General features: G+C 40.5%; 45 protein-coding genes and 2 tRNA genes (2 of these 47 running past the window's edge). 12 read left to right on the top strand and 35 right to left on the bottom strand.

Annotated features, from left to right (window positions below; translation table 11 throughout):
- On the bottom strand, window positions 1-1,012 hold the 5' portion of the coding sequence (locus tag BMX50_RS11160) for a pepsin/retropepsin-like aspartic protease family protein (protein WP_091210602.1). The gene continues 80 nt to the left of window position 1, outside the view; only the first 1,012 of its 1,092 coding nucleotides appear in the window; its start codon is at window positions 1,010-1,012; its stop codon lies beyond the left edge, outside the window.
- 177 nt (window positions 1,013-1,189) lie between these two features.
- Complete coding sequence (locus BMX50_RS11155) at window positions 1,190-1,678, bottom strand: Lrp/AsnC family transcriptional regulator (protein ID WP_091210601.1); 489 nt, start codon at window positions 1,676-1,678, stop codon at window positions 1,190-1,192.
- A gap of 125 nt (window positions 1,679-1,803) precedes the next feature.
- On the opposite strand from BMX50_RS11155, the gene BMX50_RS11150 reads away from it, so the two are divergent.
- A complete protein-coding gene (locus tag BMX50_RS11150) occupies window positions 1,804-3,216 on the top strand; it encodes an MFS transporter (RefSeq protein ID WP_091210600.1) in 1,413 nt (470 codons plus the stop codon).
- Here the strand turns inward: BMX50_RS11150 and BMX50_RS11145 are convergent.
- Window positions 3,190-3,723: a DinB family protein gene (locus BMX50_RS11145; RefSeq protein ID WP_091210599.1), complete on the bottom strand. Its 534-nt coding sequence runs from the start codon at window positions 3,721-3,723 to the stop codon at window positions 3,190-3,192. The genes BMX50_RS11150 and BMX50_RS11145 overlap by 27 nt on opposite strands.
- Window positions 3,724-4,115: 392 nt before the next feature.
- Between BMX50_RS11145 and BMX50_RS11140 the strand changes: the two genes are divergently transcribed.
- Both BMX50_RS11140 and BMX50_RS11135 read left to right on the top strand, forming a co-directional pair.
- Window positions 4,116-4,189: transfer RNA gene (locus tag BMX50_RS11140), tRNA-Pro, on the top strand.
- A 96-nt stretch (window positions 4,190-4,285) separates the two neighbouring features.
- Window positions 4,286-4,359, top strand: a tRNA-Pro gene (locus BMX50_RS11135).
- A gap of 76 nt (window positions 4,360-4,435) precedes the next feature.
- On the opposite strand, the gene BMX50_RS11130 is transcribed toward BMX50_RS11135, so the two are convergent.
- From BMX50_RS11130 to glmS, 31 genes are all read right to left on the bottom strand, one after another.
- Complete coding sequence (locus BMX50_RS11130) at window positions 4,436-5,557, bottom strand: alpha/beta hydrolase (RefSeq protein ID WP_091210598.1); 1,122 nt, start codon at window positions 5,555-5,557, stop codon at window positions 4,436-4,438.
- Window positions 5,558-5,774: 217 nt separating this feature from the next.
- Complete coding sequence (locus tag BMX50_RS11125) at window positions 5,775-6,728, bottom strand: hypothetical protein (protein WP_091210597.1); 954 nt, start codon at window positions 6,726-6,728, stop codon at window positions 5,775-5,777.
- A gap of 3 nt (window positions 6,729-6,731) precedes the next feature.
- Window positions 6,732-8,183: an MBOAT family O-acyltransferase gene (locus BMX50_RS11120; RefSeq protein ID WP_091210596.1), complete on the bottom strand. Its 1,452-nt coding sequence runs from the start codon at window positions 8,181-8,183 to the stop codon at window positions 6,732-6,734.
- Between the two features lie 189 nt (window positions 8,184-8,372).
- The gene (locus tag BMX50_RS11115) at window positions 8,373-8,810 is read right to left on the bottom strand and encodes a helix-turn-helix domain-containing protein (protein WP_091210595.1); all 438 of its coding nucleotides are present in this window, start codon (window positions 8,808-8,810) and stop codon (window positions 8,373-8,375) included.
- Window positions 8,811-9,413: 603 nt separating this feature from the next.
- Window positions 9,414-10,859, bottom strand: coding sequence for a PAS domain-containing protein (locus BMX50_RS11110; RefSeq protein ID WP_167667872.1), 1,446 nt, complete (start codon window positions 10,857-10,859; stop codon window positions 9,414-9,416).
- Between the two features lie 181 nt (window positions 10,860-11,040).
- Window positions 11,041-12,993: a polysaccharide biosynthesis protein gene (locus BMX50_RS11105; protein ID WP_091210593.1), complete on the bottom strand. Its 1,953-nt coding sequence runs from the start codon at window positions 12,991-12,993 to the stop codon at window positions 11,041-11,043.
- Window positions 12,994-13,017: 24 nt separating this feature from the next.
- Window positions 13,018-14,040, bottom strand: coding sequence for a GNAT family N-acetyltransferase (locus BMX50_RS11100; protein ID WP_091210592.1), 1,023 nt, complete (start codon window positions 14,038-14,040; stop codon window positions 13,018-13,020).
- A 27-nt stretch (window positions 14,041-14,067) separates the two neighbouring features.
- A complete protein-coding gene (locus BMX50_RS11095) occupies window positions 14,068-14,574 on the bottom strand; it encodes a GNAT family N-acetyltransferase (protein WP_091210591.1) in 507 nt (168 codons plus the stop codon).
- Window positions 14,571-15,545 (bottom strand): hypothetical protein, encoded by a 975-nt coding sequence (locus tag BMX50_RS11090; RefSeq protein ID WP_091210590.1) that lies wholly within the window; start codon window positions 15,543-15,545, stop codon window positions 14,571-14,573. The genes BMX50_RS11095 and BMX50_RS11090 overlap by 4 nt, the downstream gene beginning before the upstream one ends.
- Before the next feature lie 31 nt (window positions 15,546-15,576).
- Entirely contained in the window at window positions 15,577-16,380 is an 804-nt protein-coding gene (locus BMX50_RS11085; protein ID WP_091210589.1) for a phytanoyl-CoA dioxygenase family protein, read from the bottom strand.
- A gap of 27 nt (window positions 16,381-16,407) precedes the next feature.
- A complete protein-coding gene (locus tag BMX50_RS11080; RefSeq protein WP_091210588.1) occupies window positions 16,408-17,538 on the bottom strand; it encodes a glycosyltransferase family 4 protein in 1,131 nt (376 codons plus the stop codon).
- 90 nt (window positions 17,539-17,628) lie between these two features.
- Window positions 17,629-18,705, bottom strand: a complete 1,077-nt coding sequence (locus tag BMX50_RS11075; protein WP_091210587.1) for an NAD-dependent epimerase — start codon at window positions 18,703-18,705, stop codon at window positions 17,629-17,631.
- Between the two features lie 214 nt (window positions 18,706-18,919).
- On the bottom strand, window positions 18,920-19,360 hold the full coding sequence (locus BMX50_RS11070; protein WP_091210586.1) for a hypothetical protein: 441 nt from the start codon (window positions 19,358-19,360) through the stop codon (window positions 18,920-18,922).
- 56 nt (window positions 19,361-19,416) lie between these two features.
- On the bottom strand, window positions 19,417-20,487 hold the full coding sequence (locus BMX50_RS11065) for a glycosyltransferase (protein WP_091210585.1): 1,071 nt from the start codon (window positions 20,485-20,487) through the stop codon (window positions 19,417-19,419).
- Window positions 20,488-21,405 carry a glucosamine inositolphosphorylceramide transferase family protein gene (locus BMX50_RS11060; protein WP_143065144.1) on the bottom strand — a complete coding sequence of 306 codons (918 nt, stop codon included), beginning with the start codon at window positions 21,403-21,405 and terminating at the stop codon, window positions 20,488-20,490.
- A complete protein-coding gene (locus BMX50_RS11055; RefSeq protein WP_091210583.1) occupies window positions 21,402-22,133 on the bottom strand; it encodes a hypothetical protein in 732 nt (243 codons plus the stop codon). The genes BMX50_RS11060 and BMX50_RS11055 overlap by 4 nt, the downstream gene beginning before the upstream one ends.
- Before the next feature lie 15 nt (window positions 22,134-22,148).
- A complete protein-coding gene (gene asnB / locus BMX50_RS11050) occupies window positions 22,149-23,990 on the bottom strand; it encodes an asparagine synthase (glutamine-hydrolyzing) (RefSeq protein ID WP_091210582.1) in 1,842 nt (613 codons plus the stop codon).
- A gap of 28 nt (window positions 23,991-24,018) precedes the next feature.
- Window positions 24,019-25,080: a glycosyltransferase gene (locus tag BMX50_RS11045; protein ID WP_091210581.1), complete on the bottom strand. Its 1,062-nt coding sequence runs from the start codon at window positions 25,078-25,080 to the stop codon at window positions 24,019-24,021.
- Window positions 25,081-25,106: 26 nt separating this feature from the next.
- A complete protein-coding gene (locus tag BMX50_RS11040) occupies window positions 25,107-26,336 on the bottom strand; it encodes an O-antigen ligase family protein (RefSeq protein ID WP_091210580.1) in 1,230 nt (409 codons plus the stop codon).
- A 12-nt stretch (window positions 26,337-26,348) separates the two neighbouring features.
- Window positions 26,349-26,939, bottom strand: a complete 591-nt coding sequence (locus tag BMX50_RS11035; protein ID WP_208864685.1) for a sugar transferase — start codon at window positions 26,937-26,939, stop codon at window positions 26,349-26,351.
- 9 nt (window positions 26,940-26,948) lie between these two features.
- Window positions 26,949-28,193 carry a DegT/DnrJ/EryC1/StrS family aminotransferase gene (locus tag BMX50_RS11030; protein WP_091210579.1) on the bottom strand — a complete coding sequence of 415 codons (1,245 nt, stop codon included), beginning with the start codon at window positions 28,191-28,193 and terminating at the stop codon, window positions 26,949-26,951.
- Window positions 28,194-28,210: 17 nt separating this feature from the next.
- Complete coding sequence (locus BMX50_RS11025) at window positions 28,211-28,978, bottom strand: DUF2334 domain-containing protein (protein ID WP_091210578.1); 768 nt, start codon at window positions 28,976-28,978, stop codon at window positions 28,211-28,213.
- Between the two features lie 18 nt (window positions 28,979-28,996).
- Window positions 28,997-30,166, bottom strand: a complete 1,170-nt coding sequence (locus tag BMX50_RS11020; RefSeq protein ID WP_091210577.1) for a glycosyltransferase — start codon at window positions 30,164-30,166, stop codon at window positions 28,997-28,999.
- A 24-nt stretch (window positions 30,167-30,190) separates the two neighbouring features.
- Window positions 30,191-31,048, bottom strand: coding sequence for a glycosyltransferase family 2 protein (locus tag BMX50_RS11015; protein ID WP_091210576.1), 858 nt, complete (start codon window positions 31,046-31,048; stop codon window positions 30,191-30,193).
- Window positions 31,045-32,220 (bottom strand): DegT/DnrJ/EryC1/StrS family aminotransferase, encoded by a 1,176-nt coding sequence (locus BMX50_RS11010; RefSeq protein WP_091210575.1) that lies wholly within the window; start codon window positions 32,218-32,220, stop codon window positions 31,045-31,047. The genes BMX50_RS11015 and BMX50_RS11010 overlap by 4 nt, the downstream gene beginning before the upstream one ends.
- A complete protein-coding gene (locus tag BMX50_RS11005; protein WP_091210574.1) occupies window positions 32,217-33,656 on the bottom strand; it encodes a lipopolysaccharide biosynthesis protein in 1,440 nt (479 codons plus the stop codon). Before BMX50_RS11005 ends, BMX50_RS11010 begins: the two co-directional genes overlap by 4 nt.
- 5 nt (window positions 33,657-33,661) lie before the next feature.
- Entirely contained in the window at window positions 33,662-34,960 is a 1,299-nt protein-coding gene (gene tviB, locus BMX50_RS11000) for a Vi polysaccharide biosynthesis UDP-N-acetylglucosamine C-6 dehydrogenase TviB (protein ID WP_091210573.1), read from the bottom strand.
- Complete coding sequence (locus BMX50_RS10995; protein ID WP_244280946.1) at window positions 34,950-35,513, bottom strand: UpxY family transcription antiterminator; 564 nt, start codon at window positions 35,511-35,513, stop codon at window positions 34,950-34,952. The genes tviB and BMX50_RS10995 overlap by 11 nt, the downstream gene beginning before the upstream one ends.
- A 641-nt stretch (window positions 35,514-36,154) precedes the next feature.
- The gene (locus tag BMX50_RS10990) at window positions 36,155-38,488 is read right to left on the bottom strand and encodes a GumC family protein (protein WP_091210571.1); all 2,334 of its coding nucleotides are present in this window, start codon (window positions 38,486-38,488) and stop codon (window positions 36,155-36,157) included.
- An 11-nt stretch (window positions 38,489-38,499) separates the two neighbouring features.
- Window positions 38,500-39,261, bottom strand: a complete 762-nt coding sequence (locus BMX50_RS10985; RefSeq protein WP_244280944.1) for a polysaccharide biosynthesis/export family protein — start codon at window positions 39,259-39,261, stop codon at window positions 38,500-38,502.
- A gap of 309 nt (window positions 39,262-39,570) precedes the next feature.
- Window positions 39,571-41,409, bottom strand: a complete 1,839-nt coding sequence (gene glmS, locus BMX50_RS10980) for a glutamine--fructose-6-phosphate transaminase (isomerizing) (RefSeq protein WP_091210569.1) — start codon at window positions 41,407-41,409, stop codon at window positions 39,571-39,573.
- Window positions 41,410-41,805: 396 nt separating this feature from the next.
- On the opposite strand from glmS, the gene BMX50_RS10975 reads away from it, so the two are divergent.
- Both BMX50_RS10975 and BMX50_RS10970 read left to right on the top strand, forming a co-directional pair.
- Window positions 41,806-43,236, top strand: a complete 1,431-nt coding sequence (locus BMX50_RS10975) for an MBOAT family O-acyltransferase (protein ID WP_091210568.1) — start codon at window positions 41,806-41,808, stop codon at window positions 43,234-43,236.
- A 3-nt stretch (window positions 43,237-43,239) separates the two neighbouring features.
- Window positions 43,240-44,202 carry a hypothetical protein gene (locus BMX50_RS10970; protein ID WP_091210567.1) on the top strand — a complete coding sequence of 321 codons (963 nt, stop codon included), beginning with the start codon at window positions 43,240-43,242 and terminating at the stop codon, window positions 44,200-44,202.
- A gap of 119 nt (window positions 44,203-44,321) precedes the next feature.
- Here the strand turns inward: BMX50_RS10970 and BMX50_RS10965 are convergent, their stop codons facing one another.
- Window positions 44,322-45,740 carry a pectate lyase family protein gene (locus BMX50_RS10965; RefSeq protein WP_091210566.1) on the bottom strand — a complete coding sequence of 473 codons (1,419 nt, stop codon included), beginning with the start codon at window positions 45,738-45,740 and terminating at the stop codon, window positions 44,322-44,324.
- A 729-nt stretch (window positions 45,741-46,469) separates the two neighbouring features.
- Between BMX50_RS10965 and BMX50_RS10960 the strand changes: the two genes are divergently transcribed.
- From BMX50_RS10960 to BMX50_RS10930, 7 genes are all read left to right on the top strand, one after another.
- Window positions 46,470-47,081 carry a TetR/AcrR family transcriptional regulator gene (locus tag BMX50_RS10960; protein ID WP_091210565.1) on the top strand — a complete coding sequence of 204 codons (612 nt, stop codon included), beginning with the start codon at window positions 46,470-46,472 and terminating at the stop codon, window positions 47,079-47,081.
- 148 nt (window positions 47,082-47,229) lie between these two features.
- Window positions 47,230-48,609 (top strand): TolC family protein, encoded by a 1,380-nt coding sequence (locus tag BMX50_RS10955; protein ID WP_091210564.1) that lies wholly within the window; start codon window positions 47,230-47,232, stop codon window positions 48,607-48,609.
- A gap of 11 nt (window positions 48,610-48,620) precedes the next feature.
- On the top strand, window positions 48,621-49,700 hold the full coding sequence (locus BMX50_RS10950) for an efflux RND transporter periplasmic adaptor subunit (RefSeq protein ID WP_091210563.1): 1,080 nt from the start codon (window positions 48,621-48,623) through the stop codon (window positions 49,698-49,700).
- Window positions 49,697-52,759: an efflux RND transporter permease subunit gene (locus BMX50_RS10945; protein WP_091210562.1), complete on the top strand. Its 3,063-nt coding sequence runs from the start codon at window positions 49,697-49,699 to the stop codon at window positions 52,757-52,759. Before BMX50_RS10950 ends, BMX50_RS10945 begins: the two co-directional genes overlap by 4 nt.
- Before the next feature lie 218 nt (window positions 52,760-52,977).
- A complete protein-coding gene (locus tag BMX50_RS10940) occupies window positions 52,978-55,704 on the top strand; it encodes a TonB-dependent receptor (protein ID WP_091210561.1) in 2,727 nt (908 codons plus the stop codon).
- A gap of 13 nt (window positions 55,705-55,717) precedes the next feature.
- Window positions 55,718-56,926 carry a right-handed parallel beta-helix repeat-containing protein gene (locus BMX50_RS10935; RefSeq protein WP_091210560.1) on the top strand — a complete coding sequence of 403 codons (1,209 nt, stop codon included), beginning with the start codon at window positions 55,718-55,720 and terminating at the stop codon, window positions 56,924-56,926.
- Between the two features lie 39 nt (window positions 56,927-56,965).
- Window positions 56,966-57,671, top strand: the 5' portion of a protein-coding gene (locus BMX50_RS10930) for a YncE family protein (protein ID WP_091210559.1). The gene runs 296 nt beyond the window's last position; the window shows 706 of its 1,002 coding nt (coding positions 1-706); the start codon lies at window positions 56,966-56,968; its stop codon lies beyond the right edge, outside the window.

The raw sequence follows: 57,671 nt of genomic DNA, 5'->3' as shown, positions 1-57,671 counted from the left end.
TGGTGCGGTAGTCGCCGGTGTTATTGGGGTTTTGCACTTCTGTAAGGTTTCCGGTACTTGATGTTGTATACGTGTAAACGAAGCCCTTATTGGTAGTTATTGTTACTGTTGAGTTTGCAGGGAGGTCGCCTACAGAGGTGGTTGCCAGCCTGTCTTCAATAACGGTCGTTGACGGGGTTCCGGTATCAAATAGGATCTGTCCGGAAATTGTATTCCCATTATATTCAATAGTTGCCGGTATATTGGCCGAGTACCCCCCGCTGCTTGAATAACTGAGCGGGTGCATGATAAATCCAGACGAGGACAAGTCGCTGTTGTTTAAGCCGATGGTTAACAGGTTGGTTACATAGGTGCCGCTGGTTGAGAACATGCTTTTGTTTAATGTAGCCAGTTTAAATCCACTTGTAAGACTGGTGCCAGTGTCAAAAGCTCTTAACGGGCTTTGAATTAAGCTGGTTACATAACTTGTACCCGGCCCAACGCCAAAAACATCGCTGGCATGAGCCGGTAATTTGGCGCCGGTTTCGTCAATTATTTTATAATACAAAAAGAACGGAACTCTTTTTAATGCAAGGTTGCCCTGAGCATCGCCTATAGTGATGTTGGCATAGGCCAAATTACCATATTCTTTGGTAGAGCTAAGCTGGTCGCCGAAGCTTATCGTTCCCTTGGTGCTGGTTACGGTAATGCCGTTTACAACAACCGAATCTCCGGTAACCTGGATACCCGACGATGTGATCATTGATGCCGGCAGGATATCTGTGGCATCAAGCGTCATGCCCGATGAACCGGTATCAAATACACTATAATAAGTTACAGATTTTGTACCCACCTGTGTAATTGGCAAAAAAATCCGTTTGTTTATGCCGCTTACATATTCATATAAACCAAGCGTAACAGGGGTTATTTGTGTTTGAGGTGTTGATTTCTCTTTTTTACAGGAAAAAAAAGCAACAGTTATTAAAAAGCAACCAATAATTTTGGATGTGAACAGTAAATGTTTTGTAGTCATATATGGCCGTTGTAAAACCCGGTTGGTAATAAATACGATAAAATAACAGTTTTAGTTGGCATTAAAGTTAGGATAACAATTTAATAAGCCGGGTTAATGAATCGATAAAACAGGACATTGAACCGATTAATTATCCGGACATATAAACGGATTGGGAGCCTTACTATTGTTTTGTGCTTAAAGTAAATGATTGGTTTCTTTGATGATATCCATTACAAATGTGCTTTTGGAATGGCCTATTCCTTTTACCTCGCTTAGTTTATTTACAAAAAAGTAATGGTAGCTGTCCATGCTTTCGGAAACAATTTTGAGCATAAAATCAAAATCGCCCGATATGTTGTAACATTCAATCACCTCATCAAACTCCAGTACGGCATTAATAAAATCGGCGCCTGCTTTACGGCTGTGTTCGCGCAGGGTTACCATGCAAATAACCATAATGCGTTTATTGAGCATGCGTTTATCTAAAATGGCGGTATAGTTTTTAATAACCCCTGCTTTTTCGAGGCGTTTAAGGCGCTCGTGCGTAGGCGTTGGGCTCAGGTTTATTTTAACAGCAATTTCCCTAACGGTAAGCTTGGCGTTCCGTTCAACCAGCCGTAATATTTCGTAATCCTTTTCATCAAGCTGGATAATCGTTTTTTCTTGTTCTGTTTGAAGTGCCATGTTGCTATGTTGATTGGATGTTTGTTCTTTTGATTTTGATTAAATTGATATTATGTTCTAAAATTATAATAAATATTGTTATTAATTTCTATTAACATAATTTTGAAAGGACAAAATTTAAGATTATGTCATTGAAAAAGAACAATATCCTCATGATAGCCTCTTTGGCCATATTTGTGGAGGCACTGGATATCGCCATTATTAACCTCACTATTCCGGCAATTCAAAGGCAGTTTATGGTAAGTAACGACCAGGTTCAATGGCTGCAAACACTTTATGTATTGTTATATGGCGGGTTCCTCATCATTGGTGGTAAGCTGTCGGATGTTATGGGGCCAAAGAAGATCTTTATTGCCGGTGCTGCATTATTTCTGTTAACCTCGCTGAGTGCAGGATTGGCCGGCACTTTCGCGTTTCTTAGTTTATCGAGGGCAATACAAGGCCTGGCAGCAGCGCTGATTATGCCTTCGGCCTTTTCTATCATAACGCATACTTTTACCGAAGAGCGGGAGCGGAGCAAAGCAATAGGGATCTTCAGTTCGTTTGCGGCAGTTGGTTCGGGCATTGGCCTGTCGGCAGGCGGAATCATTAGTACTTATATGGGCTGGCATTGGGTGTTTCTGATCAATGTGCCAGTGCTTGCCATTGTAGTCGTTGTAGGTTGGGTTTACCTTGCTAACGATGCGCCTGAACAAAAGCAATCAACTCCCGATTTGTTTTCGGGCGTTTTATTGGTGATGAGCTTGTTGATGCTTAGTTACGGTGTACATCAACTTGCAGATATCCAACAACAACGATCTGTAATTTTGCTATGTGCCGTTGGGGTTATAGTTTGCACGAGGCTGTTATATGTACGTTTAACCCGTCGTGCAAATCCACTCATTGATCTGTCGGTCTTTAAAGCGCCATCGGTCATCACTGCAAATGGCGTATTTATTTTACTGGGTGCTTTTTTTACCGGATACTTGTTTATAATATCCCAGTTGCTGCAAAAGGATATGCATTATAGCGCGGCAAAAGCCGGGTTGTTGCTTGTTCCGTTTAGCTTGTTATCGGCCATTGTAGCTAAGTTTATGCTACCGGGTATCATGAAGCGCTTAACAACCGAACAAACCGGATTGCTGGGCATGAGCTGCATGTTAACCGGTGGGCTGGTTTTAATTTGTGCGGTGTTTGCAGGCCATTCGCTTCTTTTACTGCTATTATCCGCCGCATTTATATCCGGCCTGGGCATGACCATCTGTTTTACAAGCTTATCGGTACTGGCTGTAAAAAATATCCCCAAGCAGCACTACGGCTTGGCTTCAAGTCTTGGTACTACAACTTACTTTTTAGGTGCCGGTGTTGGCTTATCTATACTCACGCTGTTTATGCAAAGCGGTAAGCACGAGGCATCGGTAAGTGCTTTATCACTTATTATCCTGAGTGGCTATGCTTTGATAGGTTTGTTATGGTTGATTATTTATCTTGTGAACTCAACTGCCAAAAACACGCACATGGCATTAAGTGAATCACAAAGACTGCCTGATGTTTTTTAACTGATGAATGTGTTTCTGGGTATGATAGCAAATAAGGTACAGCCACTCCAATCGGGTAAGTTCACCAAAAAAGGGCACTACCAGGTCGGTGCTAATCGCGTAAAGATCTTGGGAGTTAATTACATCCCTAACCTCGGAGATCGCAGTTTGCAATAATTCGACAATCTGGTGTTTTTGATGTGGCCCATCTGACGGGCATATCTCCGGTGCTGATTTGAATTTTGCCTCAAAATCAAGAAACAGGTCTTTAATCATTTTTACCTTTTCTGCGGGGTTTCTTTCTGCAGGTTTTGCGCCTCCGTTAAGTACCGGAACAAGTTGTGAATCTGATTTAAAAATGTGTTCGGCAATCTGTCCTGCAGACCAGCTATCGGCGGATAAGGATATATTTATTTGCTGCTCATTAAATAGTGCAATAGTTGATAACAGGTTACCGGCAGTATTTTCAAATACTGTCAGTAAATTGATACGGGCATCGGTTTGATGGGTGGTGGTTTGATTTTCCATGACGTTTTAAAGATTGGTTTATACAAATCTCCACGCAAAATCAAAAATTACACCTTGTCGTTTGTGCCATAATTGGGGTGGTTTTGCGCCATTGTGAAAAATAAAGTCTTAGCTTTTCCTTTTGCCCAATGAAAACCGATTGCCTGAGTCATCCTTAAATAGAGCCTAAAAACCATAAAGCTTTTTGGTTGTAACAATGACGATCAATTTAAATTCGTAGTAAATTATATGATGAAAAGAGGACTTTCAGTATGCCTTGAAAAATCATGAAGAGTTTATTTTAAGGCAATATTTTGTTAATGAGTAAATTATATACTGATGTGAAAAATCTTTAAAAAAAAATTTTGCAACTTGATTTAAAATCCTACTTTTGCACACCCAATCAGGGAAGACGGGATGTAGCGTAGCCCGGTATCGCGCCACATTTGGGATGTGGAGGCCGCAGGTTCGAATCCTGCCATCCCGACAAAAGCGATACCAAGTGTCAAAAACCCTCTAAATTGAAAGTTTAGAGGGTTTTATTTTCTGATTGGAAGAATCATAATACCCGGCGAAAGCCAAACGGGATGTAGCGTAGCCCGGTATCGCGCCACATTTGGGATGTGGAGGCCGCAGGTTCGAATCCTGCCATCCCGACTACCGGTAAAATAAAAAGCCTTGACGAAAGTCAGGGCTTTTTTGTTTTGGCTCATCTCAATTTATCCGGGACTCATCATTTTGCCGCGTGTACCGAGTGATAATCTCTCCAAAGCCATTCTAATGCTTCCGGGAGCGTTTGCTTTTTAACGTTATTGTCTACATGGTGGGCGTTTCGGGCAAAAACAAACTGGTATTGATAGCTTTTTGCGGCAAGCTCTTTAGCCATATTTTCGTTTGCAAGCACCCAATCATGCATGCCGTCGCGCATAATGTTTGGGTTAAGAAGGTCCTGGTCGCCCACTTCCAGCCAGATCCTTAATGGTTTTGGCCGGCTTCTGGCAATCAGGTGTTGATGAAACTCCCAGGCGCCGTGTGGTGTTTCGGGATTATAGGGCCATTGCTGGTTGATATAGGTGCCCGAATAGGTGAGCACCCGGTGATACCACTCCTGATGGAACCAGGCCATGATCAAAGCGCATGATCCGCCAGAGCTGCCACCCATGGTAGCGCGGCCATCGGGGTCTTTTGTTAGTTTTACCTGGCATTTGTTTTCCACAAGCGGTAGTACCTCATTTTCTACAAATTCTGCATACCTGCCGTTCATGGTATCATATTCAAGCCCCCGTTGGCTACCTTGTGCATCGCCGCCACCGTTACCGATTGATATGGCAATCATAGGTGGCACTTTTCCTTCAGCGATAAGATTGTTTAAGACAGTAAAGAGCAAATCGTCCGGGCCATCAGTGCCAATGATGAATGGCGCCTCGGTGCCGGCGACATATTGTTTAGGAACATATACCGCTACCTGGCGGGTATAGGGGGCTGGGTGACTTGTTGTAACGATGAGCTTGACCGGATTAGCGGGATCTGGTGTTCCAAATGTATTTGCTTCCCTGGCAATGCCGGGATAAATTTTGCTTTCCTTAGAATTAATGGTAAACCGGTATATTGTACCCTGCGGAACGTTGGTTTGTACCATTGATTCGGGCGAGGGGGTATGTGTGGGCCCGATTATAAAGTTGCCAATTGAATTTGGCGATGGATTGGTTCCGTCGGGCAGTTCCGTAGCTGCAACATACCCGGGGGTATGCGGATCCCGGATTGGTATTTGGGCTATGGTTGGGTTTGCACTCCAAATTGTGCAAAGTAATATACCCAACAGCCAGGGGCGATTGTATATTTTAATTAGCCTCATTTTGGTTTGATTTTATGGGGGTGATTATTTAGGATACGTCTAAAATTAAAACTTGCAACCGAATATTACGAATTAACCTACTGATTTGCTTCCGATAAAGGCGACGAAAGCAGCAAATGAGAATCAATGTTGTCTGTAATAATAGTTTGGGTACAAAAAAGCCCGATGCAAATTGTACCGGGCATATTAATATAGTTTAGTTGTTTGTTATTGGCTATTAGTGATTAATGGTTATCAACTGCTTGTTTTCAAATGATTTTAGTGAATGTGTTGGGGGCGGGGCAAGCATCCCGTTATTGATTTGTTGGTTTATGTATGTTGAGTATTTTATAGCTCCCTTATAATTTAGATGACCAAAATCAGCAAATTCATCGTTTTTGAGCGGAAAATTATTGAAGTCGAGAAACTTTATATCGCTGAAATAACGTTGGCGGATCGATGAAAACTCAGCCTCGTTACTTCGGTATTCATATAAGGGATGCTGGGGACTCCTGATCAGGAAGACGTTTTTGTGCATGCTGGCGCAATAATCTATTATTTTTCTCAGGTATTGAATGTTGGTTGTTGATATAGTGCTTTCATTTGCCGGAGCTTTAATGTTTTGGCCTGCAGGATTAATAGAAGGCAGGGGCTTGGTGCCTTCTATTTTAAAATAACCTCCGGTTTTTCCCGTATAATTATAGTTGAATGAAAGAGCCTTAATGAGGTTGCTGCGGGCTGCTATGCCTATACAATTCATAAAGTATTTTGAATTGTGTTGAGCAAGTAACTTAAAATCGGATACTCCCATAAACGATGCGTATTGCGGAAACATGTTCGACATATAAGTGTACCCCCAGGTCCACTCATCCATTTTGGGAGCAATCTGGTTATTTGAAAACTCAATTAAAACGGTTGTTACCTGCGGGTTTTGCGATAGGTATTTTTTTACTTTTTGAAAAGTGTAAAAATAAGATTCGGCCGAATGGGAAAGATTGGTAAGCTTGGGTATAAGCGTATCGTCATAAGCACACTCAGAATGCGAATGACCGAAGATGACAATGGTGTTATCTTTTTTTATAGTGAACTTTGAAAACCTGCTTACCATGTAGCCCGGAATTAAGGCTATTGCCAATACGAGCAGGCAACCTGCCAGGGCAAATGTTACGGTTTTGACTAAAAAACGGTGCATGGCTTAAAACTGAAAATAAATAAACTGCTGCTCTTTACCTGTAAATAAAAATATTACAATGATTAGCGTGTAATAGAATGCCAATCTGTACCCTCGTCTCCTTAACCAGGTTAATTTTTCTATGGCATACTGGTTTTCCCGGCCCTGCCACTCCACTATAATAAAAGTGATAATAAGCAGGATAACCTCAAGCAGTTGCTCTTTGCCAACATCTAATTGAGGCACCGAGAAAAGTGATTTTGAAAAGATGCCGCCAATGTATTTAAACGCTTGTGTAACGCTGTCGGCCCTGAAAAAGATCCACGCAAAAAGCACCTGTATAAACGTGAACACCATTTGCATAAATTCTCGGGGTGTTGGCAATGCATTGCCTTTAGCAACGATTTCGAGATGATTACGGTTGGTTTTTAACAGGATTGAGGGTAGAATGAATAGAGCGTTCAGGAACCCCCAAATGATAAACGTCCAGTTTGCCCCGTGCCAGAAACCGCTAACGATGAAAATTACCAGGGTGTTCCGTACTTTGAGCCAGGTGCCTGTTTTGCTGCCCCCCAGGGGTATGTACAGATAATCTCTGAACCATGATGACAGCGAGATATGCCACCGGCGCCAAAATTCGGCCATATCCCGCGAAAAATAAGGGAATGCAAAGTTTCTGAGTAAATCAAACCCAAAGAGTTTGGCGATGCCAAGGGCCATGTCCGAATAACCGGAAAAATCACAGTAGATCTGAAATGCAAAAAATATGGCGCCTAAAACCAGCGTGCTGCCCGTATAATGGGCGCTGTTGGCAAATATCAGGTTGGCATAGTCTGCACACTGATCAGCTATGACGGCTTTTTTAAACAAGCCCCAAAGCATCTGTCTGAGGCCGTTAATGGCCTCCTGGTAATTGAATTTCCTTGTTGCTTTTACCTGGGGCAACAGGTGTGTGGACCGTTCAATTGGCCCGGCTACCAAAAGCGGAAAAAAACTAACGAACAGGGAATAGTCGATAAAGTTTCGCTCGGCTTTAATACGGCCTTTATAAACGTCAATTACATATGATAAGCCATGGAAGGTGTAAAAGGAAATACCAACCGGTAAAATCACATTTAGTGTAAACGGGCTTAAATGAATGCCGATATCCGCGCATACTGCGGCGAGTGATGATGCAAAGAAGTTGTAATATTTAAAAACACCTAAAAAGCCCAGGTTTATGGTTATGCTTAACCAAAGCCAAAAGGTTTTGAGCTTCTGGTTTTTTGCCTGGTACATTTTTAACCCGGTAAAATAATCCAGCAGGGTTGAAAATATCAGCAAAAACAAAAAACGCCAGTCCCAGCATGCATAAAAGAAATAGCTTGCCGCCATTAGCAATAAGTTTTGCTGCTGCAGTTTCCGGTTAAATACAAACCAATAAAGCGCAAAAACTACAATCAGGAATATTCCGAACCCAAATGAATTGAAAAGCATGGCATATGAAATTATAGGAACAGCTAAAACAGGTTGATTTAGGATGTTTTTTAGGTATGGAGGCAGGAAATAGGTAGATGTAAAAAAATGACAATAGAAAAGTCAATCGCCGTTGGGAGCAATCAACTTATAATAACATCAAATAAATAAAATAGGTACTGGATTTAATCGATATAAATAACTTTTATGTTACTCAGGTTTTAATGTATTTTCATTGCGCAATGCTTCGTTGAATTTTTCAAGCAGCTTTATGTACTTGTCCATCCAATAATAAATAGCATCAAGAGGGGCATCTTTTGTCTCATGAGCTTCAATATCTTTTTCAGCATTAGGCGAGTTAAATCTCAGGGCAAATTCATTTGGAAATTCCTTTGAAAAATCATGCTCTATAACAATGCCTATCTGACAGATGATATCAAAGCTAAGCCTTTTTGTGTTGAACCAATTATATAAGGTTCGTCTGCTTACATTTAGCTTCCGGGCGATTTCACTTATCCCCATATGGTCGCGTCTAACAATTCGCTCTACAATTTTACCAAAATGTAAATCTTGAGTGTCATTAATACCAATTGATCTTTGATCATTATTGATATATGAGCTAATAGGGTAATAAACTTTGCTGTGCATAAGATTAGATTGAAATTAGGTTGTCAACTTTAATTGGTTAGCATAAATTAAATTTAGGTTATCGTAATTGCATATTACTTATGGATATCTAAGGCAATAAATATCCGTTTCGGCTTTTTTTAATCATGAATTTAGATTTAGGTTGTTCATTGGCGTTAATATTCTTTACCCTACTTTTTATACGTGTAAACAAAAAGTAATTTTTTTGAAACCTTTGTTTTGTTGTTTACGTAATAAAAATATGTATACTTCTTTTTTAATTCAACCTATAAAAGGCCAAATTATACCTGTAGAGGGTGATAACTGATACTTATTTAACACGGATAAGAATATCTCTTTTTTTTGCACATCCATTTTGTTCATTTTTTGTGAGTGATAGTTAAGTAATTAAACTTTTGCCCATTCAATATAGTATCATTTTAATGTGATTTCTTTTTGGTGTATTTTATTTCAAAATAAGATAAATTTACAACTATTCGCTATTAGGACAAATTAATTCGCAAGACGGCAAAATGCCGATAAATTTTTTTTCAGTTGCAAGAAATTTTGGCAATAGCAGATGTTAAGTGTGGTGAATTTTACCAGATAAGGTGCTTTTTTTGATCAAACCGGGGTAATATCAAAAAGTATTCCAGACAGCTTTTTGCATTTATTGTTTTGAAGTTCGGGGTAGCCAATTATTCTTATTCGTTTTAAATTGCCGCCGACGGTTATTACTTCAACTTCAATATCAAATGGATTTCCGTATTTCAATGAATTTCTCAACGCCTTTTTTACTATAATTCGATTTTTACCTTCTTTTACAAATTTCCAAACGGCCTTCATATTGGGTATAAAATGATCCGGCAGTTCGAAAATGTTTTGTATAACCTTGTCCCATTGCGTTGTATGAGTAAGCATATCACGGGTCCAGGTGCCAATTTTTGAGATGGTATCGGCTTTTTTCAGAAGCCTGACCGCTCGTTCATTTTCTTTTTCAATCAGTTTGATTTTAGATATATCTTCGGTGTGCACGCATAAGCCGCCCACTTCTCCCGATGGGGTAAACCATGGATAAATATTCCATTTCAACCAACAGCGGATACCATTGTTTTTTCTCAACAATAGCCCATCACATTGATATATGTTGCCTTTTAAACAATGAAGATGCAGCTTTTCGCATTTCTTTTTTGTAGATGGCAATATTTCATATACACTTTTATTAATGAAATTTGTGTTTTGAAGATTATATTCGGTTATCCAGCTTTTTGAAACAGCGATAAACTGCATCTGGCTGTTAAACATGGCTATAGTAATAGGGGCTTCTTCAATCAGTGTTTTATAATGATTGATGTTTTCTTGCTGGGGGTGTTCAGTTTCCTGAATTGCCGATTTTTCTTCTAAATATTTATGATAACATGCCGAAAAGTTTGACGGGTTAGAAAAATTTAGCATTACCGCCATTTGATTTTTATTGCAGCGCTTTTCTCTTATATATCTGTCTGCTATTTCCATCTGCAGATACCGGTAATAAGAGAAAATGGTTCTTCCAAAGCTCTGCTTAAAATCTCTTTTTAATTTTGATTCGGATACAAAATGCTTTTTTGAAAGTGCAGAAATGCTTGGAAAGCCGGTAAACAGGTTTTCATTTAGCGTTTTAGCTACATTTTCAAGCAACTGGTCATTTTGTGTTAAAAACTCTGGCAGTTCTTCTACCCGTAATTCACCATCAACCGGTTTGGAATTTAACGGGCTGATATCTGCCATGTGCGCATAAAACCCCTTTACATCTCCATTAATATAGTCGGGGTGGTAAGTGACCCGTACATTTTTGGCTTTGCCTGTATACAAATGGATTACCTGGTCAAAAACCTGTATTTTACCTGCAAGGGCACCGTTAATATACGGAAGTTGCACATCGAATAAGGTACCTAAAATATCTGAAAGGTGGGATTTATTGATCATTTGATCCGGCGTTATGCCAAACCAATCGGCCGTAGCTTTATTGGCATACCTGCAAATCAGGTTTTTATCCCAATAAGCAAGCATAGCCTCAGTGTGCTCCGACACGTTGAATGCTATTTCAAAAAAATTAGAATTCAGATCAAAGGACATAAGATTCCCTCTTAAAAAATATTACTCATCGGCTTTACCCATCTTAAGGCGGATGAGTTTTTAGGTTATAATTTGCTTAAATCTGCAAATTATTATTGATAAGATATGACACAGGTTATATAAAAATTACAAAAAATTAATTTGCCATCTGTTTATCAATCAATTTTATGTCGAGCTTTTCATATTGCGAATTATTGCTGATATAATCGGGCAGTATGGTTTTCATTTTAGATACCATTAAGTCCACTTCATTATGCAGGTTAAGTTCTAAGAGGTCCTTTATTAAATTGTTGATCTTAGTGTAACTTACGGGGATGTTTTTTGAGATCTTGATGTCCTTATTGTAAGTTGGTATTACCTCTTCTTCCGCGTTTAATAATTCTTCGTATAATTTTTCGCCCGGGCGCAGGCCTGTATAAACAATCTGTATATCTTTTCCCGGAACAAGACCTGCCATCTTAATCATATTGGCAGCCAGGTCGGTAATTTTCACAGGCTCACCCATATCAAACAGAAATATTTCGCCACCCTTACCCATTACTTCGGCCTCAAGCACCAGTTGTACAGCTTCGGGTATTGTCATAAAATACCTGGTGATATCAGGATGGGTAACAGTAACCGGGCCCCCTTTTTCAATTTGTGCTTTAAAGCGGGGGATCACTGAACCGTTTGAACCAAGTACATTACCAAACCGGGTGGTAATAAACCGGGTTTGACTACCTTTTGATGGATCGGAGTTAAAAAAATGTTCTTCAAACAATAGGTTGTTTAATGATTGAATGTACATTTCGGCAATGCGCTTTGACGCTCCCATAATGTTTGTTGGGCGTACTGCTTTGTCTGTTGATATCATCACAAACTTTTCTACATTAAATTCAATCGAGATATCGGCCAGGTTTTTTGTACCCCATACATTGGTTAAAATAGCCTCGGTTGGATTATTTTCCATCATTGGCACATGCTTATAAGCTGCTGCATGGAACACAATTTGAGGCTTGTATAAGTTGAACAGCGTTTTTATACGCCCCGAATTTTGTATATCAGCAATAAACACCCTGGTACGGTTTCCATATAACCCGTCTTCAATTTCCATTTGTATGTCATGCAGCGGGGTTTCGGCCCTGTCACATAACACAACAAACTCCGGGTTATACATTAATACCTGCCTAACCAGCTCCGAACCTATCGAACCTGCGGCACCCGTAATCAAGATCCTTTTACCCTTAATTTCATCTAAAATATGCTCATTGCAGATTTTTATGGGTTTACGCTCAAGCAGGTCTTCTATTTTTAAGTCTTTAAACTGATTGGGGTTTGGTTTTCCATTTATCCACTGATCTGATGATGGCACAACAATTACTTTTATGCCAAGCTCAATGCATTTTTCAACAGCCTTTCTTTTTCCGTCGATTTTTATGTCTTCAGATGTTATCAGCATTGATTTAATATCATAACGGTTTTTTAACAGATCAATTGATTTTATAGGATAAACCCGCTTTTGCTCAATGCATTTTGATATTCTGTCAACTCCGGTATCAATAAAGCCCTGAACATTGAGCATAAACCCTTTTTGTGCTTCAAGAGCATTTTTAATGAGGATAGAAGGTTCGTTTGAGCCGTAAATCAATACATTTTCTTTTTCAACTTTATAGCTTGTTGCCTCAATGTATTTAAAAACATCCTTGATTATTATACGCATGCACATCAGCATAGAAGAGGTGATGAAGAAGTTGATCAGCAGTACATCCACTAATCCTCTAACATCGATTTTCAGGTAGAAAGCAAAAAACAATTGGTAAAAGAGGAGGAATGTAACATTACTTGCCAGTACAGTGATTAAAATCCGCATCATATCCCGCGTGTTGGAATATCGTATAATACATGTATGGATTTTCATGATCATAAAAATCATCACCGCATTAACGCAGTAAAACATCATGTAGTAAACGCTTATGGGATCAAACTGAAGCCGGTTTTTAAAATATAGTGATGTCCACAATGATAACAAAACTACCATCAGGTCAATTACCAGGATTAGCCATCTTGAATGGAATTTATCCTGGAACAACAAATTTTTGAGGTATATCATAACTGGTTTATTTAGGTATTCGTCTTAGGCGTATCGGTACAGCGGGAAGAAGTCAACTTCGGCATTTTCTTCAATGCCCTTATCCTGTAAAAGCTTTTGGTATATTTCGGGATTGGCAATATATCTCCATGTTTTAAAATCAAGATGGAAGTCGGAGAAGGCACATTTCCAGTCAAAGAGCTTGTCGTTCTTAAAGCCAAGGCCACCGCCCAGGTTGTAATACTTCATGCCTTTTTCTCTACCTATCTGCGTTATGCAATCGGCCAGGAATTTGGTTGGGCTATGATGTAAATATTCTGCACGGGCACCTACTAAATGAGCTTGAATAATGCCGTTTGTAAACGATATTATTGTGCTTGCAATTGCGATATCTTTGTCGTAAACAGTTAGCAGGCGGGCTTCATATTCGGAGGTATTTAATATTTCTGAAAAGTATTTTTCATTAAACAGGTAGTAGCTGTTGGCGCCCACTCGTTTCATGTTTTCGGTATAAATTTCAACAAAGGTGTTTAGGCCGGTATTGGTTTCATCTTCTACTCTGAACCCTCTTTTCCACGCGTGCTTAATGGCGTCCATTGTTGACTGCCTGTACTTTTTACGCTGCTCGTCAATAGTAAGTGAAAGGTCAAATACCACCGTTTTACCGTTTTCGTGGATACCTCCAAATTTCTCTAACAATTTTTGCTGCTTATAAAAAGGATGCAGCCTTACAAAAACAGATACATACTTTTCATTTACCAGGAAATTACTGAAAGCGGTTTTGAAATTTTCCATCAGCACTTCATCTATCTCATCAAATTTTTGATTTGAAAACGGACCCGAAAATCCATATACGCAGGTGAGGTCACAGTAATCAGATCCGGGAATTTTTCGCTGTAGTAATGGAAAGCCTATGTAGGTGTCAGCTTCTTCATATACAAAAAGAACAGGATCACCGGCTGTTTCAAGTGAATGGTAATGCCACGTATGATAAAAATCATATTCGGCCGAATTACCCACATAAGAAATCCATTCCTCTTTATTGAGAAGGGTAAAAATCTTAATCATTGAATTTAAAGTTTAGGAAATAGAAAATTAAACCTCCTGGTTTTGGAGGCAAACAAATTTACTTTTAGTGATGCTCATCATGATCAGGTCGTTCTTTTTACCTGTAATTTCAAACCCTGCCTTTTCATAAACGGTGATAGCAGCAATATTTGCCGGGTGAACTTTTAAATAGATCTCCTCCAGTTCTTTGATCAAAAAGCCATGTCGTATCATTTGTACTGTTGCCTGGTAACCGATGCCCTTGCCCCAGTAAAGTTTGTTGCCAATAAACAGATGCAGTTCTGCATCTCGATCAGTAATATCCAGTAACTGGATATTACCTATGTAAGTATTAAGCTCTTTAACGCAAATGGCAAATCTAAGCTGGTCGGGCCTGGCGAGTTTTTCACGTAACCAGGCTGTTTCAATTTCTGAACTGATGTAATGAGTAGGTTTGTAACCGGTGTATACCCATATTAACGGGTCATTGCGCCAGGCGTAAGATGTGAACGCATCTTCTATTACAAGGGGGCGTATGTAAACTGAAATGGTCATAAAAAAAGTCTTAACGTATTTAACATATTGAACATATCCTGAAGATCATACCGCTGATCTATCGGTAACGGTACCAGGCATTGGGCCAGGTAGTTTTCGTCGGTGTTTTTTTTGGTCCATTTAAATACATTTGGCCAGTAGGTTGCAACGTATATTTTTTTCTGTATCAAATGGACCTTCAGATGTCGGTCGTTAGTTAAAAAGGGGTAAACCATTGGTACCGTGTGTTCATCGGTGGCTTCAAACTTAAGCAGGTTAAATTCCGCAAGATGCTTATGTAAAAAATTGAAATTTCGTTGCCGCACAAATACACATTCGTTGTAGTTAATGCTTGAGAGTATTCTATGAGTTAATAACGACATTGACCTGATCTCGTTATTTTCCAGGTCTTTATTGTTGTTCATATAGTCGGAGTATCCGGCTTCTATGCCCGAATCTATACTTTTGATCAGGTGCGAGAACCGGTGCACTGACGTATCTACGGGCAGCTTTTTAGGAAGCTTTCGTTTAATACTTAAATAAGCGCCGTCCGGAACACCAAAAAACTTTCGGCACGAGTAAAATGTATCAACACCGGCAAGGGGTTCCGAAAAAAAAGCTTGCGAATTATCAATTATAAGGTTTTTGATCTTGCCGCTAAGCTCCGCTACTTTTGCTTGTTTTATACCAAAGTAGTTAGTGTACAAAAAGCAGGCATCGTGTTCGATATCAAAATCGATGATAGGATCTAACTGCCGGTCGACATGATAAAACTGGTATTGCACGCCTGTTCGTGTAATTGGCTCAAGCAGCACATCGCAGGTAAAATAAGGGATATAAATTTTGTGGTATTTTTTTTGTATCAGTATGTACTCTAACGCATTGCGCCCTGTGTTTAAATGAACCAAATCGGGGTAGTATTCGTTTCCTTTGGGCAGTTCCAGCTCTAAGTACCCGCCTATGGGCTTTAAAGCGGCTTTATTTTTTTGCATGACCGTAAATTGAATGTGAAAAATAAAGTTGTTATCCCTGATCGCTTTTATACATTCTTAAATGAATGGGCTGATAGTATTGGTCCAGGTTTTCGGGAATACGTGAGTTATAACCCAACACCTGCCGCTGATCAGCGCTAAGCTTATCAATAAAGTCGTATCCTAAAACCCTTGGATAGTCCATTTGTGGTTTAATAAACGGGCGGGTAAAACCCAGTGTTAATGCCCGGCGTTGTTTGATCGTTTTGTTTTCGCCGGCAGCGTGCCATATGTTCGAGTCGAAAAGAATAATACTACCTTTTGGGGTTACTGCTTTGTCTGCCTGTTCGTAAAAATAAGTTTCGTTAGGCTTGATGTCCGTTTTATGAGAGCCGGATAAAAAATAAGTAGCACCGTTTTCGGTAGTGAAATCATCGAGGGTAACTATCATTTGCACCAGTAATTTGGTATCGCCCATAAAGGTGCGTACATCGCGGTGCATGTTACTTACGTATGGGTGTTGTTGCTGTGCGTGTATTACAGCGTTAAACCCATTCAATATATAATTCCCGCTTAAAAAATAAGCTATCTCATCTGCGCAATACATTTTCTCAATAAACGGCAGGCTGAAATTGTGCTTTTCAACAAGGTGGTGAAGCGTGCCGGCCATGTTGGCACTTATTCCGTTTTTTTCCTGTATGGCTCGTCGTTTAACGTACGCTTCCTTTAAATCCTCATTAATGGTTGCAACAAAATCATTGTCTAAAGCATTTTCAAAAATAACCCACCCATAATCACGCATGGCAACGCGGAAATCTTCAAAATGCCTGTCTCCGTAATTAAGTATATTTCTCATGTATTGTATTATTGGTTTTTCGGCTAATTAATTCAGGTCCATAATCTGCATCATCCTGGCGTTTACTTTGTGTACATCAAATTTTTCCTTGGCCAACGCCAATCCATTTTGTCCGAAGCTGCTGATAGCCTGGTTGTTGGTTATGAAGTATTCCATTTTGTTCACAAGCTCGGCTGTGTTTTTTATCGGTATTAAAAACCCATTACTATTTGGCGATGTTTCGACAGTTTCCCGGCAACCAACAGAATCGCAGGTTATAATGGCGCGTCCCATGGCCATGGCTTCAAGTAAACACCGCGGAACCCCTTCCCTGTAATATGAAGGCAATACAACAACAGATGAGCCACTTATGTAAGGCCTTACATCGTCAACAGCGCCCATGTAATTGATCACACTCCTGTGCTTTATCTCCGAAAACAAGTCGGGATGAATGGCGTCAACATTATCATCATAAGCCCCGATAAGCTTGAAGGTTACTTCTGGATGCTTTAAGAACAGAATTTGTGCTGCCTCAAAATATTCACGGATGCCTTTGGCATTAATGAGCCTGGATACCATAATAAAGCTTACATTATTCATATCCGGCTTGGTAGGGGTGTAGTGACTTAAATCAACCCCCGAACCATTAACAACTGTTGTTTGATGCTTTGCTGATATGATCTTAAAATCAAGCAAAGTTTGAACATCATCTTTATTTTGAAATATAACAGACAAACCCGGTCTATTTCTGAGACTGAACTTAAGTAGTATGCGGGTAATTTTGCTTGTTAATGACGTATTGCCGGCCACAAAGTTGTAACCAAGCCCCGAGAGCATTGGGGTTATTATTTTTACTCCACCCAATTTGGCTGCAATGGTTCCGTATATTACGGGTTTAAGCGTATATGGAAAAAAAACGTCGGGCTTTAATTGCTTTATGAGCTGGTAAAGCCTTAAGGCATATTTAAGATCTGATAAAACAGATACATTACTGCCATTAAGGCTATTTTCAAAAACGACTATGTTTAACAATGCAAGTTTAGCGCGCTGATCTGGCGGTATTGTTGGGGTAAAAACATACACGGTATGTTCTTTCCGCATCAGCTCAACTAATTTGCCTCTAAAATCAATAAGTGACTTTGCTGAGTCGCAGGCAATCAGCACTTTTTTGCTTGTCATGACAGTACAATAAGCAATGTTTGTAAGCGATGATTTAATTGGTAAGGTTAACACTGTTCAAATGGTGCTGCACCAAATGAAGCGGGGATTTTAATGAACAAGAACCGGCTCGGGAGTGATATTATAGTACATTTTATACCACTCAATAAACCGCTCAACTCCTGCAGGGACAGAAACCTGTGGTTTGTAGCTCAGCATTTCATCTAAATTTGAAACATCAGCGCAGGTTTCTGCTACGTCACCGTCCTGCATCGGCATTAAGGTTTTAATTGCCGTTTTATTTACCTGTTTTTCAATTTCGGTAACAAAGTCAAGAAGGTTTACAGGTGCGCCCCTGCCTATATTAAATACCCTGAACGGCGCAGATGAAGTAGCGGGATCGGGGTTTTTGGCATTCCACAAATAGTTACGCTCTGCCGGTTTATCAATAGTATGGATAATGCCTTCAACAATGTCATCTACATAAGTAAAATCGCGCAGCATGTTGCCGTTGTTGAAAACCTGGATAGGCTTACCTTCTAAAATTGCTTTGGTGAAAATGAACAAAGCCATGTCTGGCCGGCCCCATGGTCCATAAACGGTAAAAAAACGCAAACCTGTAGTACGCAGGTTAAATAGATGACTGTACGTGTGGGCCATCATTTCGTTAGCTTTTTTTGATGCTGCGTATAACGAAACCGGATGGTCGGCGATTTCATGTTCGCTGAAAGGCATTTTTTTATTTAAACCATAAACGCTTGACGAGCTGGCGTAAACAAGATGATCGATGCTAAAATGCCGGCAGCACTCAAGGATATTTAAAAAGCCTTTGATATTAGAGTCAATATAAACTTCGGGGTGGGTAAGGCTATAGCGTACGCCTGCCTGCGCAGCCAGGTTGCAAACAGCATCAAATTTATGATCCCGAAAGTGTTGTTCAAGATTTTCTTTGTCTGTTATATCCAGCTTAATGAATGTATAATTAGGATACCTGGTGCTTACAACCGGTTTGTTATAAGCTATTTCTGATACATTGATACCTGCGTCATGCAGCCGTGCATGCTTTAGCTTTACATCGTAGTAGTCATTTATATTGTCAATGCCTACCACGGTATCGCCCCGTGTTAAAAGTTTTTGGGTTAAATGATAGCCAATAAATCCCGCGGTGCCGGTGATTAAAATTTTCATAAATAAGTGAAATTAGGTTTAAATAAAGCCTTGTGAGAAAAGGCGGTTGATTAACTGGTTAAATAGTAGCGCGAACGCTTAAGCAGGTTTAAGGTAGATGCCTGCACAAAAAAGAATCAGAATAGAAGCTGGAATGGTAGGTAGATGTAATTAGATTTATCTGAGTAAAAAGTGTACCAAATTGCGAGAGTTTGAGCGTGTGACCAGATAAATTTTACTTCATGGTATAAGTGTACTTTCTCCCATTTGTAAGCGGGTCACTATTGTCTGACGTTGAGAAGTACAGCGTGTTTCCCCAGTGGCTAAATTGTCCAAGCCCAAATGCACGGATATCGTGATGGACAGAGTGGGCCGGCCCCAGTTCAACGCCATTTTCAAACAATCTGAGCTTTGAAACCGTTGGGGCGGTGTTTGAATCGCCAATTTCTGGCAAATCATAGCCAATTTTGTAACAAAAACCACTGTCAACCCTTAATCCTATCAAACTTATTGTTTTGATTGTTTCGTCTTGCGGTTGTGGCGTAACGGTAGTGGTTGTTGGCGTGGTTGGCGTTGGCTGCTCAGCTTTTTTACAGCTGCTAAATGCAGATACCATAGCTGCGGTTGTTATTATAGGCAACACAACATTTCGGATGGTTTTAATAATTGTTTTCATAAAATTTATTTTAGTTAGTTAAAGTTGTTGCGCTACTTGTATAGGTGGGGGCCGGTTTATACCAGTGCATTCAGTATTGATTTGATAAAAATTTCGGGGGTACGGTCTTCTACATATTGCATTATTAAGTCCTTGTTATGTTTTTTAGCGTTAAGTGCATTGTTGATGGCTGTTGTTAATGAGTTAACATTATCGGCTTCGGCGAGATAGATTCCGGGGATCTCGTCAATGCCTCCTGCGCAGTTGGTGCTGATCACAACAGGGTTTAGGATCATCATTTGCAGCAACACGTTCGGGAAACCTTCTTTTATTGATGATACCACACAAGCTTTTGCATGTTTAAAAAAAGGCATCGGGTTAGCTATCCATCCTTTTAATATAACCCTGTCAGTTAATTTTAATTCGCCGATTAAATTTTCAAGAGTTATCTGCTCAGGGCCTTCGCCAAATATGAACAGCTTTAGATTAGGGCGGGATGACTTAATTTCATCAAAAGCCATAATTAGCAGGTCAAATCCTTTTTCGGGTATCAGCCGTCCTGCTGCACAAATGAACTCGGCACCTTTATCGGCTACAGGTAGTGGTGCTTCTGCTTTTATTAAGTTTTGTTCAATATCAATAGGGTTTTTTTGAATGATAACCTTTTGCTTGTCAATGTAAGGCAGATGCTGAACAAAAACATCGCGCATACTGCAGGTTTGGCATACTACTAAATTTACGCCAGGGTAGCCAAGCCAGTAGGCTATTTGGTAGCTCAATTTTTTTAAACCGCTATAACGGGTTAAAACGGAAGAGCATTCCCTTACTATAAGTTTTGATTTTAAATAACCAATCCGTTTTAAAAAACCCAGGTAAGCATTTAAATAGGGGTGGGTGCTGAAAACTATATGATCTGTGCGATAATTACTTAAGCTTTTAATTAACCCCCAAAAACCACTTAATATACTTCCGGTACTCACATATTCAACGTGCAGGTCATCTGGTAGGTTTAAGCCGCCGTTATCCACCTTTTTTAAAAATAACAGGCTGGCACTACTGGCACGGGCCGCTTGCAGCAATATATTTTCAGCTCCGTTTGCCTTATCGGTAATCGAAACAAAAAGTAATTTCGGTTTGGTGTTCTGCATTTAATTAGGCTTATTTAGATTCTTTAGCTTCCTGAATACTTTTTTAAAAGGCCCCATGGCACTAAATACCTTGCGTTTTCCGTCAACAACCAATAATCCATTTTCGAAGTTTATGGTATGCAAACCTTCGTCATAAGGTGCCTGGGGAAGTAATTCAAAAGCAGTATGGTATTGAAAATCCGTTTCGGTTATAGTGGTTATTTCATTGATCATTACAGAGCCTCCGTAACACCTTTTTGGATTTTGGCTTGGCATGTAAAGTTTTTGCCCAACTATGAATAACCTGCCGGCCGACCGGCTTACGTTTGAAGCCACCCTTATTGGGTTTTGTTTATGTGCCTTGAATGGCGAGTCGAGCTTATCGGCATAAAACAGGTACAATACGCCTTGCTCACCTGATACACTTGTAAAAAGCCAGTATTTGTTGTTGTACCGTATAATCGAGCTGTCAACAAACGGCTGACCTTCTAACAGCACGCTAACTTTTTCAAATTTATATGGATTGTTCATATCTATTTGATAAAGTGCGACTTGTTTGGCTGATCCTGTTTCGGGGATACAATACAGCTGGTCATTATCAGTGAACATGTAAGGATAAGAGAGGTGAATATCATCTTTCATGATGCCATTTACTTTTTTCTTGTTTTTAAAATGCATGTCATCAGTCATCATGATCTCGCCTCTGCCCTTCCAAAAATTAAGCTCTTCATAATAAAGATGTACACGGCCGTTGATATTTGCTGTAAACGGGTCGGCAGCATAATCTGCCTTGTCTTCTGTTAACCAGTTAATTTTTCCGTTTAATTGCTTGGTGAGGATAAGGTTTTCCGGAGATTGTGATATGTAACCTATATTCCATTTATCATAACAGAATAGTTTATGAACCATTGAATTAAGTGCAGAGAGAAGATCTTTCATAGTCGGAATACTTTTTTTAGAAATGACAGGAATGTGAGTGATATAGGTATATAGTCGGTTTCTTGCAGCAGGCTTCCACCAAAACTATCTTTGAATTTGTTGATCTTTAAAAGCTCGGTATCAGCGGTATTGTAAGCGTAGCCTCCGAGGTCATATATTTTAAAGCCAAGCTGTTTGAAAAAGCAGATGTCTTCAAAATGCAGCAAACGGTTTGCCCGGCCTGTAACAGCCCTTAACTGGCTATCGTTTTCGTTTCTGAACAGAGAAGCTGAGTGTAAAAGCCTTACCCTTTGTGACGAATTATCGCGGATGTAAGCATGCATAACAACATCCTGATCCTGGTAAACCGCTTTGGTGATAAACAGGTGCGGTTTGTATTTATAAAACTCTTTATTAATTTTTTTGAGGCCTTTGGTAACTGCAAATGCATTGTAAAACTCAATAAACGGTTTAATGCCCGTACCCATTACGGTTGATACCCCATCTTTAATGGCCCTGCGTATTTCGTATGAGGTGTTTTTATCAAAATTGGCTTCAATGGCAGGTACAGGTGCGTTTATATCAATTATTTTGGTGAAAAAATCCTCTTTGCGGTATCCCGGAACAGCTTCACTGCTTTTACTTTGTTTATAATATTTTAACAGGCAACCCCATAAATTGGGCTTAGCGGCAAACCACACAACTGTGTACGGAACTATGCGCATAGCCCTGTTGTTAATCTGGATCATAAGGTTTAGAATGTTTTAAGCTACCTGGTATGTTGAAATTGGTTTTGAATGCTGATCTTTTAACCATTGTGTAAACACCAACAGTTTCCAGATCTGTGTAGCCCTGTTCCATTTGCCGCTCATGTGATCGTTTATCATGGCAAATGATTTTTGTACATTAATACCAGGGATGTTTTTTAGCTCGCTTATGGAAAGATGGTCCATTACGTGATCTTTCAGTTCGTTTCTAAACCAATGACTGAGCGGCATTGTAAAGCCCGATTTTGGTCTGTCAAACAGCTGAGCCGGGGCGTATTGATATAGGATATCTTTCAAAATTCTTTTTTGAATGCCATATCTAAACTTATAGCTGTCGGGTAGGTTTTGAGCAAATGCAACTACCCGGTGATCCATAAGCGGTGCCCTCGCTTCTAATGAAAAAGCCATCGTACCCCGGTCAACCTTGGTGTTTATATCACCATTTAAATACGTTTTTGTATCGAAGGCCGATAGTTTTTGAAGCACGCTGGTTGATTTGGACGACCAAATATCCATGAACGGTACTTGTAAACCGATGTTAGGGTTTTCGAGCCAGGAGTACTCAAGGCCGCCCAGCATAAGCCCGTAAAGTGATTTGATCTCCGGGTTGCAGATGCCTAACGCAATTAGTTTATGGCGATAGTTAGGGGAGATGCTTATTAAATCTGCTATCTTTTTACGCACGGCCAGCGGGCATTTAAACAGCTGGTCAACCATAGTAAACCACTTGTATCTGCTGTATCCTAAAAAGCTTTCATCACCACCATCTCCGCTTAAAACCACGGTAACATGTTTTTTGGTGTATTTGCTTAACAGCAGGGACGGAATAGCGCTTGAGTCGGCAAAAGGTTCGTCGTAGTAGCGTCCGAAGCTCTCAATGAGTTCAAGGCCTTCTTCTTTATTACACTCAATGGTATGATGATCTGTTTTTAAATGATCAGCAATTTTTTGTGCAAAAACGCTTTCGTCAAAGCCTTTTTCCCTAAATTTTATACAGAAGGTTTTTACATTTTTATAGCTTTTTGACGCCATGGCGGCAACAAGCGATGAATCGATACCTCCTGAAAGATATACCCCCAGGGGCACGTCGGCATGCATACGGATATCAACTGCATTAGTGATCAGCCGGGTTAAATCGGACTGTGCTTCCTGGTATGATCCTTCATAGCGTTCGGTATGGATTAAATCCAGCTCCCAGTATTTTTTTGTCCTGAAATTGCCGGTGTTGCAATCAAAACAAAATGAATGTCCGGCCTCAAGCTTTTTTATTTCGTTCCAGGCCGATTTGGGTTCAGGAACATATCCCCATATAAAATATTCGTTAATGGCTTGTTCGTTGATAGTTACATCCCTGCCGATACATATTTGTGAAGGCTGGCTGGCAAATTCAAAATCAAAGCCATTGTGGGCATAATAAAATGGCTTTTTGCCAAGCCTGTCGCGGGCGCCAAAAAGCTGGAGCGTACGCGTGTCAAAAATTGCAAAGGCAAACATGCCGTTGAAATGGCTTACGCAATTTTCGCCGTATTCAAGAAAAGCAGCTGTAATTACTTCTGTATCCGAATCGGTCAAAAACCTGTAACCTAAGGCTGTTAGTTTTACCCTTAAAGCTTTATAGTTGTAGATTTCGCCATTAAATACAATTTTAAGGTGACTATAAGTAAGCGGCTGATCTGACCGGTGATCCAGATCAACAATAGCCAGCCGGTTATGACCTAAGGTAACCGGACCGCTACGTTCAAAGCCTGAATAATCAGGGCCCCTGAAATCGGCCCTTGCTAATTTTTGAAATATGATATCATCCTCATATCTCACTGTTGATCCGTAAATGCCGCACATACAAAAAAGGTTATAGGTTAGTTTTTACTTAATTAGCGAGCAAGGTTTCATATTCCATCCCTATTTTATCGAGCCCAAAGCGCTCAATAATATCGGCTTTGATATTAGGATGCTGCCATGTTTGATTGCATGCCCTTATAATTTGCTGGCGTAGTGTGCACAGATCATTTTGTTCGGCTATGAAACCGTTAAAGCCTTCTTTTATCAGTTCGTTAACGCCGCCAACTCTGAATGTAACCACCGGAACACCTACTGACAGCGATTCAAGTACTACATTAGGGAAGCCTTCGGTAAAAGAGCTTAAAACCAGTAAGTCATGCTTAGAAATAACATCGGTAACGTTTTTAATCTCGCCGATAAATTTTACACGTTCGTTAAGACCGATATTTTGCACCTCTGCTTTTAACGTATTCATCAGCGGGCCATCGCCGGCTATAGTTAAAACGTAGTTTTGAGGCAATGCTTTCATAACTTCCAACAAGCGAAACAATCCTTTCTCTTTGATAAGGCGGTTAACAGCAATAAGCCTCTTTAATCCGGAAATTTGGTTTTGAGGTTTTATTACGCTTGTTATAATAACCGGGTTATGGATAACTATAAGCCTGTTTAGGTTAATGTTATAAAGCCTGGCTATAGCTTGTTTCATTTCTTCCGACTGGCAAACTATTGAGTTAAAGCGTACAAACAAAAACCTTGAAAAGTAATTGTAAAAGCGTGCTTTAAATCCATAAAACTGCATCATTTGCTGCGGATTGTTAGATGCCCTGGCTATTAAATTAGGCACCTTAACAAACATAGATACAAGGGCTACCAGGATGTTGATATGATCGGTAGTTGAAAAAACTGCGTATGGTTTTTCGTCTTTCAGCAGTTTTCGGAGTTTAAAAAATGAGTGCGAAGCTTTTATTGTTTTCAGATCTACAAACCTGATGCCTGCTATTTCTGTAGAGAAACTGCATTCGTTTCCGTTTAACAGAACTACAACTACCTCATAATCGGGTTTGTTGAAATATTGAGACAACAGCCAGTAAACACGCTCAGAACCACCTGCACCAAGCGAACTAAGAACAAGGAAAATCTTCTTTCTCATTATAAACTAAAAATTGGGATCAAGTTTTAAGCGACAGCTAATTCTTCCTGTACTGGTTCGGTTTGCTTTACCGGGTCTTTTAGCCTGTTGTAGTGTAATACAGCGAAATAAATAAATATAGTAGGGCCGTCTACACTCATCAGCCACCCGTTATGTGACAGCGCGTTTAAGGATATTGCTATAAAAGTGAAAAATATAGCTACATAAATTGCGCTCCCTTTATGCTTTACATTTTTTATAGTTTGCCAAAACAGGCGGACGGTTTTATAATATATGGCCCACAGCAACCCTATGCCCAAAAACGGGCCAAGCAGGGTTATGAACATCAGGTAGGCATTGTGCGATGACAGGCCGAATGTAAACAAGGGGTTCCGGTATGTTACTTCATCCCAGGTTTTACCATAAAATATAAGCCCAAAAGGATAATCAGCAAATATTTTAAGGTTTTCGGCAGCCATGTTGGCCCTGTTAAAATCGTTGGCTTCTTTTGCCTGATTTTTTGACAGGATGTTGTTTTTATCATCAACGTTATCTTTTAACACATAAGTGTACAGCCCAAAACATATGATCGCAGTAGCTGCAACCAGAAAAACAGCCTTGTAGCGATAGTAAATAAACAGGAAGAGCGTTACACCGGCTCCAAAGCTTATAAATGCCGACCTGTTCATGCCAAGATAAATACATGCAACACAGGCTGCTAAAACCAAAATCCTTACTATGAGGTATTGCCCCGTGGTACATGCCGCAATGAAAGCAAAGGTAGTAATGGCCACAACCTGGTATCCGAAATTGAATTGCGTTACTGCCAGGCCTGCAGGGCTTTGTTTAACCGGTTCGCCCAATAACATACTCCTTATCGGGTCAATGGTGCCTGCCATACTGTGATCCAGTACCATGATGATCATAGAGCACATGAGCAGGAAAAAAAACATCAATATTGAAGCGTAATAGCGCGATTTACTTGCACCTATAAAATAGTTAAAATATAACGAGCATGGTATTATAGTAAGGAGTATGGCAAAAAAGGTAATATAATTGCTCAGGCCTACTACCTGGTACAAAAAAACCCCAATTACAAAAACTATTAACTCGTTGGTATAGCCAAAATCCAGCAAAGGCTTTTGCACAAAAAACAGCAGCATGCAAAAAATTACAGGTGCAGGAATCCTCAAAGTATCTGTCATGAAAATGCCAAAGGCAAGTGTGTACAGATAGAAGAACATTAAACCGTAAAAGAGGCACTTTTTAAGCAACATAATAAATTGGTGCTATTGAAAAATTCGTTTTATTGTAGATAGTATAATCTTCAGATCCATTAAAATACCCTGGTTGTCAATGTACTCGAGGTTTTTAATGATTTTTGACGGAACTATAACCTTGATATACATATCCTCAGGATCGTCGCTGCCGGCCAGGATGTCATTTTCATCAAAATATTTGATAGATGCCCAGTCTGTTACTCCTGGTTTAACACTTAATACCCTTAACTGAGCAGGTGTATACAGGTTTACGTATTTCCGCACTTCGGGGCGGGGGCCAACAAAACTCATGTCGCCTTTTAATACGTTTAGTAATTGCGGCAGCTCATCAAGTTTATATTTCCTGAGCCAGTAACCAACGCCGGTGATCCGGTAATCTTTACTACCTATGGTTAATAATCCGGCCCTGTCCGAGTCCACATACATGGTGCGGAATTTGAAGAGTTCAAATTCGTTTCCATCTTTTCCAACCCGTGCCTGTTTATAAAATGCGCTTCCTCTCGAATTTATTTTAATAGCCATGGCAATTATAACAAACAGCGGCAGCAATATGATCAGCGCTATAAGTGATAAGCCAATATCAAAAAGCCGTTTAATCATAACTGTATTTTATAATTCAACTTTTGCCGGTTCTTTATAGTGTTCCAGTACAGCGTTAACTGAGCTTATCACGGTTGTAATTATGAAATCAATCTGTTCGTCAGTAAGTTGCGGATATATAGGAAGCGAGATTTCATTTGCATAAAGTGCGTAAGCCGATGGATACTGAGAAATCTCATAGCCCAGATCTTTAAAAAGTGTAAGCATTGGCAGCGGGGTAAAGTGCACGTTGGCCATGATCCCTTCACTCATAATGCTTTCAATTATCTGATCGCGTTGTGCTTCTGATATATCTTTGATCCGGAGGGCAAACAGATGGTAGGATGATTCTCTTTGTTCATCTTTTAATGGTGGTTCAATAAACCAATCCATTGTTTTAAAGCTATCACAATATATAGATGCAACACGTTTACGCATCGGGAGCAGTTTTGCATCATAGTTCCTGAGCTGACCGAGCCCTATTGCTGCACAAATATCGGGCATGTTGATTTTGAGGCCCATAAATAGGATGTCGTATTTCCAGCCGCCGCCATTACTTTTGGTAAATGCATCTTTGGTTTGCCCGTTAAGGGTATATAGTTTTAAATACCGGTGTTCTTCGGCCGGATTAAAGCAGGCAGGTAAATTAATACAGATACAACCTCCTTCGGCTGTAGTGACGTTTTTTACAGCGTGAAAGGAAAATATAGAAACATCACTATACTTTGATGCAGGTAACTCATTTATAGTTGCACCAATGGAGTGTGCTGCGTCGGCAATTAAAAGTATTCTGCCTAAAATCTTTTGCTTTGGGCTTTCGGCAACAAATAGCTTTTTAATTTCAGGTTTATTGATAATCGCCTTTAACTGTTCGTAATCGCATGGCCAGCCGGCTATATCAACAGCAATAATTGCTTTTGTTTTTGGAGTTATTGCTTTGATCACAGTTTCTGCGGAGATGCAGCAATCTTTATCTACATCAACAATAACCGGGGTAGCGCCGCAATGCAATACGCTTAAAGCTGTAGCGCAATAAGTGTACGCAGGGATGATCACTTCATCTCCCTCTTTTATGCCAAACCACTTGAGCATCAGGATAGCGCCCGATGTCCATGAGTTTACGCAAACAGCTGCATCCGAAGCTGTAAGTTGTTTCATTTGCTGTTCAAGTGCGGCTACTTTAGGGCCAGTGGTTATCCAGCCAGAGTTAAGCGTATCCATAACCTCATTAATAACGGCCTGGTCAATGTAAGGTGGCGCAAAAGAAATTTTCATATCAGGTTTAAATAATGTTAGTTTCCGGCAGGGATCCGTTCCATAAAAGCAATTGCCTTTTGAGCGTAATCACGTGCTAATCTTTTATAAATGCAATATTTTTCGGCAACGGCATCAGCCCAGGTATAATTTGAAAAATCCAGGTTATCCAGTGATACAAAAAGGTGATGGTTTTTTTCTATAAAAATTTCAAGTTCAGCAAAAGCCTGGGGAGGGCAGGTTTCCGGATGATAGTTGAATGTCCAGGTATATTTTGTTTTTTGTTCAACTTCTGATAGTTGAACCGGCACCCAGTTAAAACCAAACCTTACGTAGGGTGATTTGAGCAGGCCGTCGCTTATTATTTTAATGTTGGTATATTCATGCAAAGCCAGTAGGGTATTACGATCGAAGGTATGCGCCGGGGCAATAAAAACAGTAGGGTTAATATTTTCGCGCCTGAAAATTTCGGCCGCCTTTCTTATTTTTTCTTTTTGAGTTTGTAAGGGTAAGCCGGCAAATTCTGATCTGTTATTCATTTTCAGCAAACCAGAGTTGTGGTTGATATAATAATGATCAAAACCGTGCATGCCTATCACATAATTTTTATCTTGGAGCTCGCGTACCAACTGCCAGTAGTAAGGGTTAAAGTTGCCGCAGGCTTTTAGTTTAGGATCTTTGTTTGCCGGTATAACAGCTATTATAGGTTTTATACCATACCTGTCAAACAGGTTAAAGAAGCGTTCCCATTTTGGGAGGTTATTTGTCGGGCATAAATCATCCAAACGAATTAAGTACTGTAGCATATTAACAGTTTGATAGGTTTACAAAGCTGGTTGGCTGTTTGTTAGTTGTGCCGCTGTTTCAGTTGCGGCAGCGTGTTTTTTCATTAGTGTTTCCCATTCTCCCAATATTTTATCGGGATGATTGGTTTGAGATATGATACGGGCTTGATTTCCAAGATTTGTTTTTAACGTCTCATCGCCAGCCAAACGATGCATTGCATCGGCTAAACCACTTATTGAAGCTCTTTTTACCAGCATCCCGTTTTCGCCGTTAACAATTATTTCCGAAGGACCAAAATTACAATCTACTGCTATAGAAGGGCATCCAAAGCTCATAGCCTCAACTAAGGCGTTGGGGTATCCTTCATTGCGTGATGGTAAAACAAACATTTCGGCCTGGCTATAATAATCCTGAAGGTTATTTCTGCTACCGGGTAACAATACCCGTTCTCTTAATCCGAGATTAAAGATCTGGCAAACCAGGTTGGCACGTTCTTCGCCATCGCCAATGATTATAAGATCAACGTCAGTGAGGCCTGATTTTGCATATGCTTCAATAAGGATGTCAAAGCCTTTTACATAAGCTAAACGGCCAACGCCCAAAATAAATCTCCGGTTGTGAACCTTCTCATCTGACGGCGATTGGAAAATAGTAACAGCATTTGTTATACGTTCGATATTATTGAGCGCTTTAAAGTCTTTATCCTTAAGCAGGCAATCCTCAACTCCTTTAGCGCTTACAACAACTGACGCCGCCCTTTTATATAAGCTTAAAGCCAGTTGTTTATGCAAATAGTTAAAGCTGATAACGCTTCTATCCGGCGAGGTACGTTCTGAAACAATATAGGGCACGCGGGTTAACCAACAGGTAATGCCGGCCCAAATATTGGCCGAAGTAATGAATGATAACACACACACCGGTTTTAGAGTTCGTAGCAGCTTGATGAGCTTGTAGAAAGTTTCGGCAATATGATACATCCTATAAGCTAACCGGCTTTTCTGGCGGTCGGTAAGGTAAAATACTTTAACACCATCCTCAATTTCATACGCTGGAAGATCGTTGTTTAAAGAAATGAGTACCGACTGGAAGTTGTTTTTATTAAAGTAATTAGCAAGCGAAATGATAACTCTTTCTGCTCCTCCTCCTTTAAGCGAAGGAATAATGAAAAACAGAACGGGTTTTGAAAAGGGGGCGGCTTGTATTTTCATTTTGAGTGTTAAATGCTCTGTTTGTTATAGCAGGTATTTTAGTGTATCGTAAGCTTTGCGGAACCGTTTGTTTTGTAATTCAAATAGCAGATAGCGTTTTATATAAAGCAGCAAAAGCTTCTTTTTTGCAATTGCTGAGTATGTGAAATTTTTAATGATCAGGTTAAAGTCACTGATAACCATTTCCATACGCGCTTTAGCATTGATCATGCTCCATACACCTCCCTCGTGCCGGCGGTAACAACTCATTACCTCGGGCATTACGTAAATTTTGCCGCCGGTATTATGGGTTGCCCAAAGCTTAAACATTTTATCGCCTGCAAAACACTCAAAAAACCAGGGTGTAGAAAATACCTGGGTTGTTTCGGGAATGTTGCGATAAACCACAGTTGCGGTTTTAGTTTCTTCCTGTTTTCCTGCCAGCAAATCGGCATAGGTGTGTATCAGCGGCGTTGGGTTTGGATGAACATAAAGTGTTTTATTGCCGGCGTTTATTACTTTATGATAATGGCAGCAAATAACGAACTCGGCATTGTTTTCTAAAAAATCAACCTGCTTTTGCAGTTTATATTCATTTGTCCAGTAATCGTCGCCCTCACAAAGTGCTATGTATTTACCCCTGCATTCTGCAATACAATTAATTAAATTTTTATGCGTGCCCAGGTTGGTAGTAGAGGCTATGAGCTTTATCTTGCCCGGGCACGTTTCTGCATAAAGCTTAATTATTGATTGAGTTTTATCCGTCGAACAATCATCGCCAATAATGATCTCATATTTGAAATTGGTTTTCTGCATCAGAAAGCTCTGGATAGCTTCGGCGATAAATTTTTCGTGGTTGTAAGTAATGCAGAGGATACTTACCGTTAACTCTTCATCAATCATACTGATCCATTTATATTCACGGCTGTCACGTTTATTTCAGATTCGATTTTATCGGTAACCAGCGTACCAAAATGTTTGGGTTTGAAATTATTATCAAAATTTTGAGCACGTAACAATAGTCTGCAAATAAGATCGAGATCAGAGAGCGACAGCGTATGATACAACGGCAGGCAAACCACCCTCGAGGCTATAGAATCACAAACAGGCATGGGCTGTTTTTTTACGTATGGCAGCGATGATAGCGAAGGGTAAAAATACCGCCTGCAATAGATCTGCGCCAGCTCCAACTTTGCTTTGCTTTGATGCATCAACGCCTCTGTTTGAAAAATTATAGGGAAATATGCATAATTGTAGTCTTGTTCATTTTCAAGTTTCTGAAACTGAACGTCCAGGTTCTCCAGGCGCGACAGATACTGTTCGTATAAATACCTTCTCTTTTTAAGTATCTCGTCAACATGGCGCAGGTTGCATAAACCCATTGCTGCATGAAACTCGCTGTTTTTTGCGTTGATGCCCTCTTCAGAAAAGGTATCAACTCCTGAATAGCCGAAATTGCGCATCAGGGCCATTGTTTTCAATAGTTCGGGGTCTTGGGTAAATACTGCACCGCCTTCAATAGTATGGTATAATTTGGTTGAGTGAAAGCTGGTTACGCTGATGTCACCGTATTCAAATACCGAGCGGTTTTTGTAAAAGGTACCAAAGCAGTGTGCCGCATCATATATCACCTTAAGGTTATGTTTATCAGCAATAGCTTGTATGGCAGTTATATCGCAAGGGTTACCAAATACGTGCGTTGCCAATATGGCCGATGTTTTTGGGGTGATTGCAGCTTCAATTTTGCTTGGGTCGATGTTCAGTGTTCCTGGATCGATATCCACAAATACCGGTTCGCAGCCCTGCCAAACAACAGTGCTTGTAGTAGCAACAAATGAAAATGGCGTTGTGATGATCTCTCCGCTTAGCTTAAGCGCTTTAATAGCCAGTTGTAACGCTATTGTGCCATTTGTAACAAACAGCATATGGCTAACACCCAGGTATTGCTTTAGTTTTAGCTCAAGGGTGTTTACAAGCGGGCCATTGTTGGTGAGCCATTGTCTTTCCCAGATACTTTTTACATAAGCTCTGAATTCCTTTTCGGCGGGGAGAAATGGTTTGGTTACGGGAATCATCGTTTTAGGATTAATTGGTTAAAATCTTTAATAGCAGAAAGCTTAATTAATAAACTGGCTCCATAATAAACCGTGGCGAATATTATGAGTAATATGCCAATTTGCATAGTTGGGATGAAAAAATCGTTGATCAGGAGTTTGTCGAGAAAATAACAGCACAGACCAATGCCCCCGGCTAATGCCACTGTAGGCAAAATATCCTTTACCTGTTCGGTAACCGGGTAGTTAATTAAGCGCCCGCTGTAAATAGAATTGATATAATAGGCTATCACGTTAAAAAATAACTGGAAATATAACAAGCCATAGATGCCGAAGGGAATAAAGCACAGGATCCCAACAACGCTCAACACTTTTTTTATAACTTCTAACCTTAAAAACAAGGCGCTTTGTCCCATTACTTTCAGCACATTTAAGTTATAGGAGTGCAACGGGTACATGATACCGCCTATGCATAATAACTGGAAAATAGGAACAGCAGGTAACCATTTATCTGTTAATAAAATATGAAACAATGGCTTGGCAATGATACACAGCATGATGAGTGCCGGTGCATTCCAGAATACTACCTGTTGCATGAGCCGTTTATAAACATTTTTTAACTGCACCGGATCGTCTGATATTTCTGCAAACATTGGGTAGGTAACTTTATTTATAGCTGCTGAAATGTTACTTATTGGTAATTGGCTTATCGAATCGGCCCGGCTGTAGTAGCCAAGCTGGGCTGCCGAAAAGAACTTACCTATAATTATCAGGTAGATGTTTTGATAAACCGTATCAATTAAACCCGATAGCGTCATTTTGTACCCAAAGTGGATATGCTTTTTAAAACAAGCCTTGTCAAATATCAGTGCCGGCCGCCAGCTTGAGGTGATCCAGTGTATTGCTGTTGATAAAAACGAGGTACATAACCCCATCCAAACAAGGCTCCAAACGCCGTATCCTAATTTTGCAAGTACGATACCTAATATTCCGCCGCCAATGGCCGAGGGGATTTGAATATTAGTTTGTTTTTTAAATTTTAAGTCCTTAACCAACAGGGTGCTTTGTACTCCAAAAAACGCGTTTATGATCAAAATTAAGGTATAAACCCGCACAACAGCCGTTAACAACGGCTGATGATAAAAAGCAGCTATAAGTGGCGCTGTTACAAAAAGTATCAGGTAAAGGATGCTGCTGCCAATGATATTGAAATAAAACACTGTTGAATAATCGCGCTGATCTGCGTCGGTTGTACGGATCAGCGAAGCCGTGAGGCCACCATCCAAAAGGCTATTGCCTACCGATATAAAAAGATACAGCATGGCTATCAAACCAAATTGCGATGGTTCCAGGATCCTGGCAAGGAATATGGAGATACCAAAGCTTACTACTTTTGAACTTAATTGCTGCCATAGCGCCCACACTATGCCAGATACCGCTCTTTGTTTATAGCTCATGATTTTTAAAGCCGGGCGTTAACAACCTCTTCTGGTAAAAATGCTTTCAAATCATACAGTACAGCATTAGGTTTGCAAAGCGCTTTTATGTTCATTTCTTTAAACTCCTCGTGTGCAACTGCAAGTAAAACCCCATCATAGGTACGCGTTTTTGATTCGCCGTTTTCGCAAATGATGCCGTACTCTTTTTTAGCATGCGCCGCATTGGCCCACGGATCATGGATATGCACTTTCACCTTATACTCTTTTAATCGTTTTACAATGTCTATTACCCGGGTATTCCTTACATCGGGGCAGTTTTCTTTAAATGTGAAGCCAAGTATCAGTACCTCGCTATCTGTTATTGAAGTGCCGCGGCAAATCATCTGTTTAATAAACTGATCGGCGACATAGCTTCCCATCGAATCGTTAATGCGGCGACCGGCAAGTATAATCTCGGGGTGATAACCTGCTTCCTGGGCTTTTTGGGCAAGGTAATAAGGGTCAACACCGATGCAGTGCCCGCCAACAAGGCCGGGCCTGAAATTTAAAAAATTCCATTTTGTACCCGCAGCTTCTAATACCTTGTGAGTATCGATGCCTAATTTATTAAAGATCATCGCTAACTCGTTCACAAAGGCAATATTTATATCGCGTTGGGCATTTTCAATTACTTTGGCTGCTTCAGCAACTTTTATTGAGTGGGCTTTGAATGTGCCGGCAGTTATAACTGATTGATAAAGCTTATCTATAGTCTCGGCAGCTTCAGGAGTTGAACCCGATGTGATTTTGCGAATTTTTGATACAGTATGTAATTTATCGCCGGGATTGATCCTTTCGGGTGAGTAGCCCGCAAAAAAATCAACATTAAAAGTAAGCCCTGATACTTTTTCTAAAATGGGCATACACTCATCTTCTGTTACTCCCGGATATACTGTTGATTCATAAATTACAATATCACCCTTTTTTAAAACCTTACCTACTACGCGGCTGGCACTTATCAGCGGAGATAGGTCAGGGCGGTTGTTTTTATCAACCGGGGTAGGTACGGTTACAATATATATGCTACATTGTCTCAGTTTTTCAACCTCGTCGGTAACATATAAACCGGTTGCTGTTGTGCAAACTGGTGTAATTACTGCGTTCAATTGTTCAGAGTCAATCTCCAGGGTATGGTCAATACCTGATTTAAGCTCATTAATGCGATCTGCATTAATATCATAGCCAATGACTTTGTATTTTTTTGCAAATTCAACGGCCAGGGGCAGGCCTACGTAACCAAGACCGATAATACCTAATTTAGGTTGATAATTGTCAATTTTCATGATTTTCGCTAATGTTATGAACTGATAAGTTTTGGATTGAAACGCGTGTTACTAAAGCGCAATTGATGGTTTCAAAAACCATTAATACATTTTTGCCCTGTATCTGCAGCACTTTACCCATTTGATTTACAAGAGCGCCATCTTTTATTTTAACTGTATCGCCAACAGTGAGATTTTGAAGGCTTACAATTTCCATGTCTTTGTAGCGTGAAAGGTTTGTCCTGATCTCGTCTATTACATTATCCTTTACTATTGCGGGTTTGCCCATGTAATAAACAAAGCCTAATGCGCCCATTACGTAAAGTGCTCTTGATTGCTCATATGCATCAACATGAACAAATACGTAGGAGCTAAACAGCGGCACACTGATTTCCTTTTTCCTGTCCGACCATTGATTTACTACATCCCTAACCGGGCAATAACATTCAATGCCACTTTGCTTTAAAAGCTTGTCCACCTTTTTTTCCCATCGGGGCTTGGTGTAAATAACAAGCCATTTTTTTTCATGATAATTTGTCATGCGAAATTGCGGTACTCTTAATTGGGTTTCCATAAAATGAATAAAAGTTGGATCGGGATACTGACGGCCTGCTACAGCTTCGCCAACTCACTCACATACTACCGAGTGATGATTGTTTTATGCAGAAGCGTAGTATTTGAAAATTATTTACCTGTTGCCTGGCTTATAACCGCTGCAACCTACGCCGGCTGTGGCTCCGCCAATCCAGTCACATTGGTTAGGCGGTATTAAAAAATAATTGAACTAATGGTTTATAATATTTGCCGGGTTTACCGGATATCTGGTTTAATACAGCGGCAGCTTACGTTGCCTGTGGCTCCGCCAATCCAGTCACATGGTTAGGCGGAACATTGAAAAATAATTTGAACTAATGGTTTACAATATTATTTACCGGTTTTACCCGCCTATATAATACTTTAACCGGTTGTTTTTTACCCCGCCTGCGGCTTCGCCAATCCAGTCACACTGGTTATGGTAAGTAAAAAATAGTCGAATTAACGGTTTATATACTCTCCGGTTTTACCCGGTTATTTGGTTCATAACAGTTGCAACTCAGGTTGCTTGCGGCTCCGCCAATTCAGTCACACGGAACAGCTTTATTCAAATAAATAGTCGAACTAAACAGTTCACAACTCATATTGCCCCGACTTTATGGTATGTATAAATGAAAGCTATCAGCTGCCATACGCCGATGCGTATCCATAGCCACCGTAGGCGTAAGCCTGCCTGTTTTCTTTCTTCGCATCGTTAAACACTACCATAAGGTTTTTTAATTTTTCATTATCGTAAATATCCCTCAGGATACTTAATTGTTCGGTGTTGGTATAATTATAGCGTACAATATATATGCTCAGCTCGGCGTATTTGGCCAGGCTAAAAGCGTCGGCCACGGCGCCCACGGGCGATGTATCAAGCACGATATAATCAAACTGGGTTTTGCACCAGCTAAAAAGCAGGTCGAGTCTTTTATCTGATAATAATTCGGCTGGATTAATTGCTTTGCTTCCTGCACCCATCACAAAAAGATTGTCGGCCTCATTATAAGCCTGGATACATTCGGCAGGCGAATTGGTGTTACCGGTAATAAAATCAGTAATGCCTTTGGTTTGCTCCATGTTAATGTTTTTCAGCAAATCGGGTTTGCGAAGGTCAAACTCCATAATCAATACCTTTTTGTTGAGCATAGCAAGGGTTAATCCCAGGTTGATGCTGAAAAAGGTTTTGCCTTCGCCTTTCATTGACGACGTAACAAGCATCGTTTTATGCTGCGTGCCGTTGTTGAGGAAGCCGATGTTGCTCCTGATGTACCTGAATAGTTCTGAAATGTTGGTATTACTTCCGTTTGATATAACTACAGAACTATTATCTTCAGTATTATGGCATAACTCGCCAAGGATTTTAACTCCTTTTATGTTAAGTAAACTTGACTGATCTTTAATTTTTAAGCTGAATTTATCCTTCAGGAAGATGAAAACACCAGGTATAAGCAATCCGGCAATAATTGCGAATAAATAGGTGAGTTGCTGTTTGGGAAACTCAGCTACCGGGTTAGCGGCAGGTTTATCAATCAGTTGTGAAGAGGGGATCGTAGCTGATAAAGACAAAGCTGTTTCTTCTCTTTTTTGCAGCAAATATTGATAGAGATTGGTTTTTACACCTTGCTCGCGGCTTCGCTGTAAAAGCCCCCGCTCAATTGTCGGAACCGAACGGATACGGGAGTCATACTGTGCAGAATTTTCCCGGAGTAACTGGTGCCCGATAGAAAATCCTTTTTTGATGTTGGTTAAGTTTTCGAGAATATTTACACGCAGGGAAGCTATCTGGTTGCTCAGGTTTTGAACAAGCGGGTTAGCCAGGTTTGCACTGGTAAGCATGCGGTTTCTTTCTAACTGAAGATCATTGAAACGGCTAACCAATGTGTTTAATGCCGGATCTTTTAACCCCATGGTGCTGGGAACAGCATTATATTGGTTAGCCGAGCTTTTTAAATACGCTTCAATTGAATTCACTATACCCAATTGAGTGTTTGATTCTTCAAGCAGCTGGTTATATTCGGCAGATTTTGTCAGGTTTACCTGGGTGCTTGTGTTTATTTCCGCAGCGCCGTTTCTTTGTTTAAATGTTTCAATGTCACCTTCGGTAAATGAAAGGTCATTCTCTAAATCGTGTAACCTTTTATCTATAAATAATATTGTATTTACAGCCGTAACATTTTTCTTAACAACATTTTCGGCATTGTAAGTAGATATGATGTTGTTTAAAATATCAACACCTCTTTCAGGAACTGCGTCAACCAAACTTAAGGTTAAAGTGTTTGATTCTTTAATAACGGGGTTAACCTGAAACAATCCCGCGCTGTATGCGGCGGCAAGCCTGGTCAGGTTTTTAAACTGAATTAGTATAGGCGTTTCATTGTTGGAATAAGCAGGGCCTTTTTCTACCTTAAATGAGTAATCTTTATGATTAATTGGTTGGTTATAATTGTAGATCCAGACTTTTTTATCTTCCTTAAGCAAAAACTTACCTTGCGTATATGGCTGCAGGTATAATTGTTTCAGATATGCAGCTTTACCCAGCCTTAGTATGGTGACTTTGAAAGGCCGTTCATCGCCATATAGCTCCTTTGTTGTAAGGCCGCTCTCATCAAAATATGAGGTTTCCATATTTAGTTTTGCAAAAACCTTATAAATCAGGTCTTTTGAACGGAGTACCTCCATTTCGTTATCCACGGTTTTGGTTTCCTGGAACATGTTCAAATCGCTAAACGCAGTTGCTTTTAAAATACCATCACCTTTTTTATCGTCGGGTATCTGGAGGGTACTTGTTATTTTATAAAGCGGGGTAACATAGTTCAGGTATGTCCATGCAGCGGCTAAACAAATAACCATGCTTATCAGGAATATATACCAGCCACTTAAATAGGGCCTGATGTTTGACCTGAACGCGTTGCCTGGCAAAGGCTCTTTTAAAATAAAATTGTTATCCATATCACCATTGTTAGGTATCATTAACACTATATTTATCTCCTTAAAAGCACTGCTGCCAATACAGCCAATGCCGAAATTGAAGCGACCACAATTGGTGCCAGGCGTGTGTTCTGGCTATATTCAACCGCTTTTGATTTATCAGGCTCCACATAAACAATGTCATTTTGTTTAAGATTGAAGTAAGGGGAATCCATTGACTCAACTTTATTAAGGTTAAGGCGGTTCATTGTTCTGTGTCCGTTTTCAGTGCGGATCACCAGCACGTTTTCCCTTTTTCCATAAACTGTCATATCCCCGGCCATACCTAATGCTTCAAGTAAGTTTACATTTTCATCAGTTATTATGAATGATGATGGTTTGTTAACCTCACCTATAACACTTATTTTGAAGTTCAAAAGCTGGATAGCAACCACCGGGTTTTTTACAAAAGCAGATAGCCTTTTTGCTACTTCGGTTTGTGCCTCTTCAATAGTTTGCCCTTCAATTTTATAATCGCCGATAAGCGGTAAATTCACGAAACCATTTTCATTTACTTTATATCCTCCATTGGTTGACTGGTTAGCTGCACCTGCATTTTTGTTTCCGTTAAAAAGCAAGTTTGATTCGGGATTTAAGCTGTTAACAGTTACACTTAAAATATCTTTTTGATGGATAATTGCAGCTCCTGCCATATTATTATTTACAGCACCTGTATTTGCCATATTGCTGAAATAAACTAAATCACGTTTACCGGCACACCCGGTTATCAGCAGCATAACTGTAATGAAACAGTATATATTAATTTTCTTCATCATCAATAGTTTAAGAGAGTTTATGAAACTATTTTGAACTGGTTTATTTGGTTAATCAAATTTATCTATTTGGGCATTGATAGTATACGATTTTAGGCGATTGCCGTTTTTTTGTAAACCTGTATCTTAGTCTTTACAGAACATGTAAAGCCACAAAGCAGACATGTGTAAAGGGTTGTGAAAAAAGTGTATTATATAGGTATTTTAGCTACATTTCTCATATAAATACAGTTACAACCGGTAAGCGTTGCGCATAAAAAAAGCAGGTTTAAGCCTGCTTTTTTTGGGGTATTTGTTGGTTAGTTATACAGATTATTCTACCGTAACTGATTTGGCCAGGTTACGGGGCTGATCAACATTGCAGCCCCGTTTTACGGCTATATGGTAGGATAGAAGTTGTAGCGGTACAGTGGCCAGGAGCGGCAGAAATGCTTCGTCGGCATCGGGTATTTCGATACAATAATCGGCCATGTTTTTTACTTTAATATCTCCCTGGGTAACAATAGCAATCACTATTCCCTTTCGTGCTTTAACCTCCTGTATATTACTGATCACCTTTTCGTATGATGAGTTTTTTGTGGCGATGAAGATCACCGGCATCTGCTCATCAATTAAAGCAATGGGGCCGTGTTTCATTTCGGCAGCAGGGTAACCTTCAGCGTGAATGTAAGAGATCTCTTTTAATTTTAGTGCCCCTTCCAATGCCACCGGGAAACCAAAGCCCCTGCCTAAAAACAGGCAATTTGGTGCATTTTTTATTTTGGATGCGATGTCTTCAATCAAATCGTTATCCTGTAACAGCGTTTGTATTTTATCGGGAATGGTATCAAGCTCGGTTAACAAACTGCCAAGTTTGGCTGGAGTTAGCGTGCCTTTATGCTGTGCTATGTACAATGCTATTAAAGTTAAAACGGTGACCTGCGCTGTAAAGGCCTTTGTTGATGCTACACCAATCTCCGGTCCGGCATGTGTATAAACGCCTGCATCGGTTACGCGTGGAATTGATGCGCCAACAACGTTGCAAATCCCCAAAATTGTTGCGCCGCGTTCCTTGGCGATCTCAATGGCTGCTAATGTATCAGCAGTTTCGCCAGATTGTGATACCGCCATCACAATATCTTTATCGGTAATTATAGGGTTACGGTACCTGAATTCGGAGGCATATTCAACCTCTACTTTAATACGCCCGTATTCTTCAATAAGGTATTCGCCGGTTAAGCCGGCATGCCATGAGGTACCGCAGGCAATAATAATTATCCGCTCTGCATTTTTAAGCTTGTCGGTATACTGTTTGATGCCGCCCAATTCTACTTTTCCTTCAAGCGGGAAAATACGGCCGCGCATACAATCTCTTATTGATCGTGGCTGCTCAAAAATCTCCTTCATCATGAAGTGTTCAAAGCCGCCCTTTTCTAATGATTCAAGCTTAAGTTCCAGCTCCTGGATCAATGGGGTTTGCACAACATTATCCAGTTTCTTTATTAATAACGCATCGGGTTTTACCAAAACTATTTCGTTATCTTTTAAATACACTACGTTTTTAGTGTATTCGATAATAGGTGTGGCATCTGATGCAATAAAATACTCACCCTGCCCAACGCCAATAACCAACGGGCTGCCTTTCCGGGCGGCAATCAGTTGGTCAGGGTTTCCCCGGTCCATAATTACTATGGCATACGCGCCTATCACCGTATTTAAAGCGAGGCGGACAGCCTCCAGCAAATCTGTTTGCTCGATATTTTGAATTTCTTCAATTAAATGGATCAGAACTTCGGTATCTGTTTCGCTCTTAAAAGTATGTCCGCGGGCAAGCAGCTCTTCTTTAAGGATCAGATAGTTTTCGATGATGCCGTTGTGGATGATGTGCAGGCGGTTATCATTTGAACTATGTGGATGGGAGTTTGCATCAGACGGGGCGCCATGTGTGGCCCACCTGGTATGCCCTATGGCGATATGGCCACTTTTGTCTTTATCGGCTGTGTGGGCTTCAAGGCAAGCCACCTTGCCGGTTTTTTTATACACATTGAAACCTGCATTATTGATGATAGCAATACCAGCGCTATCGTAACCACGATATTCTAATCGTTTGAGACCGTTTAACACAACCGGCCACGCATCTCTTGACCCGATGTAACCAACAATTCCGCACATAGTTTTAAGGCTTTAAATGATAATTCAGTTTATAATTACTTGGTGAGTAAAATTATTTAATCAGCTGTCAATAAAATATAAGCCCTGTTCAATTGCCCGTAAATTGTAAATCTGGCTGCATTTTACGCGTTTAAAAATGTAAAAGGATATAAATTGCTTTACATTTTAGCTGGCCGTTAAGGAATGGTAAAGCAGTTGAATATATTTCTTGCTAAATGAGCTGCGAACAGGTTTACATGAGGTTATCTTACCGATATCCCTGAATTTGGAAATTGCAGCCCATATTTTGGTTGTAAAGTTTGTTGCTTGATTTTACAGAATGATATACGATTGCAGCTATACTATTTTATATCATTTTATTTTCAGTTAGGTTTAGTTAACCAATAGTAACTGACAATGATATTCAATTCATTTACATTTCTGCTGTTTTTTCCTGTAGTAACAGTTTTATATTTCTTGTTGCCACATAAATTCAGGTGGCTGCTGCTGCTTTCGGCAAGCTGCTATTTTTATATGTTCTTTAAAGCCATATACATACTTATCCTGTTTTTTACCATAATAATTGACTATACAGCAGGTATTTATCTTGAAAAAGTTAACGATCCTAAAAAAAAGAAATTACTGTTAATACTTAGCCTTACGGCAAATATTGGGGTACTTGCAGTATTTAAATATTTTAACTTTTTTAATGCCAATTTATCGGGGATATTATACTGGATGGGGTACACTAACCCAATTCCGTTTTTACAGATCCTGCTCCCGATAGGGTTGTCATTTCACACTTTTCAGGCCATGAGTTACACCATTGAGGTTTACCGGGGCCACCAAAAGGCCGAACGTCATTTCGGTATTTATGCTTTATACGTAATGTTTTATCCGCAATTAGTTGCAGGGCCTATTGAACGGCCTCAAAACCTGTTGCACCAGTTTAAAGAACAACATCATTTTAATACACTGGATGTTTCTGAAGGGTTAAAAAGGATGCTGATAGGCTTTTTTAAAAAAGTAGTTGTTGCCGATAGGTTATCCATATATGTAAAAACCGTTTTCAGCAACTATCCCGAGCACGGCTCGGCCACAATTGTGCTGGCTTCTTTGTTTTTTGCAGTGCAGATCTATTGTGATTTTTCAGGATATTCAGATATAGCCATAGGAAGCGCCAGGGTAATGGGCTTTAAGTTAATGGAAAATTTCAGGCGGCCATATTTTGCAAAAAGTATAAGCGAGTTTTGGAGCAGGTGGCATATTTCACTTTCAACCTGGTTTAAAGATTATGTATACATCCCTTTAGGTGGCAACCGGGTAAGTAAAGGAAGGTTATATTTCAATTTGTTTGCCGTGTTTATGATCAGTGGGCTGTGGCATGGCGCCAATTGGACATTTATTGTTTGGGGCTCTTTACACGGGTTTTACCTCATCTGCGGAATGGCTACTCAGCAATGGAGGGCCGCTGTAGCAGAGAAATTGGGTTTCAGAACCGGCTTTTTTGCCAACTTTTTAAACATCTCTTTTACAATTTTGCTGGTTACTATAAGCTGGATTTTTTTCAGAGCCGTTTCATTGCCCCAGGCCTGGGGCTTGTTGAAAGGTATTTTCATTTATAAGCCCGGCTTTTTCATTGGCGAGCCTGCTTACTTTTTGTATGATTTTATGGCGATAGCGGCCTTGTTTATCTATGAAGTAAAACAAGAGTACAATCTTCATTCATTGCGTTTTCTGCATAATGAAAATTGGGGCATCCGTATGGCTTCCTATTTAGGCTTGATTTTTATAATCCTGCTATTTGGCGTTTTTGATGGCGGACAGTTCATTTATTTTCAGTTTTAAACTATGAAGCAGTTGAAAGGAAATAGCAATAAGTTTTTTATCCGGTTGTTAATGATGGCTGTAGCTTTTGTAGCCGTTGATCAGATAGCCGGAGCTACGCTTTATTATTTTTTTACCCACCAGGGTTCGGGCGAATATGCCGTGGCTAATCATGTAGTTTATAATTTAAATGAGGATGTTCTGGTGTTAGGCAGTTCAAGGGCTTCGCACCACTATAACCCATCATTGATAAAAGACAGTTTGAAATTGAGTTGCTTTAACGGGGGCAGAGATGGCGAAGGACTTTTGTACAGCACAGCCATTTTTGAACTGGCATTGCAGCGGCACATTCCCAAGGTTGTTATTTTAGATGTAACCAGCGATGTGTTAAGTGAAAAAGAGGATGAGAAGAGCCGGTTGTCAATTCTGTTGCCTTATTTAAAACAATCAAAAGTGGTTGAAAATATGATTGAGAAGAAAGGCCGGCTGGAATTATTGAAAAGTAATCTTCAAACTTACCGCTATAATGGTCAGGTGGTTTCTATATTTCAGCATTACTTTTTATCATCGGGTAATACTATTATGGGCTTTAACCCCTTGGATAATAAAATGGACGCAAGCAGGGTTTCTACCAAAACATCAATTAAACCATATTCTGATAGCTTATCTGCCGACAACGTAGGGGCGCTGAACTTATTTATCAATGAATGCAAACGGCAAAAAATTCAATTGTTTGTATTTGTATCGCCAAGGTACAACGACGATACCCAACAAAATTCTTACTTGAAAATGAAGAGTATCTGCAATAGTAACAACGTTATTTTTCATGATTTTACAAATGATGTATATTTTAAGAACCCGGAATATTATTCAGACAGGGCACATTTAAACAGCAGGGGAGCTGATTTATATACTGACACTATAGTTGCCTTTATGAAAAAAAAATTAAGCCCGGCAGTTAACGTTCAATACCTCAGTAAAAACTAAAACCCGATAGCTCAAAATTAATATTGCACAGCGCAATCCAAAACTATAAAAAAGGCCGCTCTATGAATATCATAAAGCGGCCTTTTGCTTAATTGCTTAAGCGTGGATAAATAATTTAATTAATTAACTGTTTTAACACCTGCTCCTGCTGTTACCACTGTCGGAACGTTGGCAGCTGCATCAAGCAATGAAGTGTAAGAGTAAGACGGTACCCAGGTTGATAAAGATGAGGTAATGTCGTTTTTACCGCAATTAGAATAAACGTTAGTTGTTGTACCGCTGAAGTAACCTACAGGGTCGCCATCTAAGTTAGTAGTAAGTGGTTTTTTACAGCCTGAGAAATACTCATTATCTGTTCTTACTGTACCACCATACCTTGCGCCGATAGAATAACCATCATTGTTTAAGTGATAGTTGTTGTACATGTGGATGCTGCCGAATACCAAAGTTGGTTCCCTTTCAGACACATTGTACCAGTAGTTGTGGTGAATGGTAACGTGTAATTTGCCGGTATTGGCTGCAACAGCGTCGCTTGTTACCGAACCGATAAGCAATGACAGGTAGGTGTCATGGAATTTGTTCCATGAAATGGTTACGTAGTCAGAACCTTCGGCAACGCCGATATCTTTACCCCAGTAATCCCAGCCATGGCTGCGGTCTGTAGCAAAATCGCAATGGTCAATCCAAACGTGGTGTGATTGGAATTTAACATAGATACCACACTCAGTTACATAGTTTCTAAACGTAACGTTTTGGATGATGATGTTGCTAACAGTAAAAAGGTAAAGGTTCAGGCTCGATATAACGGCGCCGGTTTTACCGATGATGGTGGTATTTGAACCAACATACACTGGAGTTAAGCCTGATCCGCTAATTGTTCCGGAAACATACACAATCTTGGGCGAATTGCCTGCCACGGCAGATTTGAACGCAGCAAGTGTGTTTACAGTTACTGTGGTACCACCTTTACCACCAGTTGTTGTTCCGTTAACAGCAGCGTAACCGGTTAATACTGTACTTAATACCGAGCCGGTTGCTGTTGTTGAGTTACCTGTAGCCGGAGCAGTGGTTGTTGTACCGCTGCTTGCTGTACCGGTAAGGGTGTAAGTGTACTTTCTTCCGTTTGTGATTGGGCTGCTGTTGTCGGAAGTTGAAAAGTACAATCCGTTGGCCCAGTGACTGAAACGACCTTTACCAAGATCTCTGATGTCAGTATGAACCGAGTGGGCCGGACCTAATGCAACACCGTTTTCATAAACTTTAAGTGTTGACGCGGTTGGCGCTGTGTTTGAATCTCCGTCTACAGGAATAGGGCTAATTTTGTAAGAGTAGCCTTCGTCTTGTCTGATCGAAGAAGGATCGATCGTGTAAACGGTAGGGGTGGTGGCTGTTGTCGCCAGGCTTTGACTGGCATTTAAATCATTAATTGGAACGGTTACTGGTGTCTCTGCATTTTTGGAGCAACTCCCAATTAGGATAAGCGTACTCAATGCCAAACTACCAAGAGTCATTTTTTTTAAAGATTTTGTTTTTTGCATGTTATAATTTTTAATTAAGCCCTCGAAACGCGGTCTTATATTAAAAATTACAGTTAATTTTTTCCTAAAGATATAGACTAAAAGCGTAGATAGTTCAAAAAGCGGCTATACTGTTGTTTAAACGTATAAAATTGTGTGTATGTGTAAAACATAAAGTTGTAAAGAATTACACACTTCGTGACATTTCTATGACAATTTTAGCTCAGACGAAAACCGGATTTTCGTTGCCAGAGGTTTGAAGCAGGCGTTTTATCTCGTTTTTTTAACCAACAATTAAGAACCTCAAATGTGAAAATTGCTTCACAAAATGTTAATGTTAGAGAGAAAAATTGTCATATTGTCAATGTTTTTTCTCCGATTTTAACATCTTCACATTAATTGCTTCTGACTGCGATGGTGTAAGTAATTTGTTTTTTGCTAATAAGGTTTGATTTATAGCAAGTTAACAAAATAATTTTGATTTTGTTTAAGATGTAAGAAACTGTTTAAAAATGAGAGAAAGTATTTTTGTAGAGACGCATAATGGCATCTTCCCGAGGACAAGCCGATTTTAAGAGCGTCTATGCTGCCGTAAATTGCAAGCGGAAGACGCAATTATGCGTTTCTACATTCAAAAACTATCGTTTTTAAACAGCCTCTAAGAGCCCGTTTATTTTAGAATTGTAAAATGAAGCCTGGGTTTATGAAAAATGAACACCGTTCATTATATTTGCAGCGTATTAATTGATCATGGGAGTAACTGACAGAAAGGAACGGGAAAAAACGGAAATGAGGGAGCTCATAAGAGCTACCGCTATGAAGATGTTCCTGGAGGATGGTTACGCCAAAACATCTATTCGCAGCATTGCTGAGGCTATAGAGTATAGTCCCGGTACTATATATCTATATTTCAAGGATAAGGATGAACTTTTATATGAAGTGCAGGGTGAGGCTTATGGCCAGTTGCTGGAGGTTTTTAAAAATGAGGCTACCAGTACCGATCCGCTTGAAAAGTTGCGGCAGGTGGGTAGGGCTTATATTAATTTTGGCCTTCAAAACCCCGAACTTTACGATCTGATGTTCATTATCCGCGCGCCGATGAATGTGGATGAAGAGATCCATAAGGCTAACGGAGGTAATTGTTTTGCTTTTTTGGTTGATTGCCTTTCTGATTGTATCAATAAAAAGTTGCTGCGCATCAATGATGTGGAACAAGCTTCGTTATTGGTATGGGCAACGGCACATGGTTTAGTATCGCTAAATTTACGTTGCCGGTTAAAAATCATGGATCAGCCCGAAGAGGCTATACCTCAAATTTTGATTAAATCAATGGAAGATTATTTAGCAGCTGTAACAATTTAATATTTTTTTGCTCTATAACTAAACATCGTTCATTTGTTAAACAATTGTTAATAAAAAATACTGGTTCAGTGTGCTTCACATAGTGTTAGTGGCGCTGAATGTATTCTGTCACATAATTTTTTTACTTATATACTAAACATTGTTCATTATGTACACATCGTTCAAGATAAAGTCAATTCCCATCATCGCGATATGCATGTCGCTGGGAATAAGTACTTGGGGGCAAAGCAGCCATAAACAGCTTGATGATTATATCGCTACGGCATTTGCTCAAAACCAGGGCTTAAAGGAGCAGCAATTTGATTTGGATAAGGCAATGGCAGCTTTGAAAGAGGCGCAAGCTATGTACCTGCCCACAGTAAGTTTACTTGGTAGTTATACAAAATCATCAGGGGGACGCACTATCGATGTTCCGGTAGGTGATTTGGTTAACCCTGTTTATACTGCATTGAATCAGCTAACCAACTCGAACAAGTTCCCTCAGTTAAAAAACGAATCCTTTCTGCTCAATCCGGATAATTTTTATGATGCAAAGGTACGGACATCACTGCCCCTTATCAATGCCGAGATCAGGTACAATAAACTCATCAAACAACAACTGATAACCAGCCAGCAGGCAGCGGTAAACGTTTATAAAAGAGCCTTGGTAAAAGATATTAAAACGGCTTATTACCGGTATTATCAATCGTTGCAAAGCATAGCAACTTATAACAGCGCGATGGTTCTGATCAAAGAAAACATCCGCGAAAATGAAAGCATGCTGCGCAATGGCGTACGGAACGGGACTGCTTTATTACGCTCTCAAACAGAAAAAGAGAAAACCAACGCCGCTTTGATCCAGGCACAACATGGTACGCAAAACGCTAAATCATATTTTAATTTTTTGCTCAACCGCCCTTTGCAGGATACAATTATTGTTGAACCCGAGGCTGTAGCCGATATTATTGCGGCCCCCGATACTTCGGTAGGAACAAAACAACGCGAGGAGTTAAAGCAGTTGCGCACGCTGCAGCAGGTTTATACGCTCGATTATAAATTGCAACGATCAGGCTTTATACCTAAGCTCAATACATTTATTGATCTCGGTTCGCAGGGCTTTGATTTTAATGTGAACAATAAAACCCGCTACTATTTGTGGGGTGTAAACCTGCAATGGGACATTTTTACCGGCGGACAGCGCAAGTATAAAGCCGAACAATCAAGGGCCAATTATAATGCCGCAACAGCCCAGCTGGATCAAACCGAACAATCTTTACAGTTACAGCTCGATCAGGCTTATAATAATTATGAGTCGGCTAAGGCTGCGTATAAAAGTGTTACTGCGCAGCTTCAGTTTGCCGCTAAATATTATAATGACCAGCTAAAAGCTTACCGTGCCGGGCAGCTCCTTTACCTTGAACTGGTAGATGCACAAGACCAGCTAACAGGTGCACGTTTGCAAATGGCCGGTGCGCAGGCCAACCTGCAAATTACCCTTGCCGAACTTGAACGTGATCAGGCTACTTATCCAATTAACAACTCCAACTAAAACAGATCGATATGAAAAAAATTAAATACACCGGTTTATTGCTGTTCATACCATTGATGTATGCCTGCAAATCACATCCGCCCATTGCTACTAACGAGGGCGGGGCCGATACTATTCCTGTACAGGTTATACAGCTAAAGCAGCAGGGGAGCAGCGCCCCCATGGCCGTATCAGGACAGTTTACTACCGATGACGAGGTAATGCTTTCGTTTAAGATAGGCGGTATCATCAGCAGCCTTAATGTTAAAGAAGGCGATGCTGTAAAAAGAGGCCAACTACTGGCAACGCTTAATCCCACCGAAATCAATGCACAGGTACAACAGGCCAGTTTGGCAACAGAAAAAGCGCAGCGTGATTATGAGCGTGCTCAAAACCTGTATAAAGACAGTGTAGCTACATTAGAACAATTACAAAATAGTAAAACCGCTTTGCTGCTGGCTCAACAGCAATTAAAAACGGCAACGTTTAACCGCCAGTATTCGGAGATCCGGGCACCAAAGGATGGTTATATTTTGCATAAGCTGGCCAATGTTGGTCAGCAGGTTACCGCGGGTTCGGCTGTATTGCAAACCAATGGCGCCGAAGCCGGCAAATGGATGCTGCGCGTAGGGATCAGCGACAGTGAATGGGCTGTGCTGCAACTTAATGATAAGGCAACTATTCAAACTACGGCAATGCCGGGGCAGGAATTGCAGGGCACTGTGAGCCGTAAATCTGAAGGGGTAGATGCCTCTACCGGTACTTTTAGTGCAGATATCACCATCACCGGTAAAAAGCCTCAGGCTGTAGCAGCAGGCATGTTTGGTAAGGCTACTATAATACCTGCACGACCTACCGATACCGGCAATGCCACATGGCAGATCCCTTATGACGCGCTGTTAGATGGCGACGGCAATAGCGGCTATGTATTTGTAACCGACGATAACAAAACCGCCCATAAAGTAAGAGTAACTGTAGCCGGTATCGACAAAAATACGGTGACCATCAGCAGCGGCCTGGCCGATGCAAAGTCACTGATCATTTCAGGTTCGGCTTATCTTACTGATAATAGCGCAATAACCGTTAAATCACCTAAAACTGCGGCCAGATGAAGATTTCGGATTATGCTGTGAAAAACAGCCAGTTTACCCTCGTGATCTTTATCATGATCATAGCGTTAGGGATCACAACCATGCTGAACATGCCCCGGTCTGAAGACCCCGAAATGCACCCGCCTTCCTTCCTGGTTATCGTTAATTATCCGGGTACAAGTCCGCGGGATATTGAGGATAGGGTAGTAACGCCTCTGGAGAAAACAATCGGTAGCTTGGATGATATTAAACGCATTCGTACCACCATCTCAAACGGCGTGGCTGTATTAAGGGTTGAATATAAGTACAGCAGCAATATCGACTCTAAATACCAGGAAATTGTTCGCGAAGTAAATAATAAGCGGAGCGAACTGCCAACGGATGTGGCGGGTATCGAAATTCAAAAGCAGCAGCCTACAGATGTAAATGTTTTGCAGGTTGCGCTGGTATCTGAAAACGCTGCCCGTAGCCAGTTACAACATTACGCCGAGAAACTGCAGGACGAGCTGGAAAAGGTGTCATCATTGAAACAAGTATTAATCTACGGCTTGCCCGATCAGCAGGTACGTGTTGAGCTCGATCTGGAAAAAATGGCACAGATGCACCTGCCTGTAAGCTCGGTTGTAAACAGCCTGCACAGCGAAATGGCGAGTATACCCGGCGGTAGTATTGATGCAGCGCATTTAACTTTCAATATTAAAAGTAATGATTACCGCAGCCTTGATGCTGTGAACGGTACTGTTGTTTATGCAGCCAATGGCAAAAACATCTTGCTAAAAGATGTGGCACATGTATATTACGGCTATGGTGAAGAAAAACATATCACCCGCCTCAACGGCCATCGTTGCGTATTTGTGGTAGCCGCCCAAAAGGATGGCGAAAACATCAATAAAACCCAGGCTGATTACAGCAAGGTACTTACAAACTTCAAAAAACTGATGCCTGCTAATATCGATCTGGTACAGAATTTTGACCAGGCCGATAACGTGAACAGGCGTTTAACTGGCTTAAGTCATGATTTTATCATTGCTATTTTATTGGTAGCTGTTACATTAATGCCTTTAGGATTTCGCCCGGCGGTTATCGTGATGATCTCTATTCCGCTTTCATTAGCTATAGGTATTGTATTACTACAGCTTTTCGGATTCAATCTTAACCAATTGAGCATAGTAGGTTTGGTTGTGGCGTTGGGGCTTTTGGTTGATGATAGCATTGTGGTGGTTGAAAACATTGAACGTTGGATGTTGGAAGGGCATAGCAGGCTTGAGGCTACCTTGAAGGCTACCGGTCAAATTGGTAAAGCCGTTGTTGGTTGTACCGTTATCCTGATCATAGCCTTTATGCCGCTGGTATTTTTACCCGAAGGTTCCGGCGATTTCATCAGGTGTTTGCCATTAGCCGTAATATTCTGTGTATTGGCATCAATGCTGGTATCCTTAACGTTTATCCCATTCCTGTCAAGCCGTTTGCTGAAAAATCATACCGGTCACCCGGATGGCAACCTGATCATGCGTGGATTGAAAAAGTTGATCCACGGTAGCTATGCACGTTTATTGGATAAAGCATTACAGAAACCGTTTTTAACTATCGGTGTTGCTGTTGTATTGTTTACAGCTTCTATCTATTTATTCGGCGTTATAGGTTTTAGCCTGTTTCCATCTTCAGAGAAACCGCAGTTCCTGATCAATATCACTACCCCCAATCAGTCTAATTTGCCTTATACCGATACTATTACAAGGCAGATAGAAAAACAGTTAAAGCAGGAATCTCTTATTAAATACTATGCTACGAATGTTGGCCATGGTAACCCACGGATCTACTACAATGTGATTGCCGAAAACAACCGCAGCGATTTTGCGCAGTTATTTGTGCAGCTTGATAATGATACCCGGCCGGATGAAAAGCTCGCACTCATCCAGAAATTACAGAACCGCTGGGTCCATTATCCCGGTGCTAAGGTTGAGGTGAAAAACTTTGAACAGGGGCCGCCGGTAGTTGCACCGATAGAAGTGCGTTTGTTTGGTGACAACCTGGATACCCTGCGTGCCTACTCGCTTAAAGTTGAAAAACTGCTGCACCAAACGGCGGGTACCATGTATGTAAATAACCCAGTAAGCTTGTTGAAAAGCGATATTCGCATAGCGGTAAACAAAGAAAAGGCGCAGCAACTGGGTGTCAATTCCTTAGCTGTCGACCAAATTGCAAGGCTGGCTGTTACCGGTCTCGACATGGGTACATACTACAACAATGATAATAAGTATGGTTATACCGTTTTGCTTACGCGGATTAAGGAAGGTCGCCCAAGTATGGATGCCTTCCGCAATTTGTATGTGAACAATGCACAGGGCAACGCCTTGCCGCTTAACCAGGTGGCCAACCTTCAATTGGAAGCATCTCCGGCGGTTATCAATCACCAGGAAAAAAAGCGTGTAGTATCGGTGCAGGCCAATGTGCAAAAAAGCTTTTTGGTGAGCCGGGTAATTGATGACGTAACGCAAAAAATGGATAAGCTGAAATTACCGCCGGGATATAGCTATGAAATGGGTGGTGAGGTTGAATCCAGAAACAACTCCTTTGGCGGCTTCATGAGTATTATTCTGGTAACTGTATTCGTGTTCGTGGCAGTGCTGGTGTTATTGTTTAAAACCTTTAAAAGTACATTGATTATTCTTTCAGTTATTCCGCTGGGGGTAGTAGGGGCAGCTGTGGCACTCTGGGTTACAGGTAACTCTTTGTCGTTTGTTGCTATTATAGGTTTGATAGCATTGGCTGGTATCGAGGTTAAGAATACCATTTTGTTGGTTGATTTTACCAATCAGTTACGACAGCAAGGCCGGAGTTTGCAGGATGCCATCCGTGAAGCTGGTGAGGTGCGGTTTTTACCTATCGTACTAACTTCTCTTACAGCTATAGGGGGGTTGATACCAATTGCTATTTCAACAAACCCTTTAATATCTCCATTGGCTATAGTGCTTATTGGGGGATTGATTAGTTCTACTTTATTGTCGAGGATAGTAACGCCCATAGTTTACGAGTTGATTCCGCCGGCTATTACGGCCGATGAGCAAATGGCGCATTAAAGTTATTACAACCCCGGCAGCTTGATAAAATGCTGCCGGGGTTTGTATAATTTGTTAACTGCATATGCTCAATATGTGTTTAAAATATTCACAAAACCGATGATTATCCTTGCTAATGTTAATGTATGGTTATCAGTTGATTAATGATTTTGCAAAGGCGGGTTTATTCAGTATTACTCCAGATTTAGCACGGTGTTTTGGCAAAAAACACGTGCCCTATGATCAATAAAATTTACCTGTTATTCCTGTTAACCTTATTCACAACTGTTGCCTCTGCACAAACAGGGGGAATAAAAGGACAAATAATTGATGCGCAAACAAAAGAGCCATTAAGCGGCGCCTTTGTCCATTTTGATAATAAAAACGGAGGTGCGGTTACCGATGCATTTGGTAATTATGCTATCACCGGTGTTGATGCCGGGCAGTATAAGCTTAAAGTAAAGTATATAGGCTATACTGAGTACAAGCAGGACATCACCATTACGGCCGGCAAGGTGTCTGTAATGAATATTACGCTATCAGAAAAGCCTGAAGAGCTTAAAACCGTTAAAGTTTACGGCACAACCAATGCTGAATCTGAGTCATCATCCCGGCATAAGGAAAATAAGGCGGATAATATTATTAACGTACTTTCGGCACAAGCTATGCAGCGGTCGCCGGATATTAATGCCGCGAACGCCCTGCAACGTGTTTCGGCAGTTACTATCCAGCGCAACAGTGGTTCGGATGAGGCTTATGCTATTATAAGGGGTTTAGAACCACGTTATAATAATACATTAATTAATGGTGTAAAGGTTACCAGTCCCGATCCTGTTTCAAGGTTTATCTCATTAAGTATTGTCCCTTCAGATCTGTTAGAAAGTGTTGAAGTAAGTAAAAGCCTTACACCCGAAATGGAAGGCGACGCAATAGGCGGAACCGTGAACCTGGTTTTTAAAGATGCACCCGAGTACGAGTATTTTAAGGCAAACGGCTCGATAGGCTATAGCGCCATTTTCTTTAACCGGAGGTTTGATGATTTTTATCATGGCGCGGTTCAAAGTAGAAGCCCGACTGAAAGGTTCGGAGCTGCTTATAGCGCTCCTCCGGGCTATTTTTCAAGGGCTAACCTTGACTTTACCAAGAAGAATGCCCCACCAACCGCATTACTCGGTTTTACTTACGGTCGCAGGTTCCTTAATAATAAGTTAGGGTTTATTATTGCCGATAGCTATCAAAACCAATTTTACGGAACAAATTCAGAATTTAACGTAGCCCAGCCCGATATCAGGCCAGGCAAGAACTTCCAGCCGGTTATTTCTGACGTGGCCAACCGGGCTTATTCAACCCAGCAATTAAACAATGGGCTGTCGGCTCATTTGGATTATAAGTTTGACGATAATAACAAGGTGAGCGTTGATAACGTTTTCCTTTATACTCATCTTGCACAAACTCGTTTAAGTATTGATACCTCGATATTAGGAGGCAACGGCGGCAGGATAGGGCCGGGTACAGGTACCGTTTTTAACGACAACCGTTCAAACATCCAGAATCAATATGTTGAAAATCTCAAACTGAGCGGTAAACATGTTATCGAAAAACATTTCCTTTTTGATTGGGCTGGTGTTTACAGCAATGCTACTCAAAACGCGCCAGACAGGGCCGATATATCTATCAACCATTTAATCAATCCCGATTTTACAAGTACTCCCGATTATTTTGATAATATATCAAGGATTTGGCAAAAGAGCGGTAATAAAGACCTTAGCGCTATGGCTAATATCGGCTACAAAACAGGTCTTGGTGAAAAAAGTGCCATTGAATTAAAGGCAGGTGGCCTTTACAGGCATAGTACACGCTACAACCATCAAAACGAATACATTTTGCGGCCGGCCGCCACTGCCAACGGAGGTAAAAGCGGCTTTACCGATATCTATTCAGCTAACTTTGTAGTTTATAATCAAACAGGTACCGATCAAAGCGATAAAACCAATTATACAGCTTACGAAGATATCACTGCAGGCTACGGCGAAGTTAAACTCGTGCTGGATAATTTAGCGGTTATCGGCGGTGTACGTGTTGAAGGTACTAAGCAAGGCTATGATACCCATCCTGTTGTTCTGGATATCCGCAGTAATGCAAAAAAAACTTATACTGATGTGTTACCAAGTGTTCAGTTAAAATATAAGCTTACCGAAAATTCAAACTTAAGGGCATCTTATTTTAAGTCAATAGCACGTCCGGCATTATATGAGCTGGTGCCAACCCCAACCCTTGGTGAAAGCACCGACGTTACCGGTAACCCGCTTGTAAAACATACTGAAGCGGATAACTATGATATCCGCTATGAATTGTTTCCAGGTAAAGAACAACAATTGTTTGTTGGCGGGTTTTACAAAAATATCATCAACCCCATTGAGTTTGCTTTAAATGATTCCCAAAACGGGCAGCTTAATACTTCGCCGCAAAACTTTGGTACAGCCAAGGTTACAGGTGCAGAAATAGTTTACAGTAAGTATTTTGGCGATCTTGGTGTATCAGGTAATTACACGTATACCTACTCAAACATAAAAACTACAAAAATTTATACCTCTACCGATGCGAATGGGGTTTCTACCTCTGTTCCGAGATTGCAAAGCAGGCCACTGCAAGGGCAAACCGGTGATGTATTAAACCTGTCGTTACTATACAAAAATGATAAGCAAAAGGCTTTTGTTCAGTTAGCCTATACCTATACCAGTAAAACGCTGTCGTTGATCTATCCAAACTATGGATATGATTACTATCAGCAACCTCAATCGTTCCTTGCATTATCAGGAGAAAAGCAGGTAGCCAAGCATTTTGTTTTAACAGCTAAGGTGAACAACCTGCTCAACACACCTACAACAGTATTGATCAATAACCTTGTTCAATCAAAAGATTTGTACAACGTAAGTTTCAATTTAGGTTTCAGGTATTCATTATAAAAGCATCAAATCCATGAAAGTGAAATATATATTTATGTTAGCAGTTGGCTTTATTGCAACTGCTACCCTTAATAGCTGTAAAAAAGCTGAGTTAACTACGTTTACTCAAATTAAAATTCCTACTTCAAGCCCGATACAGCCCGGTAATATCAGCGGTTTTGTAAAAGGCACACTGGTAACCGGCGAAACATATACCATAACCGCCGATGTTACGGTAAAAAAAGGCGATACACTTTATGCTCAGCCCGGTGCAAATGTTATCGTGAAAAACAACTCGCAGGTTAATATTCAGGGTGTTTTAAAACTGGTAGGTACAAAAGATCAGCCGGTGTATTTTAACTCTGACTCGAACAAGCCCGGTACCTGGGGCGGTTTTCAATGTGATACAGCACAGGCTATAACCATTATCTGGACGCATGTTGATAACACCGGCGGCCCGGATGCTTCCGGAAGTGCACGGGGTACATTAAAGGTTAAAGCCGCTATCAACGTAGATATTGAAGATTCATGGTTTACCAACGGTCAGGATGACCTGATGGCCTTAAGCAACGGCGCCAAGGTAACTATTTTAAGAAACACCATCAGCTCATCGGGCAGTACTGATGGTGAAGGTATAAACCTTAAAACAGGTGTTACCGGTACCGTGGCTTATAACGTAATTTTTAGCCAGGCAGGCTCAGGTGTTAAGCTTGAAACCAGTTCGAGCAAGCCCTTTCCGCAAACCGAGGTAAATGTGTATAACAATACCCTGGTTTCAAATGGCTGGCGAAGAGGTTCGGCCGAGCCGGGGCGTGCTGTTTCTGTTGGTGTAAATGCCATCGGCCACATTTTTAACAATATTATAGTTAATGATTACCACGGAATTGAATTATTTGACGATGGCGATATTGCCCACACCACTTACGGCAATAACCTGTTTTATGCCACGGTTGATACTTATGCCGATTTGGTTGATCCTACTTTAAAGATCAACATCAGAGATGGCTTTTATCCTCCATCAGGTTTGGGGAAACCTCAGCCTACCGATCTGATCTCAAAAAAGATAGGGGACAAGGATCCAATGTTCGTAAAGTTTGATGGCACAGTAGCCGCACCTAATGGATTTCCTAATACCAACGATTTTCACTTACAAAGTACATCACCAGCGTTTAGTGCAGGCAATACGCAATATAACCTTGATCTGGGTGCTTATACCAGTGACGGTAAGGGGAATAAACATTAAGCACCAGTATTTTAATATAACTCAATTATAAAAATCATCATGAAAAAAATAGCGTTATTGTTTCTTTTAAATGCCGGCCTGTTTTCAGGGGCATCAAAGGCATTTGCTCAAAATTATGTGTTGGATAAAACCATTGCTTTGCCCGGTAATGGTGGTTATGATTACGTTTTTATTGATCAGCCCAACCATACATTATATGCATCACACGGTACCGAAGTAAACGTAGTTGACCTGAAAACCGAAACTCTTAAAGGCACTATTGGGGATATGAAGGGCGTGCACGGCATCGCTATTGACAATGAGCTTAATAAAGGCTTTATAAGCGACGGTAAAGCCGATGAAGTTATTGTGTTTGATATCAAAACGCTGGCAGTGATCACCCGTATTCCATTAGATCATAAAGGTGCCGATGCTATTATTTTTGATTCCTATTCAAAAAAGATCTTTACGTTTAATGGTCATAGCAGCAGTTCGTGCGTGATTGATCCTGTATCAATGAAACAGATAGCATCAATTGATATGGGCGGGGCTCCCGAATTTGCGGTTGCCGATGGTAAAGGAACTATATATAACAACCTGGAAGATAAAAGCAGCCTGAATGTAATTGACACAAAAACATTAAAGGTTTCCAAAAACTATAACCTAAGTCCTTGTGGTGGCCCGACTGGTATAGCTATGGATAAGGAGAACCAAAAGTTGTTTACCGTTTGCCGCGAAAACAAAAGTCTTAGCGTAGTTGACATTC

Origin of the sequence: Mucilaginibacter gossypiicola (assembly GCF_900110105.1) — a bacterium.
In the GTDB taxonomy this organism is placed as follows: Bacteria; Bacteroidota; Bacteroidia; order Sphingobacteriales; family Sphingobacteriaceae; genus Mucilaginibacter; species Mucilaginibacter gossypiicola.
This window is presented reverse-complemented; position numbering and strand designations above follow the sequence as displayed.

What these genes read in the sequence shown, in the direction of transcription:
- BMX50_RS11155 (WP_091210601.1), bottom strand. Translation starts at nt 1,678, where the DNA reads ATGGCACTTCAAACAGAACAAGAAAAAACGATTATCCAGCTTGATGAA.
- BMX50_RS11150 (WP_091210600.1), top strand. Translation starts at nt 1,804, where the DNA reads ATGTCATTGAAAAAGAACAATATCCTCATGATAGCCTCTTTGGCCATA.
- BMX50_RS11145 (WP_091210599.1), bottom strand. Translation starts at nt 3,723, where the DNA reads ATGGAAAATCAAACCACCACCCATCAAACCGATGCCCGTATCAATTTA.
- BMX50_RS11130 (WP_091210598.1), bottom strand. Translation starts at nt 5,557, where the DNA reads ATGAGGCTAATTAAAATATACAATCGCCCCTGGCTGTTGGGTATATTA.
- BMX50_RS11125 (WP_091210597.1), bottom strand. Translation starts at nt 6,728, where the DNA reads ATGCACCGTTTTTTAGTCAAAACCGTAACATTTGCCCTGGCAGGTTGC.
- BMX50_RS11120 (WP_091210596.1), bottom strand. Translation starts at nt 8,183, where the DNA reads ATGCTTTTCAATTCATTTGGGTTCGGAATATTCCTGATTGTAGTTTTT.
- BMX50_RS11115 (WP_091210595.1), bottom strand. Translation starts at nt 8,810, where the DNA reads ATGCACAGCAAAGTTTATTACCCTATTAGCTCATATATCAATAATGAT.
- BMX50_RS11105 (WP_091210593.1), bottom strand. Translation starts at nt 12,993, where the DNA reads ATGATATACCTCAAAAATTTGTTGTTCCAGGATAAATTCCATTCAAGA.
- BMX50_RS11100 (WP_091210592.1), bottom strand. Translation starts at nt 14,040, where the DNA reads ATGATTAAGATTTTTACCCTTCTCAATAAAGAGGAATGGATTTCTTAT.
- BMX50_RS11095 (WP_091210591.1), bottom strand. Translation starts at nt 14,574, where the DNA reads ATGACCATTTCAGTTTACATACGCCCCCTTGTAATAGAAGATGCGTTC.
- BMX50_RS11090 (WP_091210590.1), bottom strand. Translation starts at nt 15,545, where the DNA reads ATGCAAAAAAATAAAGCCGCTTTAAAGCCCATAGGCGGGTACTTAGAG.
- BMX50_RS11085 (WP_091210589.1), bottom strand. Translation starts at nt 16,380, where the DNA reads ATGAGAAATATACTTAATTACGGAGACAGGCATTTTGAAGATTTCCGC.
- BMX50_RS11080 (WP_091210588.1), bottom strand. Translation starts at nt 17,538, where the DNA reads ATGACAAGCAAAAAAGTGCTGATTGCCTGCGACTCAGCAAAGTCACTT.
- BMX50_RS11075 (WP_091210587.1), bottom strand. Translation starts at nt 18,705, where the DNA reads ATGAAAATTTTAATCACCGGCACCGCGGGATTTATTGGCTATCATTTA.
- BMX50_RS11070 (WP_091210586.1), bottom strand. Translation starts at nt 19,360, where the DNA reads ATGAAAACAATTATTAAAACCATCCGAAATGTTGTGTTGCCTATAATA.
- BMX50_RS11065 (WP_091210585.1), bottom strand. Translation starts at nt 20,487, where the DNA reads ATGCAGAACACCAAACCGAAATTACTTTTTGTTTCGATTACCGATAAG.
- BMX50_RS11060 (WP_143065144.1), bottom strand. Translation starts at nt 21,405, where the DNA reads ATGAAAGATCTTCTCTCTGCACTTAATTCAATGGTTCATAAACTATTC.
- BMX50_RS11055 (WP_091210583.1), bottom strand. Translation starts at nt 22,133, where the DNA reads ATGATCCAGATTAACAACAGGGCTATGCGCATAGTTCCGTACACAGTT.
- asnB (WP_091210582.1), bottom strand. Translation starts at nt 23,990, where the DNA reads ATGTGCGGCATTTACGGATCAACAGTGAGATATGAGGATGATATCATA.
- BMX50_RS11045 (WP_091210581.1), bottom strand. Translation starts at nt 25,080, where the DNA reads ATGAGAAAGAAGATTTTCCTTGTTCTTAGTTCGCTTGGTGCAGGTGGT.
- BMX50_RS11040 (WP_091210580.1), bottom strand. Translation starts at nt 26,336, where the DNA reads ATGTTGCTTAAAAAGTGCCTCTTTTACGGTTTAATGTTCTTCTATCTG.
- BMX50_RS11035 (WP_208864685.1), bottom strand. Translation starts at nt 26,939, where the DNA reads ATGATTAAACGGCTTTTTGATATTGGCTTATCACTTATAGCGCTGATC.
- BMX50_RS11030 (WP_091210579.1), bottom strand. Translation starts at nt 28,193, where the DNA reads ATGAAAATTTCTTTTGCGCCACCTTACATTGACCAGGCCGTTATTAAT.
- BMX50_RS11025 (WP_091210578.1), bottom strand. Translation starts at nt 28,978, where the DNA reads ATGCTACAGTACTTAATTCGTTTGGATGATTTATGCCCGACAAATAAC.
- BMX50_RS11020 (WP_091210577.1), bottom strand. Translation starts at nt 30,166, where the DNA reads ATGAAAATACAAGCCGCCCCCTTTTCAAAACCCGTTCTGTTTTTCATT.
- BMX50_RS11015 (WP_091210576.1), bottom strand. Translation starts at nt 31,048, where the DNA reads ATGATTGATGAAGAGTTAACGGTAAGTATCCTCTGCATTACTTACAAC.
- BMX50_RS11010 (WP_091210575.1), bottom strand. Translation starts at nt 32,220, where the DNA reads ATGATTCCCGTAACCAAACCATTTCTCCCCGCCGAAAAGGAATTCAGA.
- BMX50_RS11005 (WP_091210574.1), bottom strand. Translation starts at nt 33,656, where the DNA reads ATGAGCTATAAACAAAGAGCGGTATCTGGCATAGTGTGGGCGCTATGG.
- tviB (WP_091210573.1), bottom strand. Translation starts at nt 34,960, where the DNA reads ATGAAAATTGACAATTATCAACCTAAATTAGGTATTATCGGTCTTGGT.
- BMX50_RS10995 (WP_244280946.1), bottom strand. Translation starts at nt 35,513, where the DNA reads ATGGAAACCCAATTAAGAGTACCGCAATTTCGCATGACAAATTATCAT.
- BMX50_RS10990 (WP_091210571.1), bottom strand. Translation starts at nt 38,488, where the DNA reads ATGATACCTAACAATGGTGATATGGATAACAATTTTATTTTAAAAGAG.
- BMX50_RS10985 (WP_244280944.1), bottom strand. Translation starts at nt 39,261, where the DNA reads ATGATGAAGAAAATTAATATATACTGTTTCATTACAGTTATGCTGCTG.
- glmS (WP_091210569.1), bottom strand. Translation starts at nt 41,409, where the DNA reads ATGTGCGGAATTGTTGGTTACATCGGGTCAAGAGATGCGTGGCCGGTT.
- BMX50_RS10975 (WP_091210568.1), top strand. Translation starts at nt 41,806, where the DNA reads ATGATATTCAATTCATTTACATTTCTGCTGTTTTTTCCTGTAGTAACA.
- BMX50_RS10970 (WP_091210567.1), top strand. Translation starts at nt 43,240, where the DNA reads ATGAAGCAGTTGAAAGGAAATAGCAATAAGTTTTTTATCCGGTTGTTA.
- BMX50_RS10965 (WP_091210566.1), bottom strand. Translation starts at nt 45,740, where the DNA reads ATGCAAAAAACAAAATCTTTAAAAAAAATGACTCTTGGTAGTTTGGCA.
- BMX50_RS10960 (WP_091210565.1), top strand. Translation starts at nt 46,470, where the DNA reads ATGGGAGTAACTGACAGAAAGGAACGGGAAAAAACGGAAATGAGGGAG.
- BMX50_RS10955 (WP_091210564.1), top strand. Translation starts at nt 47,230, where the DNA reads ATGTACACATCGTTCAAGATAAAGTCAATTCCCATCATCGCGATATGC.
- BMX50_RS10950 (WP_091210563.1), top strand. Translation starts at nt 48,621, where the DNA reads ATGAAAAAAATTAAATACACCGGTTTATTGCTGTTCATACCATTGATG.
- BMX50_RS10945 (WP_091210562.1), top strand. Translation starts at nt 49,697, where the DNA reads ATGAAGATTTCGGATTATGCTGTGAAAAACAGCCAGTTTACCCTCGTG.
- BMX50_RS10940 (WP_091210561.1), top strand. Translation starts at nt 52,978, where the DNA reads ATGATCAATAAAATTTACCTGTTATTCCTGTTAACCTTATTCACAACT.
- BMX50_RS10935 (WP_091210560.1), top strand. Translation starts at nt 55,718, where the DNA reads ATGAAAGTGAAATATATATTTATGTTAGCAGTTGGCTTTATTGCAACT.